We start from the raw sequence: 54,467 nt of genomic DNA, 5'->3' as shown, positions 1-54,467 counted from the left end.
TCGCCGCCCTGGGCTATCCGGTGCTCTTGGGCGCCTTCGCGTTCGAAGCGTTGGTCCGGCCCGTGGCGGCGGCACTGCTGGTGCTCGTGCTCGCCGGGTGGACCGCGGTCGTGAGCTACCGGTACACCCGCAAGGGGTACGAGGAGCGGGCGGTCTACGCCGACCTCGCGGTGACGGCGCTGGCGGTCGCGGTGTCGGCGTGGGCGCTGGCGGTCTCGGACGGGCCGGTGCCGATCTCGTTGGGGCCGTGGCTCGCCGGGGTGGTGCTCGCGTGCGGCGCAGCGTGGGGGCGGCGCAGCGGGGCCGTGGCGGGCGGGGTGATCGCGGTCTTCGGGATGGTGTTCCGGGGCGGGATCGGCGAGAACACGGTGAACGAGGCGGCACTGCTGGTGCTGACGGGCTTCACCATCGGGCACCTGGTGCGGCTCGGGGTGGAGGCCGAGGAGCGGACGCGGCGGGCGACCGAGCGGACCGCGGCCGCGAAGGAGCGGGAGCGGCTGGCGCGGGACATCCACGACTCGGTGCTGCAAGTGCTGGCGCTGGTGCAGCGGCGCGGCAACGAGATCGGGGGCGAGGCGGCCGAGCTGGGGCGGCTCGCGGGGCGGCAGGAGGAGGCGCTGCGGGCGCTGATCTCCTCTGCGGCGTACCAGCATCCGCTCGACGGGCGGCCGGACCTGCGCGAGCTCGTGGGGCGGCACGCGGGCGGGTCGGTGACCGTGGCGGCCCCGGCGACGCCGGTGCGGCTGCCCGCGGCGACCGCGAGGGAGGTCGCGGCGGCCGTGGCGAGCGCGGTCGACAATGTGCGGGAGCACTGCCCGGAGGGGACGCGCGTGTGGCTGCTGGTCGAGGACGACGGCGAGGCGGTCACGGTGAGCGTCCGCGACGACGGCCCCGGGATCGCGCCGGGCCGGCTGGCCGCGGCCGCCGCCGAGGGGCGTCTCGGTGTGGCGCAGTCGATCGAGGGCCGGGTGCGGGAGCTCGGCGGGACCGTGACCGTGGTGTCCGGGCCCGGGTCGGGTACGGAGGTCGAGATGCGGGTGCCGCGTCCGCGAACGGAAGGGGACGCCGATGGCGACGCTCATCGTGGTCGATGACCACCCGATCTGGCGGGAGGCGATCGCCCGCGACCTGACGGCGGCCGGGCACCGCGTGCTCGCCGTGTGCGGTGAGGGCCGGGCGGCGCTGACTGCGATCCGGGAGCTGCGGCCGGACGTGGCGATCCTGGACCTGCAGCTGCCGGACCTCACGGGAGTGGGTGTGCTGCAAGGCCTCGGGGAGGACTGCCCGACGGCGGTGCTGATCCTCTCGGCGAGCGGCGAGTCCTCCGACGTGCTCGAGGCGATGAAGGCCGGGGCGCGCGGCTACCTCGTCAAGTCGGCGTCTGCGGCCGAGCTCGCGGACGCGGTCGAGCGGGTCGCGGCCGGGGATGCGGTGTTCACGCCGGGCCTGGCGGGCCTCGTGCTCGGCGAGTACCGGCGCCTGGCGAACGCGAACGAGGAGGAGCGGCCGAAGCTCTCCGAGCGCGAGACCGAGGTGCTGCGGCTCGTCGCGAAGGGCCTGAACTACCGCGAGATCGCCGAGCGGCTGGTGCTCTCGCAGCGCACGGTCCAGAACCACGTGCAGCACATCCTCACCAAGCTCCAACTGCACAACCGGTCCCAGCTCGTGCGGTACGCGATCGAGCAGGGCATCGACGGCGACTGAGTACTTTCGTCACCGAAATTTGAGTAGAAGGGCCGATGCGCGCAGGGCCTCCGGCGCTGTCCAATGGAGGGATGAACGCCTACATCACCGCCGCCGGCGCCTACCTCCCCGGTCCCCCGGTCGGCAATGACGAGATCGCGGCGCGCCTCGGCGGGGTCGACGAGCGCGGCGACCGCCTGCGCCGCCGCATCCTGGCGGCCAACGGGATCGCCAAGCGCCACTACGCGCTCGACGCGCAGGGCCGCACGACCGAGCTGAACGAGCAGCTCGCCGTGAACGCGCTCCACGCCGCTCTGGACGAGCGCGGACTGGGCGCGGCTGACCTCGACATGCTCGCCACCGCGACCACCCAGGGCGACCTGCTGGTGCCCGGGTTCGCGTCGATGGTGCACGGCCGCTTGGGAGGCGGGCCGATGCAGGTGCTCTCCGCCTCCGGCGTGTGCGCCTCCAGCCTCGCCGCGCTCGACGCGGCCGTGGCGAAGGTGCGGCTGGGCGACCGGCGGCGCGCGGCCGTGGTGGGCAGCGAGCTGTCGAGCCGGTGGCTGCGGGCCTCCAGGTTCAACGGGGGCGGTGACGCCGACGCGCACTTCCTGCGGTGGATGCTCTCGGACGGCGCCGGCGCGGTCCTGGTGGAGGCGCAGCCGCGCCCCGACCGGCCTTCGCTGCGCGTCGACTGGGTCCGCACGGTCTCGCTCGCGCACGCCAACCAGGTGTGCATGCGGGCCGGGATGGGCGAGGGCCCCTCCCCCACCGCGGGCCGCACCTGGCAGGACATGGGCAGCGCCGCCGCGGCCGAGCAGGCCGGGATGATGCTGCTGCGACAGGACACGAGCGCCCTCGGCGCCCTCGCGGAGGCCGGACTGCGCGAGTTCCAGGCCCTGGCCCGCGACGGTCTCATCGACCTCGGCAAACTCGACCACGTGCTGTGCCACTACTCGACGAACGCGTTCCGCGACATCGTCTTCGACCAGCTCGCCTCCGCGGGCGCGGAGATCGACACGGACCGGTGGTTCTCCAACCTCGAGACCCGCGGGAACACCGGAGCGGCCTCGATCTTCATCGCGTTGGAGGAGTGCTGGCGGACCGGGCGGTTCGAACCCGGCCAGACCGTGCTGCTCGCCGTGCCCGAATCGGGCCGGTTCACGTTCGGGTTCGCCCATCTGACCTGTGTGGACGCCAGCACTGAGGCGCCTGCGGCCGTTGCGGTCTCGCGGCCCGCCGTGCACGCGGCCCCGCCCGCGGTGCAGCGCGTCGCGCCGGAGTCCGGGAGCGTCCAGGACCGGCTGGCCGCCGTCTGGCAGGAGTTCGAGCAGCGGCTCGACCAGGTGCCGGTCATGCACCGCCTCGCGGAGGGCACCGCCACCATCGAGGACTACCGGCGGCTCCTGTTCAACCTGCGCCAGCAGGTCGCCGACGGCGCCCGCTGGATCTCCCGCGCCGCCTCCAACTTCTCCGTCGATTGCTTCGACCTCCGCAGCGCCGCCATCGGGCACGCCGCCGAGGAGCACCGCGACTTCATGATGATCGAACGCGACTACGCCGCCTGCGGCGGGTCCATCGAGGACATCCGCGCCGGCGAGAAGAACATCGGCTCCGAAGCCCTGTCCGCGTATATGTTCCACACCGCCAGCCAACCCGACCCGATCGGCCTCCTCGGCGCCATGTTCATCATCGAGGGCCTCGGCACCGGCAAGGCCTCCGCCTGGGCCGCCCGCTTCAAGGAGACCCTGGGCCTGCGCGACGACCAGGTCAGCTTCCTCGCCTACCACGGCGAAGCCGACGACGACCACTTCGCGAAGCTCCAGGCCATCCTCGCCTCGCCGCGCATCGACGCCGCGGCCGCCGACGCCGTCGTCAAGACCGCCAGGATCGTCGCCCGCCTCTACGCCCTCCAACTGGAAGAGCTCGACAATGTCTGAAGCGGCGCCGTCTGCAGGTGCGCGGCCTGAAGGTGCGTGGTCCGAAGATGCACGGCCTGAAGAGGCACGGTCTGAAGAGGCGCCGCCCGGCGGGCCGCTCAGTGACCCTCCACTGTGGGACGCCATGGTCGCGGACCCCGCGATGCCCCTCGAACCCGGCGTCGCCCGAATGGTCACCGACGACCAGCAGCAGTGGACCCGCACCTGGATCTACCCTGTGCTGCGGCCGGTCTCGCGGGTACTGGCTCTCGTCATCGTCGCCCTCAAGCGCCTCACGCCGGTGCGCTGGACCGCGCACCGGCTCATGGACCGGCTCTGCCTGTGGTTCCTGCGCCGCTTCGTCTCCCCGCTCGCGGTCGAACTCCTCATCCGCCACTTCGTGATCGAGACGAACCTCCTCAACTTCATCGTCCGCAACACCGACACCGGGATCGAGCCGGTGTCGCTCCGGCCGGTGAACCTCGCCGGACTCGGCGACCGCGCCGTCATCGAGCACGACATCAACGTCTACGAAGTGCTCATCGCCCTCGACGGCAACCGGATCGGGCGCCCGCAGACGATCGACTTCAGCGGCCTCGACATGCCCGAGCTCGACCCCGAGCCGTACCGGTTCCGCCTCATGCGCCTGGACATCCAGACCGCCCTGTGCCTCATGAACCTGCCGTTCGCCGCCTGCCTCACCCCCGACGAGTACCGCCGGGCCGTGCACTCCATGCGGTTCGACGACTCGATCCTCGCCATCCTGAGCGAGATCACCGGCGACCCGACGTTCCTGCGCTGGTGCAGCGGCGACCTCGCCATCCGCGCCGACTCCAACACCGACGTCCCGCACGCCGTATACCGCCACGCCGTGGTCTGCGAGTACGCCCACGCCCAGTTGGTGCGGATCGCCGCACGGGGCGGACCGCTGACGGTCTGTCCGGTTCCCGACATTGACGTCCCTTTCATGTCAAGAACCCGTCAAGAACGTTGACGATGCCGCCCGGCGGTGGTGCGCTTGAGTCATCAGCGGTTCTCTACCGGAGGTGGAAGATGGAGCGCACTCCCTCGACCCCGTTCTCCCGCATCGGCGGCCTGGCGGCCCTCGGCGGCTCGGTGCTCATGGTCGGCTCGATGTTCATGCCCTGGGTCGACACCGCCGGAGGCGGCTCGCTCGACTACTGGCACCTCTCCGGCGTCGAAGGCGTGCAGCCCGACACCCGGACCTACGTCATGTCCCTCGGGCTCATGCTGCTCCTCGTCGTGTGGTGCGCCCTGTACTTCACGCTGCACACCCACGAGACCCGCACCGTCTGGGCCTTCGGCGGCCTCGCGGGCGCCATGATCCTGTACGGCAGCGACCTGCGCATCAGCGAGGACCTCCCGGCCGGCTCGCTCGCCGCGGGCGAGGCCGCGGCCGCGCTCGGGCTGCTCCTGCTCCTGGCCGGATCCGTGATGGCGCTGGCCGCGAACATCCCCGAGCCCGCGCCGGTCCGGCAGCGGGCGGGGAAGGCGTCGCTCTGAACGCAAGCGCGGTAAATACATCACACGCCACATGTCACGCATTGCAAAGGCGGGGCTCCCGGACCACCGGGCGCCCCGCCTTTATCGCTGCGGCCGATCACACGCCTGTCCGTCGCGGGCGGCGGCGGCCACGCGCACGTTCGCGCGGGCGGCCATGTTCATGCCGGCTCGCCCGATGAACGAGCTGAATAGCGCACCGACGATGAAGAAGAACACGCTCCGTCCGACGCGGACGTCCGTGCCTCGGTTCAAGCACTGTCGGAGGAAGCGCTGTCGGATCAGGCGCTGTCGCGGATGATGAGCTTCGTCGGCAGGATGACCGGCTCGACTTCCTCGTCTTCGAGCAGGGCGAGGAGCAGCCGGACGGTCTCCTCGGCGACCTTCGCCAGCGGCTGGCGGACCGTGGTGAGGGCCGGGCGGGTCGCCGAGGCGATCGCCGAGTCGTCGAAGCCGCCGACGGCCACGTCTTCGGGGACCCGGCGGCCGGCCGCGTGCAGCGCCTGCAGCGCACCGGCGGCCATGAGGTCGGAGGCGACGAACACCGCGTCGAGGTCAGGCACGTTCTCCAGCAGCCGGTGCATCGCGGCCTCGCCGCCGGCCTGCGTGTAGTCGCTGTGCACGACCATCTGCTTCCCGGCCTTGCGGCCGAGCACGCTCGTGAACCCCTCCAGGCGGAGCGAGCCGCCCGGTGTGTCGAGCGGGCCGGTGATCATCCCGATCTTCCGGCGGCCCTGCTCGACCAGGTACTCGGCCATGGCGCGCGCGCCGCCGCGCTCGTCGGCGGCGGCGTACGGGATCACCGACTCGCGCCCGAGCACCGCGCCGAGGGCGACCGCGGGCACGCCCGCGCGCTCGATCTCGTCGAGCAGCGGGTCGCCCGCGTGGGTCGAGATGAGCAGCGCGCCGTCGGCGTGGCCGCCGCGCAGGTACCGCGCCACCCGGTCGCGGCCGCCGTCGTCGCCCGCGATCATGAGCACCAGCGACATGTCCCGGTCGGCGAGCTGGTTCGTGGCCACGCGCATGAGCACTGAGAAGTTCGGGTCCTCGAACAGCCGCTCCTGGGGCTCCGAGAGCACCATGACGATCGAACCCGTCCGGCTCGTCTTCAGGCTCCGGGCGGCCCGGTTCACGACGTACCCGGTCTCGGCGACCGCGCGGCGCACCGCCGCCTCGGCCGACAGCGAGACGTTCGCCTTGCCGTTGAGGACGCGGGAGACCGTGCCGCGCGAGACGCCCGAGGCCTCGGCCACGTCGTGGATCGTCGGTCGTTTCCGTGTCAAGATGCTCAGCTCTCCCCTGTGTCTCACTCGATTATCACTCGCCCTGGAGCAGCGGTCCGGACCGAGGCCCGCTCCGAAGCTCCGGTCGAGCGGTGCGCGGGGAGGCCGCCCAAGGGGACGGCGGCCTCTCCGCCGATGCCGGACGAAGCGTCCGAACGGCTGCGCCGCAACGGCTTCACCCGCCGCCGAGCGCCCGCAGCGACGCCAGCGCGTTGCCGTCGAAGTCGAACAGCGCTTGGTTGGCCCACGAGCTGCCGGTCTCGTCGACCACGTCGTCGCCGTATTCCATACCGGCCCGCGAGGCCCAGGTGGTGCCGTCGACCGGGAGCCACGCGGGCTCCCAGTAGACGATGCCGAGGCCGCGCCCGCCGGGCACGGCATCCACAGTGGCGTAGAGATCGCGCAGGAACGCGGTCTGCCCCTCGGGCGAGGCCGGGTAGCCGCCGGCCTCGGCGAGTTCGGGCTTGAACACCTGGTGGTGCCCGGCCGGGGACTCACCGGTCCAGGCGTACGCGGTCTCGACGACCACGAGGTCCTTGCCGTAGCGGCCGGCGAGGTCGTTCAGGTTGGCGCCCAGGTCCTGCAGGGTCCCGTGCCAGTACGGGTAGTAGGACAGGCCGATGACGTCGAAGTCGAGGCCGCGTGCGGTGGCCTGGTCGAACCAGCCGCGGTAGAGCTCGTTCGCGCCGCCGAAGTCGAGGTGGATCATCACCTGCGCGCCGGCGCCGTTCGCAAGACCCGCCTCGCGGACGGCGGCGGTCCCGGCGGCGAGGAGTCCGGTGAGCCGGTCGAACGCGGCCGGGTCCTCTCCGTCGAAGCGGCGTTCGGCGTCGATGAACCGGGGGGTCCGGCCTTCGGGCCAGAGCATCCCGTTGGTGATCTCGTTGCCGACCTGGACCATGTCGGGCGGGGCCCCGGCCGCTTCCAGTGCGGCGAGGACGTCCGAGGTCCAGTCGTGCACACGCGCTTCGAGTGCGGCCCCTTGGAGGTCGCGCCAGGCCTTCGGCGTGGACTGCTTCTTCGGGTCGGTCCAGAAGTCCGAGTAGTGCAGGTCGAGCAGGACCGCGTGGCCCGCCGCCTTGGCGCGGCGGGCCAGCGCGACCGTCGTCGCGAGGTCGTTCGTGCCGCCCAGGTACGGGGCGCCGGTCTCGTCGCGCGGGTCCACCCACAGGCGCAGGCGGATCCAGTTGACGCCTTGGGCCGCGAGGAGCTCGAAGAGGTCGTGCGGTGTGCCGTCGGCGCGGAAGACCGCGCCGAGCTGCTCGATCTCGGCGGTCATCGAGACGTCGGCGCCCCTGATGGGAGTCGGCATGGGACCTAGCCCTTCTCGGCGCCGGCGCTCGCGCCGGTCACCAGGTAGCGCTGGAGGACGATGTAGAGGATCGTGATCGGCAGGGCGAGTACGACGGCGCCGGCGGCGAACGTGGTGTACGAGTTGGCGTACTCGGAGCTGATCATGTTGAACAGGCCGAGGGCGACGGTCTGCTTGTCCGCGCTCTGCAGCACGAGCCGGGGCAGGATGAAGTCCATCCACGGCAGCGTGAACTGCGTGATCGCCACGAAGGTGAGCATCGGGCGCATGAGCGGCAGGATGATCTTCACGAAGATCGTGAGCCGCCCGGCCCCGTCGATCGCGGCGGCCTCGTCGAGGCTCGCGGGCAGGTTGTCCGTGTAGCCCTTCATGAGCCAGATGTTGTACGGCAGAGCGCCGGCGATGCTCACGAGTGCGAGGCCGGTGAGCGAGTCGAGCAGGCCGAAGTTCAGGAAGAGCATGTACACGGCGATGGCGGCCAGGAAGGCCGGGAACATCTGCAGGATGAGGATGCTCAGGAGCCCCGCTTTGCGGCCCTTGAACTTGACGCGCGAGAACACGAATCCGCAGACGGCCGCGAGCACGACGGAGCCGGCCATGTTGAGGACGGCGACGTAGAGCGAGTTGAGGTACCAGCGGCCGTACGCGGTCTCGGTGAAGAGGTTCACGTAGTGGTCGACGGTCGCCTCGGACGGGAACGGCGAGACCTCGCCGAGGCCGTCGCCGGGGCTGAGGGAGGCGCCGACGACCCACAGGAGCGGGAAGATCACGACGGCGGCGACGAGGACGAGCTCGAGGTGGATGAGGACTGTGGAGAGGCCTTCGCCGCGGGGGCGCCTGCGGCGGCGCGGGGGTGTGGCGGTCCCGCTCGGGGCGGGGCGCTCGATGGTCTTGGCGGTCATGGTCAGAGCTCCCGAATCGCCTTGGAGCGGTTGAGGTTCCACACGGAGATCGTGCCGACGATGAGGAAGATGAAGAGGCTCATCACGGCGCCGATGTTGTAGAGCTGGGTCTCGAAGGTGAGCTTGAACAGCCAGGTGACGAGCAGGTCGGTGCTGCCCGCGAACCGGTAGTCGGCGTTGTCGGGGCCGCCTTCGGTGAGGAAGTAGACCACGCCGAAGTTGTTGAAGCTGGACACGAACGAGAGGATGAGCAGCGGCGCGACGGTCTTGTGGACCACCGGCAGGGTGATGTGGCGCAGCTGCTGGAGGGCGCTGGCGCCGTCCATGCGGGCGGCCTCGTAGTAGCTGGCGTCGATGTTGGTGAGCACGCCGCCGACGAGGGCCATGAAGAACGGGAAGGTGAGCCACAGGTTGATGAGGAGCACCACGGCGCGGGCGAGGTTGGGGTTCGAGGCGTCGGTGAACCAGTAGATGCGGTCGTCGGTGAGGCCGACGTCGACGAGCCACTGGCTGACGGGTCCGAACTGGCCGTTGAACATGGAGCGGAAGACCAGGGCGGAGACGATCGCGGGGACCGCCCAGGGCAGCAGGAAGATCGAGCGCCACACGCGCGGGGCCTTGACCTTCTTGTTGGCCAGGAGCACGGCTTGGAAGAAGCCGAGCGCGTAGGAGGCGACGGTGGTGACGAGCGCGAACACGAAGGTCCAGGCGAGGACGCCGAGGAACGTGTCGGTCCAGGCCGAGCCGGAGAGGATCGCGCCGAAGTTGTCGAAGCCGACCCATTCGACGAGGTTCTTGGGGGGCAGGTGGTCGCGGTTGTAGTTGGTGAAGGCGACGAGGATGACGAACAGGACCGGCAGGACGGACATGAACACGACGAGCACGAGGCCCGGCGAGAGCATGATGTACGCGAACGCGCTGTCCCACAGGCGCCGGTAGTAGGCCGCGGAGGACTCGCGGGGGCCGCCGGTGTTGAGGGTGGCGCGGTAGGCGGCGGCGTCGCGGACGCCCCAGATCCAGATGACGGCCAGGAGGGCGAGGACGAGCAGCGCGATGAGGCCGCTGGCCAGGAGGGTGATGGAGTTGTCGCCTTCGGAGAGCCCGGTGAGGGTCATCTGCCGGGACTGGGTGCCGAGGGTGAACAGGCCCCACAGGCCCTTGACGAAGAACCCGCCGTTGCCGCGCGCGGTGAAGTCCATTCCGGCGTAGTAGTTGCCGGAGGCGATCTCCCAGCCGACCAGGCCTGCGAAGAACGCGAAGTAGAAGGCGGCCTTGCCCGCCTGGCGGTTGAGGAGCTGGCCGGCCCCCCACACCAGCGCCGAGGCGAGGCCTGGCACCAGTGCGGGGAGCCTGCTGCTTGGAGCGTTGCTCATCGGTTGCGTTGCCCTACAGTCCGTGCAGCTCGTTGTAGGTGTCGACGGCCTTGGTCTGGGCGTCGGCGGCGGAGCTCAGGGAGTCCCAGACGTCGACGGCGAGGGTGTTGCCGACCTCCCAGAAGTACTCGGGGACCTGCGGGATGAGGTCGGCCTGGGCGGACTGCTCGACGATGCCGGCGACGTGCGGGTCGTCGGCGAGGCCTTCGATGCCCGCGAGGAGGTCGGCGTTGAGGGCCGGGATCTGGCCCGTGGCGGCGTAGAGGGCGGCGGCGCCGGCGTCGGAGGCCAGGAACGCGGCGAAGACGCGGGCGGCGGCGGGGTACTTGGTGTAGCCGGAGACGACGGCGGTGTGCATGCCGGCGAAGGAGCTGGCGGGTTCGCCGCCGGCGACGCTCGGGAGCACGGTGACGCCGTACTCGAAGCCGTTGGCCTCGGCGCCGGCGTCGGAGTCGGCGAAGGCCCAGGGGCCGTTGATCGCGTAAGGGGTGTTGCCGGCGGCGAACTCCTGGCGGATGTTCTCCTCGGTGGCGTCGGCGGCGGGGACGTCGAAGACCTCGCGCAGGCCCGCGTAGTAGTCGAGGGCCGCGATGAGCTTCGGGTCGTCGAAGTTCGGCTTGGCCGGGTCGAGGTCGGGGTAGAGCTGCCAGCCGACCGCGGAGAGGATCGAGTAGGCGTGGTAGACCTCGCCGGGGGTGAACTGGACGGTCCACTGGTTCTTGGAGGGGTCGTTGTACTCGGCGGCGAGGGCCTTGATGTCCTCCCAGGTGGCGGCCGGGGCGTCGGAGCCGGTGAGCTCCTTGAGGAGGGTCTTGTTGTAGAACAGCGCGATCGACTCGGTGGTGACCGGGACGGCGTGCATGGTGCCGTCGTCGCCGCCGGAGACGACGCCGGTGAAGGTCTCGCTCATGCGGCCCTTGAGCACGGTCTCGTACTCGCCGAGGGGGGCGGCCACGCCCTGGTCGATGGCGCGGGAGAGCTGGTCGTAGAAGGACATGTAGACGTCGGCGCCCTGCCCGGCCTCGCCGGCGGTGGTCATCTTCTCGACGGCGTCGTTCTGGGGCACGAGCTCGTACTCGACCTTCACGCCCTTGAACTGCTCGGTGAAGGCGGCGATGATCGCCTCGGCCACGTAGTCCTGCTCGAACCAGACCTTGAGGGCGGCCTTGCCGGAGGCGACGTCCTCCTCCATCACGTACTGCAGGGCGTCGGCGTCCCACTCGAGGCCGCCGCTCTGGGCGTTCTCGTCTTCCTCGGGCCCGCCGCAGGCGGCGAGGGTCCCGGCCGCGGCGACGCCGCCGCCGAGTGCGAGGAGGTTGCGGCGGTTGAGGGAGGGTCCCGCGTGAGCACCTTTGCTGCGCATGTCAAGTCCTTGTCTCGGTGAGTGGTGGCCTGGTCGGCGCTGGGCGTATGAATCGCGCCACCGGGCTGTGAACGTTTACACGAATCTAGCGACTCGCATCGCAGTTAGCAACCAAGTTTTGCGCCTAATGTCCGCTTTTAGAACAAAGATTCTTCATGAAACGATCACAATTTTGAAACGACGCTCGACAGAACCTCAGGTTGCGCGATCTCTGGGCGTCGAGTACTGTGCACGTTCACAGGCATTGATGCAAGGAACCTCACAGGAGACACGCGGTGCAGACCATTCGCTACGGAGGCGACTACAACCCCGAACAGTGGCCCGAGGAGGTCTGGCACGAGGACGTCCGCCTCATGCGCGAGGCGGGGGTGAACCTCGTCAGCCTCGGGATCTTCAACTGGGGGATCATCGAGCCCGCCCCGGGCGAGTACGACTGGACCGGCCTCGACAAGGTCATCGGCCTCCTGCACGACGGCGGCATCGGCGTCGACCTGGGCACCCCCACGTCCGCCCCGCCCTCGTGGCTGCGCCGCGCGCACCCCGAGATCCGCCTCGTCGACTCCGAGGGCCGCGCCATGGCCTCCGGCTCCCGCCACGGCGTGTGCCCCTCGCACCCGGTCTACACCGACGCGTGCGAGTCCATCGTGGAGCAGCTCGCGGCCCGCTACGGCGAGCACCCCGCCGTCCAGATGTGGCACCTGCACAACGAGTACGGCTGGGCCAACGTCCAGTGCTACTGCGACGAGTCCGCCGCGCACTTCCGCCGCTGGCTCGCCGCCAAGTACGGCGACGTGGACACCCTCAACGAGGCCTGGGGCACCGCCTTCTGGGGCCTCACGTACCGGGAGTTCGACCAGGTCGAGGCCCCCGCGATCGCCCCGCCCGGCGTCAACCCCGCCCTGCAGCTCGACTGGATGCGCTTCTCCAACGACGCGCACCTCGCCAACTACCGGCTCCAGCGCCACGTCATCGCCCGCCACTCCCCGGCCCCCGCGACCACGAACTTCATGGTGCCCAACTGCAAGGACATGGACTACTTCCGCTGGGCCGAGCACGTGGACGTCGTCTCCAACAACCACTACCTCATCGCCGAGCGCGAGGAGCACGAGATCGAGCTCGCCATGAGCGCCGACCTCACCCGCGCCGTCGCCGGCGGGCCGTGGATGGTCATGGAGCACTCCACCTCCGCCGTGAACTGGCAGCCGCGCAACATCGCCAAGACCCCCGGCGAGATGCGCCGCAACTCCCTCGCCCACGTCGCCCGCGGCGCCGACGGCCTCATGTTCTTCCAGTGGCGGGCCTCCCGCGCCGGCTCCGAGAAGTTCCACTCCGCGATGCTCCCCCACGGCGGCACCGACACCCAGGTGTGGCGCGACGTCGTGCAGCTGGGCAACGACCTCGAGAAGCTCTCCACTGTGGTCGGATCCGAGGTGCACGCCGAGGTCGCGGTCCTGTGGGACTGGGAGTCCTGGTGGGCCCTCGAACTCGAATGGCGCCCTTCGGTGGAGCTCGAGTACCGCGAGCGCGTCGAGGCGTACTACGGGTCGCTGTGGAAGCAGCACGTCACCGTCGACTTCGCCCACCCCGAGTCCGACCTCGGCCGCTACAAGGCCGTCATCGCGCCGTCCTCCTACCTGCTCACCGCCTCCGCCGCCAAGAACCTCCGCGGGTACGTCGAGGACGGCGGCCACCTGCTCGTCTCCTACTTCTCCGGGGTCGTCGACGAGCACGACACCGTGCACCCCGGCGCGCACGCCTCAGTGCTGCGGGAGACGCTCGGCCTGTGGGTCGAGGAGTACCACCCCCTGCACGAGGGCGCCCGGCTCGCCCTCACCTCGGGCGCGAGCGGGCGCATCTGGTCCGAGCACGTGCGCCTCGACGGCGCCGAGGCCGTGGCGGCGTTCGGGGAAGGCCCCGACGCGGGCCGCCCCGCCGTGACGCGGCACCGCGTCGGCTCCGGCACCGCCTGGTACGCGGCGACCGCGCTCGACGACGCCACCGGCCTGCGCGAGCTCCTCGCCCAAGTGCTCGACGGCGCGGGCGTCCAACGGCCGCAAGGCCTTCCCGACGGGCTCGAAGCGGTCCGCCGCGGCCCCCTCAGTTTCCTGATCAACCACACCGGTCAGGACCAGCACGTCCCGGACCTCCGGGGCACCGACGCCCTCACCGGCGCCGACTACGCAGACGGCGTCCCGGTTCCCGCCGGAGCGGTCGTCGTCCTCGCGCACGCGGGGAGCTGAACCCTCCGCGGCTCCGGCCGCACCACCTCTTAAGGCTCTACCTCTTAAGGCTCTACCTCTGAAGGAAGTGCTCGCAATGAAGCGAAGGACCGCACTCACCACCGCGGCCGCGGCACTCGCCGCGCCCGCCCTGGCGCTCGGCACCGCCGAGTCCGCAGGCGCCCAGACCGCGTTCGCGCGCGGCGCCGACATCTCCAGCCTCGCCAAGTCCGAAGCCAAGGACGGCGTGTACATGTGGGCCGACGGCTGGAAGGAGGACGCGATCTGGATCCTCCAGAAGAGCGGCGTCAACTGGATCCGCCTGAAGGTCTGGGTCAACCCCGCCGACGGCTACAACAACAAGACCCACGTCGTCAACGTCGCCAAGCGCGCCCGCGCGGCCGGCATGAACGTCCTCGTCGACTTCCACTACTCGGACACCTGGGCCGACCCGGGCGCGCAGACCAAGCCCGCGGCCTGGGCGAACTACAGTGTCGCGCAGCTGAAGACCGCGATCTACAACCACACCGCCGACGTCCTCGGCGCGATGGTGTCCGCCGGTGCGGCCCCGCAGATGGTGCAGGTCGGCAACGAGCTCAACGGCGGGATGCTGTGGCCCACCGGCCGCTACGACCAGCTCGACAACCTCGCGCAGTTCCTCATCTCGGGCGTGAACGCCGTGCGCGCCACGGTCCCGGCCGCGAAGGTCATGCTGCACCTCGCCGAGGGCGGCAACAACTCGCTGTTCCGCTGGTTCTTCGACGCCATGAAGGCCCGCGGCGTCACCTGGGACACCATCGGCGCCTCCTACTACCCGTACTGGCACGGCTCGCTCTCGGGCCTCCAGTCGAACCTCAACGACATGGCCTCGCGCTACGGCAAGCCCGTGTACGTGGTCGAGACCGCGTACCCGTTCAACCCCGGCGACCGCGACGGCTTCGGCAACATCATCAGCGCCGCGACCCCCGTCTCCGGCTACCCGGCCAGCTACACGGGCCAGTCCAACATGCTGACCGCGATCGCCAACGTCGTGAAGGCCGTGCCGAACGGCCGCGGCGCGGGCGTGTTCTGGTGGGAGGCCACCTGGACCGCCGTCGCCGGCAACGGCTGGGACCCGTACGACCCGAACAGCAAGAACGGCTGGGAGAACCAGGCCCTGTTCGACTTCGCGTGGAAGGCGACCCCGGCGCTCAAGACGCTCGGCACCCTCTAGACCCCCTCCTGGCGGGCCGGTCCCCGCACTCGGGGCCCGCCCGCCTCCCCCGACTCCTCGATAGGAAAGCCATGAAACGCAGAACCGCGCTCACCGCCGCCGGTGCGGCCGCCGTCGGCGCCGCCGCCGCCACGGCGACCACCGCCTCGGCCGCTCCGACCGAGTGCCCCGGCAGGTCCCGCTTCGTGCGCGGCGCCGACATCTCGGGACTGATCAAGAACGAGGACTACGGCGCGGTCTACCGCCGGGCCGACGGCCGCCGCGGCGACGCCGTCACGATCCTCGCCGAGAACGGCGTCAACTGCATCCGCGCCAAGGTGTGGGTCGACCCCGCCGACGGCTACAACACCAAGACCCAGGTCGTCGAACTCGGCAAGCGCGCCAAGCGCGCCGGCATGGACCTCCTCGTCGACTTCCACTACTCGGACACATGGGCCGACCCGGGCAAGCAGTACAAGCCCGCGGCCTGGGCCGGTCTCGGCTTCGCCGAGCTGAAGACCGCGGTGTACGAGCACACCGCCGACGTGCTCGGCGCGCTCAAGCGGGCCGGCGTCAAGCCGGGGCTCGTGCAGATCGGCAACGAGACCAACGGCGGACTCATCTGGCCGGACGGGCGCTGGGACCAGCTCGAGCAGATGGCAGGGCTCCTGACGGCCGGCTGCGACGCGGTGGCCGACGTCCTCCCCAAGGCGCAGACGATCCTGCACCTCGCCGAAGGCGGCAACAGCGGCGCGTTCCAGTGGTTCTTCGACAACGCGGTCGCGAACGGCGTGCCGTTCCACGCGATCGGCGCGTCGTTCTACCCGTACTGGCACGGCGAGCTCTCCGGCCTGGCCGCGAACCTGAACGACCTGGCCGTCCGGTACGGCAAGCCGCTGTACCTGGTCGAGACGGCATACCCGTTCACCACCGGCGACTCGGACGGGTTCGCGAACATCATGACCGACCCCGAGCCGGTGCCGGGCTTCCCGTCGAGCCCGGAGAACCAGTCGTACTGGATCGAGGCGATCGCCGACGTGGTCAAGGCCGTGCCGGACGGGCTCGGCAAGGGCCTGTTCTGGTGGGAGGCCACCTGGACCGGCGTCGCCGGCGCCGGCTGGGACCCGGCCGACCCGACCAGCGGCAACGGCTGGGAGAACCAGGCCCTGTTCGACTTCGACGGCAGGGCGCTGCCGGGGTTGCGGACGCTGGGCACGCTGTAAGGACCCCCCCGAAGCCGCCGTGCCGTCTGAACCTCCGCAGCCCGACCGGGTCAAGACCGGGTCGCGGAGGTCGGGCGGCACGGCCATACCTCCTGCGAAAGCTGACCGGATCGGTCCGCAGCGGGACGCGATCGTGCCTGGCCGCAAGGCCTCCGGGGAACGACGATTGACCGCATGAGAACCGCACTCTTCGTCATCGACGTCCAGGAATCCTTCCGCCGGCGACCCATCTGGGCCGCGATCTCGAACCCCGACATCGTCGACAAGATCAATCCGCTCGTCGAGACCGCCCGCGACAAGGGCGACCTGGTGGTGTGGATCCGTCATGTCGAACCGGACACCGGCAACGTGTTCGACCCCGCGAGGGGCTTCGTCGAATACCTGCCCGGGCTCAAACCCCTTGCGGGCGAACCGGAACTGTTCAAGACCTCGCACAACGCCTTCACCACCACGAACGCGCAGCAGATCCTCACCCAGCACGGCGTCGGCGAGGTCGTGGTGACCGGCATCCGCACCGAGCAGTGCTGCGAGACGAACGCGCGGGTCGCCTCCGACCTCGGCTACCGGACCGTGTTCGTCACCGACGCGACCGCGACCAACCCGATCCCGCACCGGGACGCCCCGCAGGACCGGAGCCTGGAGGAGCTCCTCGCGGACCCGCGCACGCTGGGGACGGACGCGATCATCGAGCGGACCGAGTACGCGCTGGCGGGGCGGTTCGCGACAGTGACGGGAGTGGACGCGCTGGTGCGCGAGTGGCAGGATCGTCCTTCCGACTGAATGCTGAGGGGGCGCGGTGTCCGAGGTGGTCTTCCTGCTGGTGCCCAAGCTGCACCTGCTCGATCTGGCGGGCGCGGCGCAGGTCTTCTCGACCGCCGCAGACGTGCTCTCCGACTCCGGCGCCTCGCCCGACTACCGGCTCCGGTATGTCGCGGACGAGCCCGAAGTGGCCACGGCCCAAGGGCTTTCGGTGAACGCCGAGACCATGTGGCCGCAGCTCGGCACCGACGACCTGGTCATGGTGCCGGGCTGGCGGTCCCCCGGGACCGCGGGCGGCCCGCGGCTCTCGGCGTCCCAGGCGCGGAACCTGTTCGAGCATCATCGGCGCGGAGGCACGGTCGCGAGCGTCTGCTCGGGCGCGTTCGCGCTCGGGCAGGCGGGCCTGCTCGACGGGCGGCGGTGCACGACGCACCACGACCTGCAGGAGGAGCTGGCGCGCCGCTTCCCTGACGCCGCAGTGATACGTGACGTCCTATATACCGAGGACGACCGCGTGATCACCTCGGCGGGGATCGCGAGCGGCATCGACCTGGCGCTGCATCTCGTCGCGGTGCGGCACGGACCGGCGCTGGCGGCGAAGGTGGCGCGGGAGATGGTGGTCTACGCGCGCCGCAACGGGGACGATCCGCAGGCGAGCGCGATGCTGCGGCACCGCTCGCACTTGTCGGACACGGTGCACCGGGTGCAGGACCGGATCGACGCCCAATTCACGAAGGCGCTGCCGCTGCCCGAGCTGGCGGCCGCATCCGGCGTCTCGCAGCGGACGCTCACTCGGCGGTTCGCGGAGGCCACGGGCTTGACGCCGCTGCGGTACCAGTCGCTGCTGCGTCTCGAGCGGGCGGAGCACCTGATCGGTCAGGGGGCCACGGTCGAATCGGCGGCGCGGGCGGTCGGCTTCGCGGACGCGAGGATGCTGCGGCGCCTGCGGGCGGGCGCCGCAGCGTGAACGCGGTTCGGGCCGGCTAGAAGGCGTACGGGCCGAACCGGCCCCAGGCGACGATCCCGGCGAGGACGAGGATCACGACGTTGACGGGGATGCTGGAGTACTCGCCCTTGCGCACGTGGTAGACCGCGGCGAGGAGCATGATCAGGCCCAGGCCGACCGCGGCGAGCGGCGTGAGGACCCCCGCGATGCCGGTGAGGGCGGGCAGGACGAGGCCGAGCGCGGCGGCGAGCTGGGCGATGCCGACGAGCTTGACCGTTCCGGTGGAGAAGTCGTTCACCCAGCCCATCTTCGGGGCGAGTTTCTCCTTGGGCTGGGTCGCCTTCATGGTGCCGGCGACGAGGAAGGCGGCTGCGAGCAGGCCTTGGAGGATCCAGAGGAACACGTTCATGGGGGCGGTATCTCCCTGCGAGACGGGTGGTTCGGGGGCCGTTCAGTAAGTGGAGCGGTCTTTCCGTTATTCGCTGCCGAGTGTAGCAGCATAAGCGGATAGGTCACTCCACTTGGTTAGGATGTGGTCATGGAACCGAGCTCTGAGAGCGGCATGTGCAAGCGTGCCCGGCGGCTGCGCAGCGACGCCGAGCAGAACCGCGACCGGATCGTCGAGGCGGCTCGGAAGGTCTACCGGCGCGAAGGGCTCAGTGCGTCCATGGCGGGCATCGCCCGGGCGGCCGGCGTGGGCATCGCGACGCTCTTCCGCCGGTTCCCCACTCGCATGGACCTCATCACGGCGGTCTTCGAGGACGCCATGCAGCGCAACCGGGACGCCGCGGTGGCCGCGCGGGATGCGGAGAGCGCCTGGGAGGGGTTCCGGGGTTATGTCGAGACCGTCTGCGCGCTGCAGGCCGCCAACCGCGGGTTCGCGGAGGTCCTCACCATGAACTACGGCACGGCGAAGGTGCTCGAACGCCAGCGCCAGGAGGCGTTCGAGGCGTTCACGGAGCTGATCGGCCGGGCGAAGCGGGAGGGGCGCCTGCGGGAGGACTTCTCCCCCGAGGACCTGCCGATCCTGTTGATGGCCAATGCGGGGGTGCTGGGGGCGGTCGGTGACGCGGGTGCGGCGGCGTCGAAGCGGCTGGTGGGCCAGATGCTGCGGGCGTTCTCGGAGAGCGGCTCAGAGCCACTGCCTCCGGCGCCGAGCCCGAAGGAGCTGTTTCGAGGCATGGTGCGCCAGCGCCGAAGCGGCGGCAGCTGAGCCCGACCAGGGTCGCGCGGCCATTGATATGTCACCTACCGCAGGAGGATCAGCGACACCGGAGTCCGCGCCGGTGCCATGTGACCGGTGATATGCCACATGCCATACCAAGGCACCTCGACGTCCATGCCGGGCGGCCGCGACGCCCAGGGCGACTCCGCCCAGACCCACGGCGCCTCTCCATCGAACCCGGCCGCAGCCTCATCGACCCTACGATGGTCACGCTCTATCAGGTCGGCACCGTCAAGGCCGTTGCCTTTGCCGGGTCCGTCGCCCGCTGCTACGTCTCCGTCGTCGGCGGCAACGAGATCACGGTTGCCGCCGAGCTCACGGCGGCCTTAGACTGGCCAGGTTTCGCAGGACGCGCTGCGTCCGCCCGCCCCTCCCGCTCGACTGCTCGGCCCCTGAGAGGAACCGCCCGTGTTCGGCACCGTCGATCTGTGGACTTATGTCGTCGCCACCGTGCTCATCATCCTGCTGCCGGGCCCGAACTCCCTCTATGTCCTGTCGGTGGCGTCGAGGAAGGGGCGTCGGGCCGGGTTCCAGGCCGCGGCGGGGGTGTTCCTCGGCGATTCGGTGCTGATGGTGGCCTCGGCTGCGGGTCTCGCTTCGATGTTCGCGGCTTCGCCGGTGCTGTACAACCTGGTGCGGTGGGCGGGCGTCGCATATCTGGCGTTCCTGGCGTTCGGGCTGCTTCGAGGCGGCTGGAAGACCTGGCGCGCGGTGCGGCGGGGCGATCCGCTGGAGGCGAAGACCTTGGACGCGGGCGCGGCGAACGAGCGGCCGTTCGTGCGGGCGCTCATCGCGAGCCTCTTGAACCCGAAGGCGATCCTGTTCTTCGTCGCGTTCTTCGTGCAGTTCGTCGACCCGGCCTACGCGTACCCGGTGCTCAGCTACGGCGTGCTCTTCGTGATCCTGCAGATCTGCTCGATGGTCTACCTGTCGACGCTCATCGTCGCCGGCAACGGCCTCGCCCAGACCTTCCGCCGCCGCAGGCGCCTCGCCGCCGCCGGCAACGGCCTCGTCGGCGCAGTCATGATCGCCTTCGCGGCCAAGCTCGCCACGGGCTGACCGCAGCAATATTGCACTGACCTGTACGAACACCCGAATGTCGGACCCATGTGGGAGTGTGGTCCTTTTCGGTTGGTCGGAGGCGGATGCGGGTGGGAAGGGGCATGCCCTACGCGCGGCACCGCGCGCCGGCCCGCGCCGCAGGGAGTCGGGCTGAACACGGCGGGCCGGCTCCAGTGCGGCAGCGCCCCGTGGCCTGGCGCACCCGTTACGGCCAGTGCGGCACTTCCTGGCACGGGTGCAGGTCGTCATCACCCTTTGCGTGGGAGTTCACTTGCGCCACTTCGGTGCCGAAGACGATGTATTCGTGGAGCGAGGCGCGGAGCTCGTCGTCGGCGGGGCCGTGCTCGGTGACCGCGCGGTCGAAGAGTTCGATGAAGCGGGCGCGCTGCTCGTCGGTGATGGCGAGTCCGCGGTGGGCGGTGAGGAGCGTGTCGAAGCCGCCGAGTTCGTCCGTGTACCGGGCCGGGCCGCCGAAGACTTCCGCGAGGAATGCGGTGAGGTGGTCGACGTGGTGAGCAGCGCCGGCGCCGAACAGCGGCTGCAGGACCGGGTCGTGGAGCACTGAGCCGTAGAACGCGTCGACGGTCCCGCGCAGGGTGCCGTCGCCGCCGATCCGCTCGTAGATCGTGGTGTCGCCGTCGCCCATCGGGGTGTCCTTCCATCGGGGTGGAGTCCTTGTCCCCCAAGGTCTCTCGCGTCGACTCTAAACCCGTCCCGCCTCAAGCCCCAAGCGGAAGCGCCCTGCTCTTGCAGGCTGAGTCCCGGCTCCCGCAGGCCGCGGTCTCGCCCGCGGCGTGGCCTCGATGGCCGATGCCGAACGTTCGGGGAGGTCAGAGCGGGCGGGCTTGCACGGGCGGCCTATCCTGGATGCGAAGACGAGGCCGGTGGCGCGTGCGGGTATGCGCCTCCGGCCTCGTCGCGTTCGGGTCCGGTCAGGACTTGTCGAGGCGCGGGAGCACGAGCTCCTTGCCGATCAGGCGGATCGCCGCGTAGATCGGGACCGAGAGGACGATGCCGACGACGCCGAAGAGGGTGCCGCCGACGAGCACGGCGACGATCGCCGCGAGGTTCGATACCTTCACCGCGCTGCGCATGACCGTCGGGTAGATGACCCAGTTCTCCAACTGCTGGTAGGCGACGAAGAAGATCGCCGAGGCCACGGCCGTCATGGGCGAGACGGCGAGGGCGACGAGAGTGACGACGACGGCGCCGATGGTCGCGCCGATCTGCGGGATGAGGTCGAGCAGTGCGACCAGGAGCGCGAGCAGCGCGCCGTAGGGGATGTCCACGATGGCCATGAAGATCCAGGACGAGATGCCGGCGAGCGCCCCGATCGCGAGGGCGCCGATGAGGTAGGCGCCGATCTGGCGGAGGATGCCTTCGAGGATCCGCTCGGTCTGCTCGCGCTGGGAGGCGGCGACGAGACGGATCACGCCTTTGCGCAGCTGGACGTAGGCGGCGAGGATGAAGATGGTCAGCAGGATCGTGGTGATCGTCCACACCAGACCGCCGAAGAAGGACGCGACGCCGCCCGCGACGCCGCCGAGCGCCTTGGTCATGTTCCCTGCGGTGAGTGCGCCTTCGGCGCGCTGGAGCAGGCCGTCCTTGCCGCCGAAGCTGTCGACGAGCCGGCTGTTGATGAAGGTCTCGTAGTAGCCGGGGGCATTCTCGACGAACTCGGCGGATTCGCGGACGATCGCGGGGATGATCGCGGCGATGCCGCCGCAGAGGACGATGGCGACGCCGAGGAACAGGATGGTCATCGCGAGCCAGCGGGGCATGCCGCGCTTGGTCATTCCGCTGATGATGCGTTCGAGGCCGACCGCGAGGAACGCGGCGACGATGAGGGCGGTGATGACGGTGCCGAGTTCCTGGACGGCCCACACGGCGGCGGTGGCGATCGCCAGACCGATGCCGAAGAGTATGCCGGCGGCGAGCGGCGGGGTGTTCGCGAGACTTCTGCGCAGGGGCAATCCGGTTTTCTCAGCCATGTGAGGTTTCTAGCAGACACCGCATCGGGCCGGGGTCCGGCACACACCCAGTGCCCGCTTGGCCTCACTTGCGACCGCTTCGCGATCGGCTCGGCGCGCCCCTTCGGCGTCGCCCGCGAATCCTGGGGTCGACTTCAGGTGACTTAAGGCCGGCTTCAGGTTCGGGCGGTGCTCATGGCCGGCGGCATCGCCGTCACCGTGCTCGCCCGCCGCCGCGCCGCGCACGCCGACGCCTGGCAACGACCGCACTCCAGCGAGGGGCCGCCCAGCCTGCAAACTGGGCGGCCCCTCTTTTTCGTTGCGGCCCTTCAGTGCAGCGCCCGGCCCCAGGCGCGGTCGCCCATGAGCGCCAGTGCCGCCGGGAGCAGGACGCCGCGCACGACCGTCGCGTCGAGGAGGATCGCCAGCGCCATGCCGAGGCCGAGCATCTTGTACTCGATGGCGGAGAGGGTCACGAACACGGAGAAGACACCGGTCATGATGAGCGCCGCGCTGGAGACGACGCCGGCGCTGGCGGCGATGCCGCCGACGATGGCGTCCCGTCCGGCGGCTCCGGCCCGGCGGCGTTCGGCGACGCGGGAGAGCACGAAGATGTGGTAGTCCATGCTCAGTCCGAACAGGATGATGAACATGAAGATCGGGATCCAGCTGACGACGCCGCCGTAGGAGGTGAAGCCGAGGAGGTCCTCGAAGTGGCCGCCTTGGAAGACCCAGGTGAGGGCGCCGCAGGCGGCGCCGATCGACAGGAGGTTCAGGGCGATGGAGGCGAGCGGGAGGGCCCAGGAGCGGAAGGTGACCGCGAGGAGGGCGAAGGCGAGCAGGAGGATGAACGCGATCACCCAGGGGGTGCGGGTGGTGAGCTGTTGGGTGAAGTCGTGCGGGAGTGCGGTCTTGCCGGTGACGGCGGTCTGCGTGTCGGTGTGGCCGAGGGCGGCGGGGAGGGCGTGGTCGCGGAGGTGGGCGAGGGCGGCGTCGGCTTCGGGGCCGGTGGTGTCGCCGGCGAGGGGGACGCGGATGACGAGGGCGTCGCCGAGGCTGGTGGTGGTGATGGGTTCGAGGAGGCGGCCGTCGCTGGCGGCGGCCGCGGCGTGGAGTCGTTCGACGGCGGTTTCCAGGGCGGCGGTGTCGAGAGGGTGACCGTCGTCGGGGGTGATGACGACGCGGGCGCTGGTGGCGGATCCGGGGAAGTGCTCCTGCATGGTGACGGCGTTGTCGGCGGCGGTGGAGGTGCCGGGCGGGAGGCTGGCGGTGACGGCGGCGTCTTGGAGGCGGAGGCCGAGGACGGGTGTGGCGGCGATGAGGAGGAGGACGGCGGCGAGGCCGCCGGTGAGGACGGGCCTCCGGACGACGTGGGCGGCGATGCGTTCCCAGAGGCGGGAGGGTTCGGCTTTGATGCGGCGCTTGCCGATCCAGGGGAGGCGGGCGGCGTCGACGCGGTGCCTGAGGGTGGCGATGAGGGCGGGGAGGACGGTGATGGAGCCGAGGACGGCGAGGGCGACGACGAGGACGGTGCCGAGCGCGAGTCCTTTGAGGACGTCGATGCCGGTGATGAGGAGTCCGGCCATGCAGACGATGACGGTGAGGCCGGAGGCGGCGACGACGTGCCCGGAGGTGCGGGCGGTGGTGCGCAGCGCCGTGTCGGGGTCGTGGCCGGCGGCGCGTTCTTCTCTGAAGCGGCGCAGGTAGAACAGGGAGTAGTCGATGCCGACGGCCATGCCGATGAGGAGCACGATCGCGGAGCCGGCGCCGTTGAAGGGGAGCCAGTGGCCGAGGAGCGCGAGGAGGCCGAAGGCGCCGGCGACGCTGGTGGCGGCGAGGAGCAGCGGGAGTCCGGCGGCCACGATCGAGCCGAAGACGGCGAGGAGGACGAGGACGGTGAGCGGCAGCGAGGTGGTCTCGGCGCGGTGCATGTCGTCTTTGATGCCGGCGTCGACGGCGCCGGAGAGGGTGGCGTCGCCCGCTTGCAGGAGTTCGGTGTCGGGGTGGTCGGCTTGGACGGCGGCGACGGCGTCGAGGACGGCCCGGTAGTTGGCGTCGTATTCGGCGTCGGGGCCGAGGATGGCGAAGGTGACGAGGGCGGCGCCGTCGTCGGCGAGCCAGCGCTCGCCGTGCTCGCTGAGCGGGGAGCCGATGTCGGCCACCGCTTCGGGGGCGGCGCCGGAGGCGGCACTGGAAATGGATTCGAGCGCGGTCACGAGGTCGGTGACGGCGGCGTCGGTGCCGGGGCCGGTGATGAGGACGTTCTCGCGGACGGCGTAGCCGCCTGCGGCGTCGATGCGCTGCTCGGCGACGCCCGCTTCGCCGGGGTCGGTCGCGCGGGCCTGCTCCCCCAGTGGGATCGCGCCGGAGAGGACGGCGAGGGCGACGAGTGCGAGCCAGCCGCCGATGGCGAGGGCCCGGTGCCGGGCGGACCAGTCGGCGACGGCCGCGACGATGCCGCGGCGGGTGTGCGGCGGGGTCGGGGCGTGGGGGTCTGCGGTCGTGTGGTGCAGCACGGTCTGCTTTCCTGTTCTGGGGGCGCTCCTGCGGAACTCGCCGCGGCTTTGCGTGCGGCGAGGTGGTGCGTTCCCTCGGGTGGAAGTCGCCGGGTTGCCGCCCGGCGGTGGAGGCCCGGGTCCGGGCCGTCGAGTTGCCGCTCGACGGCCCGGACCGCTCACGGCCCGGTTCGACGTCGGTGTGCCGACGCCAGTGCGCTTCTGGACGAGCGCTATTCGACGACTTTGAGGGTCTCCTCGATCGAGGCGTTGCCGGCCTCGATGCGGGCAAGGCGCTCGTTGACGACCGCGAGCTGCTCGGCGATCTTCACCTGGCCCTCCTGGGCTTTCGCGGCGAGCTCCTTGTACTGGTCGTCGTGCCGGTACTGCAGTTTGACGCGTTTGATGAACGCACTGCGCCAGATCAGCGAGAGCACTACGCCGATGAGGAGTGCGAACATGCCGATCGCGCCGATGACCTCCGGCCATTCGTGCTCGTTCATTGCTGCGTCCCTTCTAGGTGGTGAGGCTCGTCGAGGCCCGCTCGACGGTTTCGGGGGTGAGGTGCACCGCGAACGGCACGACCTCGTAGTAGTGCATGGCCTTGCCGTCCTCCGACACTTCGAGCGCGGAGGTGACCAGGCCGGATGCTTCGAGTTTCTTCAAGTGGACCTGGAGCAGCGCCCGGCTGATGCCGAGGTCGCGCGCCAGCTGGCTCACGTAGTTGCGCCCGCCCGCGAGGGCGGCCACGACGCGCAGCCGGTGCGGACTGGCGAGTGCCGCCAGGAGCGCGACCAGGTCGTCCCCGGTCGGGATGCCTTCGTCCATGCGGCCTCCAATACCTGCAAACATATGTTAGCAGGTGCCTTGAGTGTCTTGCATGCGATGCGGAGCGGGCACGCGAAAGGGCCGGTGGCGGTGCCACCGGCCCTCGTTGCGCGGGGTCATTGCACGGACTTGAAGCCGTGCTCGAAGAACCGCTGCGTCTGGTATCGCCGGACCCACGCGATCCCCGCGAACAGGACCAGCAGGATCAGCGGGGTGATGACGGGGTAGTCGAGGAGCGCGACGTTGAAGATCGCGGCGCCGATCATGAGCAGGCCCAGGCCGATCGCGGCCAGCCCGGCGACGCGCGGGATGAGCAGGCCGATGCCGCCCGCGATCTCCAGGGCGCCGATCAGGTACATGAACCAGTCGCCCCAGCCGATGAGGTCGAAGCCCTCGGCGGCGGACTCGACGGCGAACAGCTTCGGTGCGCCTGAGGCGGCGATCATGAAGACGCCCAGGAGGATCTGGAACACCCAGGTGGTGACGTCGAGGCCCTTGCCGGGGCCTTCGGCGGCGGTGGTGGCGAGAACGGTGTCGTCGGCGGTGCGGTCGTAGGTCGGCATGACGGGCCTCTTTCAGGAGGGGTGGCGGGCTCTTGCACATGTAGACGATCCGGGCCGCGCGGATTCATCGCGGCATCCGAAGCGTTTCGGCGGCCCGATGGAACCCCGTGTGTCGGTCCCCGGAGATAGCGTGGGGGCATGATCGAACGCCAGCAGGTGCAGCGCTACCGCGTCCAGGCACAGCAGCTCGACCGCGAGAGCGGGACGATCGCCGACACGGCCGCCCTCGACCTCGGTGTGCAGGACACCGGCCCCGACGGGGCGCTCTGGGGCCTCGAGGTGCGCGGCGTCGACACCGCCGGACTCGGCGCCGCCGCCGAGCACCACGACGACCTCGTGTGGTTCTGGACCCTGCGCGGCGCACCGCACTGCTACCGGCGCGCCGACGCCCCGCAGGTCGCCGCCGCCGTCGCCCCCTGGTCCGAGGCCGATGCCGCCAAGCGGATCTTCGACGCCTCCAAGCCCCTCAAGGACGCCGGCATCCCCGTCCTCGACGCCCTCGACGCCGTCGCCGGCCAGATGCGCACGATCGTCAAGGAGCCCATGGTCAAAGGCGAGATGTCCACCCGCCTGCACGAGGCCATGCCCGAGCCGTACCAGCGGTACTGCCGCTCCTGCGACGCCGTGCACCTCTACGAGATGCCCTTCCGGCTCTCCGCGGTCCGCGCGGGGCTCGAACTCCTGCCCGACACCTCCCCGCCCGTCCTGCAGCCCATGCCCGGCTTCACCGTGGCCGACGCCTACGCGGACCGCCTCGACCCCGTCCGCGCCTACCTGCACCTGCTCGGCCCGGCCACCCACAAGCAGGTCGCCGAGTACGTCGACGCCCCCGTCCGCGAGGTCAAGGCCCACTGGCCCGCCGACGCCGTCGAGGTCACGGTCGACGACGGCGCCGAGGGCGAGACCCGGTGGATGCTCGAAGCCGACCTCCCAGCGCTCCAAGCGGCCGAGGCCTCCGGAACCCGGCTGCTCGGCCCCTACGACCTCTACCTCCAGGCCCGCGACCGCGCCACGCTCGTCACCGACCCCGCCAAGGTCAAAGCCCTCTGGCCCGTCCTCGGCAGGCCCGGCGCCGTCCTCGTCGACGGCGGCATCGCCGGAGTCTGGCGCCCCCGCAAATCCGGCAAGAAGTTCACCGTCACCGTCGAACCCTGGCGTGATCTCGAAGCGCCCGAATGCAAGGCGATCGAAGCCGAGGCCGAGAAGCTCGCCGCGTTCCGCGGCGTCGCCCTCACCAGTCTCGACTACACCGCATGACCGGTCAGCGCGCGCTCGCCGTCAGGTTGTCCACGAACAGCCCGTAGTCCCCGAACGCGTCGTCGACCATCGCCGGGTCGAGCCCGTAGTGCACCATCGAGTACTCGTGGCCGCGCTGGTCCCGCGGGCGGTTCAGCGCCTCCTCCAGGTTGTCCTCGTCAGCGCCCGTCCACTTCAGGTCGAGCTTGTCGAACAGCTCCGGCACGTACCTGAACGGGTCCGCCATCATCGCGTGGTACGCCACATCCACTGTGGACTCGCGCGGCATCTGGATCCGCTCGCGCCGCGCCCGCTCCACCATCTCCGGGAGGATCTGGAGCCACACCTCGCCGATCTTCTTCGGGTCCACCGCCTTCGGGTGGTTGTGCAGGTACCCCAGGGACTCCGCCATCGAGCACATCGACCCCATCACCGTGTGCGGGTCCCGGTGCGTCCACACGAACTTCGCGTCCGGGAACACGTGGTGGATCGCCGCCGTCTCCCCCAGGCAGTCCGGGTGCTTCAGCATCCACCGCGGCGCCGGGCGCCGGAACTGCAGGATCTGCAGCACGTCCCGCACGAACCGGTAGTCCGGCCGCGCGTCGTACGAGCGCAGGAACTCCACGTACTCCGGCATCGGCGCCATCGTGTTGTGCAGGCGGCTCTGGTTGAGCAGGAAGTAGATCTCCTCCACCCAGTCCGCGCGCACCGGGTGGATCCGCGACCACGACGGGCTCAGCATGAGGATCTGGTCGAGCCGCCGCTGCGTCTGCCGGCGCAGCCGCGCCACCTCCTCCTCCGGGCGCGGCAGCCCGATGTTGTCCATCTCCCACATGTACGGCCCGCGCCCGCCCGGCGCGTTCGCCAGGATCTTGTGCGTCAGCGTCGTCGCGGTGCGGGGCAGCCCGATCACGAACACCGGCGCCTCGATCCGCTCCTCGCGCACCTCCGGGTGCTCCGCCTGCAGCCGCCGTACCAGGAAGCGGTTGCGGATGCGGGTCTTCACCATGTCCTGCACCGAGAGCCAGCCGACGCCGCTCAAGGACGGGACGTCGGCGATGAACCCGAGGAAGCGGCGCAGCAGCTGCAGCTCCGCCTCGTCCTCGGCCGTCAGGCCCACGCCCGCGTTCGCCGAGCGCTCGGAGTCGAGGAGGCGGTCGAAGAACCGGTAGGGGTCGTGCCGCGCCCGCGCGGCGGGAGCGGTCAGGACGTTGACAAGGCGCAATCGTGCGGTGGTCCGGCGCATGGAAGGTCCTCTCTGCGTTGGCAATTCACGCCACAGAGCCGCCCGGCCGGGTGACGCACACGCAGCGTAGCGCAACCGAGTCGCCGTTTGAAGGCCTGCGGGACAAGCATTCAGCGCGCACCCGCGGCCGGGGCTCCCACCTCCATTGCAGACTGTTCCAGTGGGATTCGCTATTCGCCGGTCTCGCCGTCCAGTGCTTCGCGGATGAGGTCCGCGTGGCCGTTGTGGCGCGCGTACTCCTCGATCATGTGGCACAGGATCCACCGCAGCGACGGACGCCGCCCGTCCGGCCAGGCCCGGTGCGCGAGCCGTCCCAGACCGCCGTCCCCCAGTGCCTCCTCGGTGAGGACGCGCGCGCCCTCGACGCTGCGCCGCCAGACGGCGTGCAGCTCCTCGGGGGTGTCGGCGGTGGCGGAGTGCCATTCCCAGTCGCGGTCGGCGTCCCAGTCCACGGCGTCCCAGGGTTCGCCCATCGGGCGCCCGAAGAGGGAGCGGGAGAACCAGCTGGTCTCGACGTAGGCCATGTGCTTGAGGAGGCCGCCGAGGGTCATGGTGGAGGCGGCGACGGTGGTGTCGAGTGCGGCGGCGTCGAGGCCGGCGGTCTTCCAGGCGAGCGTGGCGCGCTGGAATTCGAGGAAGCCGATGAGGGTGGCCGCCTCGTCGCCGTCGGCGGGCGGTTCGGGTCGGCCTTGGGGGTCGATGACGGTCATGGCTGGACTGTACCCGGGGGTGCGGCGCTCCGGAAGTTCCGGAATGACGCGGGAGAGCCGAAGGCATTTACAGGCGTCGATGTTTATCGGTAACCTGTTCATGCGGTCACGATATTTCCGGAACCTCCCGAAAGTTTCGGTTCTGGACGTGGACGCCTTACATCCCAAGGAGAACGACATGAGCATCTCTGTCCGAACGCGGTTGCGGGCGGTGCGCTTCGCGCTGCTCGCCGCCGCACTGGCCGCCACCATGGGCGCCGGGCTCACCGCCCACGCCCAGAACGCGGAGGAGGACGCGGCCGCCCCGGTGCAGGCCGAGGCCCTGCCCGCCAGCTTCACCTGGAGCTCCAGCGGGGCCCTCGCCGGCCCCAAGCCCGACTCGGCCCACCCGAACATCGCCGGGCTGAAGGACCCCTCGGTAGTCTTCCACAACGGCAAGTGGCACGTGTTCGCGTCCATCGCGAACTCGGCCGGGTACAACATGGTGTACTTCAGCTTCACCGACTGGAACCAGGCCGCCAACGCGACCCACTACTACCTGGACCGGTCCGGGATCGGCACCGGCTACCGGGCCGCGCCCGAGGTGTTCTACTACGAGCCGCAGGGCCTGTGGTACCTCGTCTACCAGGACGGCAACGCCGCCTACTCCACCAACGCGGACATCGCGAACCCGAGCGGGTGGACCGCGCCGAAGCACTTCTACTCCGGCATGCCGCAGATCATCAAGGACAACATCGGCTCGGGCTACTGGGTCGACATGTGGGTCACCTGCGACGACGTCAACTGCCACCTGTTCTCCTCCGACGACAACGGGCACCTCTACCGGTCCCAGACCTCGGTCGCGAACTTCCCGAACGGCATGAGCCAGCCGGTGATCGCCATGCAGGACAGCAACAAGTACGCGCTGTGGGAGGCCAGCAACATCTACAAGGTGCAGGGCACGAACCAGTACCTGCTGATCGTGGAGGCCATCGGGTCGGGCCGGTACTTCCGGTCGTGGACCTCGACGAGCATCGCCGGGCCGTGGACGCCGCTGGCGGACACCGTCGCGAACCCGTTCGCGGCCGCGTCCAATGTGACGTTCCCGGGCGGGGTGTGGACGAAGGACATCAGCCACGGCGAGATGATCCGGGCCGGGGTGAACCAGAAGATGGAGATCAACCCCTGCAACATGCGGTACCTGTACCAGGGCATGGATCCGAACGCCTCAGGCGACTACAACAGCCTGCCGTGGCGGCTCGGGCTGCTCACGCAGACCAACACGAGCCCCGGCTGCGGGACCGGCGAGACCACACCGCCCCCGACGACCCCGCCGCCGACCACGCCGCCGCCTTCGAGCGGCTGCACCGCGGTGATCACGGTGGTGGGCGACTGGGGTTCGGGCTGGCAGGGCCGGGTCGACGTGACCGCCGGGAATGCGGCGCTGAGCGGCTGGAGCCTCAAGTGGACCTGGCCGGGCTCGCAGCAGATCAGCTCGTCGTGGAATGTGGACCGGTCCCAGGCGGGGGCGGTGGTGACCGCCGATGACGTGGGCTGGAACGGGTCCGTCGCGGCGGGCCAGTCGCGGGAGGCCTTCGGGTTCACCGCCTCCGGACCGAGCGCGGCGCCGAAGGTGACCTGCACCCCGGCCTAGGGCCGGTCCCAGCCGGAAACGAGGCCGGCGCCCGCTCCCCCGGATCTGGGGAGCGGGCACCGGAGTGCACGGGGGACGGGGGGTCCGATCGCGTTCGCCGCGATGCTTTCAAGCTATGGCCCACCAGGGCCGGGCGGCAAGGCATGGCCGGCAACGGTTTGGTAAATCAGCTGTTCAGTCGATGCGGCGTGGCCCCATCGGCGGGCCTGAGCGCCGGGCCCTGACCGCGACAATCGCGATCCGGGAACCGAACCAGACGACCGCGGCCGCGCCGAGGACCATCGCGGTCCGGTCGCCGGCGTCCAGCAGCAGGAGGGCGGCGGCGATGACCGCGAACGTCGTGGCCGCGACGGCGGCCTCGACCGCCCAGTGCGTAGGGAGCTTCGCGTAGAGCAGGGAGTTCTTGAACTCTTCGAGGAACACGGGTGGCCTTTCGTTGCGGCGGTTCAGGACCGGGGCTGCCAGCGGAAGAGCCTGGCGGCGACGAGCGCGGCGGCGACGGCCACCGCCGTGGAGAGCAGGAGCGGCTGCGCGATCGCGGCCAGGTACCCGTCCGGGGTGCCGTCCCAGGCCACGGTGGTCAGCTCGGTGAGGGCCGCGCCCGGGATGGCCGAGCGGAGCACCCCGCCGGGGCCGTCCATGGGGACGAGGGTCCAGAACGCGCCGATCATGAACACCGCCGCGCCCGGGATCACCGTGATCTGCGCGGCCTCCGGCGACCTGGTGAACGACGCGGTGAGGAAACCGAAGGCCGCCATGGTGACCGCGCCGTTCGCGAACGCGAGGACCAGCAGCTCGGGGTGGGCCGGGGCGGACCCGGACTCCCAGGCGGTCACCGCGAGCACGATCGCGGTCTGCACCAGGGTGATGAGCGCCAGCGGGCTCGCCAGTCCGGCCACGATGGACGCCGTCGAGGCCGGGGAGGTCCGCAGGCGCTTGAGGTACAGCTGCTGGCGGCGGGCCGCGAGCGTCATCGTGATCGTCATGAACAGGCCGAACATGAGCAGCATCGCGAGCTGCGTGGCCGCGAGCGCGCCGGCCGTCCCGGCCCCGGCGGTGACCGGCGAGTTCGCGAGCGAGATGCCGAGGAGGAGCGGGAGGATCGCGGCGGTGACGAGGACGGTGCGGTTGCGCAGGATCAGCCGGGTCTCGGCGGCGGCGAGCGTGAGTGCGGTCATCGGAGGGCTCCGGTTCGGTCGGCGGGTTCGGTCTCGAGTTCGGCGAAGATCTCGTCCAATGTGGCGGGTTCGGCCTTGAGGTCGGCGAGGGCCACGCCGTCGCGGGCCGCCCAGTCGAGGAGGCGGTGGAGGTCGCGCTGGAGTTCGGTGGTGCGCACGGTCAGGCGGCCGTCCGCGATCGCGGTGCGCCCGGCCAGCGCGGGCAGGGCGATCGGGTCGAACGGCTCCGGGCGGGCGGTGATCCGGGCCTCGTAGGAGGCGGTGATCTCGGCGACCGTGCCGAAGCGGACGATGCGGCCGCGGTCCATGATGGCCACGTGGTCGGCGAGTTCGGCCGCCTCGTCGAGGTAATGGGTGGTGAGGACGACCGCGGTGCCCTGCTCGGTGAGCTCGCGCAGGAGGCCCCAGGTGCGGCGCCGGGAGGCGGGGTCGAGGCCGGTGGTCGGCTCGTCGGCGAACAGCACCTCGGGGTCGGTGGCGGCGGCCAGCGCGAGGTCGAGGCGGCGCCGCTCGCCGCCGGAGAGGGCGCCGACGCGGACCTGCGCCCGGTGGGCGAGGTCGACGCGTTCGAGCAGTTCGGCCCGGGGCGCGAGGCGGTGCAGGTCGGTCCAGAGTTTCAAGGTCTCGGCGACCGTCAGGTCGTCGGCGAAGCCGGTCTCCTGGCCGATGACGGCGACGGCGCCGGCGAGTTCGCGGCGGTGCCGGCCGGGGTCGCGGCCAAGGACGCGGGCGGTGCCGGAGGCGGGGCGGCGCAGGCCGATCGCGGTCTCGAGGGTGGTGGTCTTCCCCGCGCCGTTGGTGCCCAAGAGCGCGAAGAGCTCGCCGTGGCCGACGGTGAAGGACACGCGGTCGACGGCGGTGAAGGCGCCGTACCGGCAGGTGAGGTCGCGGACCTCGACCGGCGGGGCCGGCTGGTGGGTGATGGCGTTCATGGGTGCAATCCTGCGGGTTCGCAAGGGCCGCAGGTAGTGCCGTAACCGCATCGGTCCAGGTGACGGACGTGTGCGGCCGGTCTGACAAATGTCATTCGGGGCCGGGGTGGTTGAATCTCGGGGTGCCCCCTGAACCTGAGCCGTCCGCGCGGAATCTGCGCCGACTGCGCACGTACACCTTCGCCACCGTGATCGGCTCCGGCCCCTTGGCGCTGTTGATGTCCGCGTCGTTCCTCGCGAACTCGCCGCTGGCGTACGGCGGGCTGCCGGTCGCGGCCGGGGCGGCGACCGCGTCGGTCGTGCTGTGCACGGCGGCGCTGGCGCTGCACTGGCACGGGCGGGACCTGTGGCGCCGTCGCGTGCTGTGGGCGCTGGCGTCGGTGCTGCTGCTGGTGGGCGCGGCTTGGGAGCTGCGGTCGGGGCAGATCAGTCCGGCTTGGGCGGCCCCCGCCGGTCTGCTCCTGACGGAGGCGAGCCTGTGGGCGCGCCCCGGGAGGCGGGCCCGGGTGATCGGGTTCGGGTCGGTCGGTGCGGCGGCGGTCGTGGGACTGCTGGCGCGGTTCGGCCTGGTCGCCCCCGAGATGGTGGTGATGACGATCGTGCTGGTGCCGACGATCGCGACCGGGGTCGTGTGCCAGGTGTGGCACTACCAGGTGGCGCAGGAACTTGAGCGGGCCCGTGAGCTGGCCGGGGACCTGGCGGTCGCGGAGGAGCGGCTGCGGTTCGCCGGCGAGCTGCACGACATCCAGGGCGGGAACCTGCAGGCGATCACCTTGAAGGCGCAGGTGGCGCGGCGGCTCGTCACGGTCGATCCGGAGCGGGCAGAGGCCGAGATGCGGGCGGTGGAGGAGCTGGCGCGGGCGGCGCTCAAGGACGCGCGGGAGGTCGTGGGCGGGTACCGGAAGGTCGCGCTGGCCGATGAGATCGATTCGGCCGCAAGGATTCTCGAGTCGGCGGGGGTGCAGGCGACGGTACCGGACGCGCCGCCGTCGCTGGACGAGGACACTGAGAAGCTGCTGGGCCTGCTCGTGCGGGAGGCGACGACGAACCTGATCCGGCACGCCGAGCCGACCGCCGCCGATGTGTCCATCGTGGAGATCGACGCGCAGGTCACCGTGACGGTGACGAACAACGGGGCGCCCTCGCCCACCGGGGGCGGGAACGGCCTGACGATGCTCAAGGACCGGTTCACCGAAGCGGGCGGCACTGTCGAGCACGTCCACGACGGCGACCGGTTCACGCTCAAGGGCACGGTGCCGAAGGCGCCGCAGCAGGCTCCGGTGCCGCCGCAGCGCCGGGCGGCTCGGCCCCGGCGCGCGGTGCCGGTGCGGCGGGTCGTGCCGAAGCGGGCCCGGCGATGATCCGCCTCCTGGTCGCCGACGACGAGACGCTGGTGCGCGAAGCGCTGGCCGTGCTGCTCGGACTCGAAGCCGACATCACCGTGATCGCCCAGGCCGACAACGGGGCCGACGCCGTGACCCTCGCCGCGTCGCGCCTGCCCGACATCGCGGTGCTCGACCTCGAGATGCCGCCGCAGGACGGCCTGTGGGCCGCGATGCGCATCCGTGAGTCGAACCCCGACGTCAAGGTCATGCTCGTGACCCGGCACGCGCGCCCCGGCGTGCTGCGCCGCGCCCTGGCCGCCGGCATCTCCGGGTTCGTCCCCAAGACCACCCCGGCCGAGCGGCTCGCGCAGATCATCCGCGACATCAGCCAGGGCCGCCGCTACATCGACCCGGAGATCGCCGCGACGGCCCTCACCGAGGACCGCTCGCCCCTGACCGAACGGGAGCTCGACCTGCTCCGCGCGGCCAGGGGCGGCGGCACGATCGAGGAGATCGCCGCCCAGCTGCACCTCGCCCCCGGCACCGTGCGGAACTACCTGTCGACCGCGATGCGCAAGCTGGACAAGAAGACCCGCCACGCCGCGGCCCAGCACGCCTGGGAGCAGGGCTGGATCTAGCCCTCGATCGTGAACGACTCGAGGTGGTCCAGCAGCACGAACTGCGAGTCCGGGCTGTGCAGGGCCACCTGCTCCCCCAGGGCCGCGCCGCCGAAGAGGTCCACGGCCGGTTCGTTCAAGGGCTCCTCGTAGTCGTCCCAGTGGGTCGGGATCACGTACGGCGGGCTGCCGACCGCCGCGAACAGCCGCTCCTCGTAGTCCGGGTAGTTCCGGTTGGCGCCCTGCATGAACAGCACCGTGGGCCGGATGCCCGCGACCTCCTGCTCGTGGAACGAGGGCACCGCGTTGAAGTACAGCGAGACGCCGCCGAAGTCCACCAGGTAGGCGAGGCTGCCGCCCTCCACGAGGTCCTTGATCTTCTCGGGCTTGCGCGGGGCCTCGCCCGGGCGGGTGCCCGGGAACAGCAGGCTCTTGTGCTTGCCGGTGACGCCGTGCGAGGAGCGGAAGACCTCGACGGCGTACCCCTCGAACTGATACAGCTCGCCGCCGGCCACGAGCGACAGCTGCTCGGCCGGGGCGCCCATGGCGCGCAGCAGGTTCAGGTGCGTCTCGGTGCCGAGCACCGTCGCCCCGGTCCGCTCGGCGACGTACGGGACGTCGGCGATGTGGTCGAAGTGGGCGTGCGTGATGAGGATCGAGTCGGCGGCGCCGATGTGCTCGTCGATCGCGGCCTCGTCGATCGCGATCGGCGTCTCCGGGTCGAACTGCCCCGGTTTCGTCGCGCCCGTGTAGGTGCGCGAGACGTACGGGTCGACGAGGACCGTGGCGCCGTTGCCCGTGACCTCCCACGCGTTGGTGCCCAGCCAGCGGACGGTGACCTCAGAAGTCATGGCTCTCCAGGTGGTCGATGACCAGGAACTCGGAGTCGGGGCTCGCGGCGGCCACGCGCTCGCGCAGCTTCTCCACATTGGCCGGGTCGCCGCCGGGGACGGCCGGCTCGGTCAGCGGCTTGTCGAAGTCGTCCCAGTGCGTCGCGATCACGTACGGCGGGAAGCCCGTGGCCGCGAGCAGCCGCTCCACGTAGTCCGGCGTGTGCTTGCCGCCGGGCTGCACGAACACCGCGGTGGGCCGCAGGTGCGCGATCTCGTGCTCGTGGAAGCTCGCCGAGCCCGCGTTGAAGAACGAGACGCCGCCGAAGTCGACCAGGTAGGTGAGGCTGCCGCCCTCGATGAGGTCCTTGATCTTCTTGGGGCGCTTCGGAACCGCGCCGGGGCGGGTGCCGCCGAACTGGATCTGCTTGTGCTCCCCGGCGGCCGAGTGCGAGGACCGGAACACCTCCACGGTGTAGCCGTCGCCCGTGCCTGCTCCAAACTGGTAGAGCTCGCCGCCGAGGACCTGCGAGAGCTGGGCCTCGGGGGCCTCCATCGCGCGCAGGAGGTTGAGGTGCGTCTCGTTGCCGAGCACCGTCGCACCGGTGCGCGAGGCCAGGTACGGGACGTCGGCGATGTGGTCCCAGTGCCCGTGCGTGACGAGGATGGTGTCCGCTTTCGGCAGGTGCTCGTCGATGACGTCCTCGTGGACCTCGATCTTCGTCTCCGGGTCGGCCCCCTCGGGCGTGTACGCGCCGGTCGGGAAGCGGCTCACCCACGGGTCGATGAGCACCGTCGCCGCCCCGGCCGTGAACTCCCAGGCGTTCGTGCCGAGCCAGCGCAGCCGCACCGCCGGAGCGGCGTCGTCGGACTGCGCGTTTCCTTCTTGTGCGGCGGCGATGCCGCCCGCGGTCGCGGTGGCCGCCAGCGCGGCGGCGCCGGTGCCCATGAGCAGGCCGCGGCGGCGGATCGGCGGTGTGTGGTCCTTGGGTGTGGTCATGGGTGGTATTCAAGCCGCCGCGTCCCGTTCCGTCCAATATCAACGCGCCTATCGGCCGATACGCGCGTTGATATCGTTGCCGCGTGGACATCATGCGGCACTTGGAGTGTTTCCTGGCGGTAGGTGAAGAACGTCACTTCGGGCGGGCCGCCGAGCGCCTGGGTATGGAGCAGCCGCCGCTGAGCCAGCGCATCCGGCGCCTGGAGAAGGAGCTGGGCGCGGAGCTGTTCGACCGCGGCGGCGGGCAGGTCCAGCTGACGCCTGCGGGGCATGTGCTCATGCGGGAGGCGCCGGAGCTGCTGCGGGCGCATCAGCGGATGCGGACGCTGGTGCGGCGAGCGGCCGAGACCGACCCGGCGAACCCGCCGCGGCCGTGGTCGTCGATCTACTGACCCGCGTCGAGTTCTTCGGTCAGGGCCAGGGCGGCGCGGCTCATGGCGAGCTCGACTTCGCGGAAGTTGCCGCGGGTGACCTGCGCGAAGACGGCGATGGCGTGGCGGCGGCCGTCGGGCCACTCCCAGACCGCGACCTCGTTGAGCCGGCCCGGGAGCGAACCGGAGCGGCCGAAGGGCTTCACTTCACTGGGGGCGAGGCGGGAGAGTCGGCCGCCGGTGAGCTGGCGGCCCATCCAGCGGCGCACGTCGGCGGCCACGGGTGCCGGGCCGTTCCAGACGTGGCGCAGGAACGCGGTCATGTCGGCGGCGGTGGAGGCGTTGGTGCGCATCGGGTCCCAGGCGCTGGTGGCGCGCAGTTCGGCGGTGGTGACCGAGCCGGCCTCCAGGACGTGGGCGAGGGCTTCGAGGTCGGCGATGTCGAGGTCGCGGGCGACCGCTTCGAGGATGGTGCGGGGCGCGCCGAGCAGGCGCGTGTCCTTGAGGCCGAGCCGGGCGGGCAGGCTGCGGAGGGCGCCCGCGCCCATGTGCTTGACGACGAGGTCCGCGGCGGAGTTGTCGGAGACCTCCATCATGAGCGAGGCGAGGTCCCACACCGAGATCTGGGAGTCGTAGCGGAACCCGGCGACGCCGGTGCCGCCGAGCCGGTCGGCGGCGGTGACGCGGACCGGGGCGGCCGGGTCGATGCGGCCCGCCTCGACCTGGCTGCGGAACTCCCAGGCTATGAAGAGCTTCACGACGGACACGAGGATCACCGGTTCGGTCTCGCCGAACCCGGTCCCGCGCCCGTCCGCGATGTCGCGGATGTGGGCGGTGGCCTTGGCGCCCAGAGGCGCGAAGAAGCGGTCGAGGTCCATGGGGTCTCCTGGTCGGGCGGCCGCAGGCCGCTGGTGGGGAGGTCGACGATACCGAGTGCGGGGGCGCCGGTCGCCGGCCGGGAGCGCGGCGGTGCCCCGGGTGGCCGAGGTCGACGGTCGACTGGGACCCGCCCGCGCTGGTGCGCCGGGACGGCCGGTCGGCGCGGTCGGCGTGCATGAAGCCGCCGAGCGCCCGCAGGTAGCCCCGGAAGCGGCGACAGGGCGGCGGTCTCGACCGCCGGTACCCGCCCGGTCCGGTGAAGCGGACTCGCTTCGGGCCGGCCGTCACTATGCTTGGCGTTCATGGAGCCGCATCCGCTGGTTCGGGAGGTGTACCCCGAGCTCGTCGCCGAGGTCGCCCGCCTGCTCGAGGTCGAGGGCGAGCGGCACTTGGCGATCGCCGTGCACGACCTCCGCCTGATCGCCGAGTGCGGTTGCAAGGAGGACTTCTGCCAGAGCTTCCGCACCGCCGAGCATCCGCCCGGGACGCCGTACGGGCCGGGGCACCGCAACGTCGTCCTCGCTCCCGAGACCGGGGACCTCGTGCTCGACGTCGTGCACGAGCGGATCGTGTACGTCGAAGTCCTCGATCGGCCGAGCATGACCCGCCGGGACGCCTAGCGGTCGCATCGCTGTGAGGGCGACGGGCTCCCTTTCGGGAGCCCGTCGCCTTTCTTCACCGGGAGGCGGGCATCGGGGCGAGCGCGGCGTCGCCGTCGTCTTCGGCGACCGCGTTCGAGGCGGCGAGCGCGAAGTCCTGGCGGAGGCCGTCGGAAGGGGCCGCGCCCGGGGCGTGCCGGGTGACGGAGACACCGCGGACGCGGACCGTGTAGACGCCGTCCTCGGGCGCGGTGACGGTGATCTGCTGGACGTTGTTCGTGACGCGCGTGGCCGGGCCCGCGTCCCAGTTCAGGACCTCGCCCGATGGGGTCTCGAGCTGGAGGTACAACTCGTTCACGAGGCCGCCCAGGCCTTCGAGGGACGGCGCGTCGGTCCACACCAGTGTCACCTGCAGCGGGAGGTCGGGGTCGGCGGTCTCGATCCGGTAGCGGCGGATCTCGCCCGTCGCGACCGCATCCGCCGGCGCGTCCGCGAAGCGGCTGAGGTGCGCGGACCCGACCGCGCGGGCCACGTCGATGCGGCCGAAGCCGCTCACCGGGTTCGGTCCCGCGGGGACCTCGCCGGGGTACTGGCCCGGCATCGCGACCGCGCCGTTCACCAAGAGCGCCTTCAGGAGCGCCGCCGACGGGCGGCGCCCGTCCTCGAGGTGGCCCTGCGCAGCGAGGTGCTGGCGCACGATCGCCGCCGCGCCCGCGACCAGCGGCGTGGCCATGCTCGTGCCGCCGCTCCAGCAGTAGCGGTCGCGCAGCGGGTGGCCTTCGGGCAGGCGGCCCCACAGCGGCTCGTCGTCACCTGAGTACACCGAGGTGAGCATGGACAGCACGTTCGTGCCGGGCGCGACGACGTCGGGCTTGATCCGCAGGTCGTCGGTGGGGCCGCGCGAGGAGAACGCGGCCATGCCCCCGGCGTCGTCCGAGACGTGCCCGGCCGCGCCGAGCTTCGGGTAGCGGCCCAGCTGGCTCCAGTTGCGGTCGATGCCCGGCGGCGGCTCGGAGCCGCTCGGCCGCTGGTTCTCGCTGGCGCCCACCGTGAGACAGTTCTTGGCGGTGCCGGGCGAGCCCATCGAGTCGGGGTCGATGAGGCCGTCGTTGTCCGCGTCCGAGCCGTCGTTCCCGGCCGCGAAGAGCACCAGCATGTCCGGGTGGGTCCACATGAACTCGTCGACCGCCCGCGCGTTCTGCCCGTACTCCCCCGCCAGCGGCGCGCCCCACGAGTTGGTGTGCACGCGCGCGCCCGCCTCGTAGGCCTCGCCGAACAGCGCGCCGAGGTCGCCGGGGATCCCGTACAGCCCCGATGCGGGCGGCGGCCAGGGAGTCGTGAACGGCTGGAGACCGGCGGCGGCGAGCTCGGCGCGAGATTTCCACCGAATTTTTTGATTGATCGCTTGAAAGAAGAGCGTCGCCTCGGGTGCGATCCCGGCCGGGACCGGTCCGGCCTCGGCTTGGCGGGCGGCCTCGCCGTTGCCGAGGACCGAGCCGGCGACGTGCGTGCCGTGCCCGGAGTCGGTGTCGGCCGGGCCGTCGTCGTGGCCGGGCGGGTCGTTCGTGAAGGGCGCCAGCACTGTTCGCGTCGGCCACGAGGTGATCGCCTTGATCCGGCCCCGCACGTCCGGGTGGATTGTCTCGGGGTCGCCGTTGTCGAGCCCGGAGTCGGCGACGGCCACGATCTGGCCGGTGCCCGCGAGCGCGAGGGCGCCGAAGCGGTGGTCCGGCGGGACGCCCATGATCGCGGCGGCCTTGTCGTTGCTGGTCTGCGAGAACGCGTACGGCATGATCGCCTGCACGCCTTCGAGGTCGGCGAGCTCGGCGATCACCGAGCGCGGGACGCTCGCCACGAGGGACTTCGGAAGGGCCGTGAAGACCGAGCCGCCCGCGTCGCGGATGCGGCGGGCCAGCGGGGCGGTGTCCTCGCCGGGGAAGACGGCGACCTCGATCATCTGCGGGCCGTCGTCGGCGAAGTCGTCGGGATCGACGGCCGCGAGGTAGGCGGCGTCGAGGTGGCGGCGCGGCGAGGGGTGGAGCTTCGGGGAGACCTTCATGGCCGGGCGGTACGGGGTGACCTCCTCGACGAAGTCGAGGCCCCGGACCGCTTCGGCGCGTTCGGGAAGGAACCCGGCGAGCAGCGTGAAGCCGGAGAGGCTGCCGTGGAGGTCGGCGCCGGCCTCGGTGAGCGCGTCGAGCCAGGCGCTGATCGGCGGGCCGACGAGTTTCACGAGGTAGTACGCGGTGCGGCCGGGTTCGGGGGCGATGGCGACGGCGGTCTGGGCGTCGAGCGCGGCGGCGAACTGGAAGCTGGCGCCGGCGGTCTGGACGGGCTGCTCGGGCAGCGGGGTGGTCTCGAGGCCCTGCGCCGCGAGGTCGCGGGCCTGGCGGGGCGTGCCGTGGACGAGGAGCTGGTCGGGGTATTCGGCGAGGACGCGGGCGCCGGTGTCGCGGACACTGCCGAGGACGGTGTCGCGGTCGTCGGTGCGCCGCAGGGTCACGAGGAGTCTGGACATGGCGGCCTTCTTCGGAGGGGAGGATCGGCCGTCCTGTCAGGGCAGTGGCGTTCGGAAACGGGCGGCCATCATCCAGGCTACGCCTCGATCACGGTGGGTAGGGTCCCCCAGTTCAGGCGGTCGCGGGCACCGGTGCCGTCAGCGGTCGCGGTGCGGCGGGGCTCCGGTCGGTGCCCAGGAGGATGAGGCCTCCAGTGAGGACGGCGGCGGCGAGCGCGACCCACAGCTGCCAGGTCCCGGCGTCGAGGAGGAAGCCCAGGAGCATGGGGGCGAGGGTGCGGCACAGCGACCAGGACAGCTGGTAGACCGAGAGGTACCGGCCGCGGAGGTGGTCAGGGGCGGCGTGCACGGCGAGGCTTTCGGCGGGCGCGGAGTGGATGAGCTCCCCCGCCGTGTAGACGACGGCGACGGCCAGGACCGCGATGATCGCCGCGGTGCCGTCGAGCGTGGGCAGGAACGCGAAGGCCCCGAAGGAGAGTGCGAACACCGCGGTGCCGAGCGCGGCGCCGCGGCCGCGGCGGGTGCGGGCCATCAGGCGGGCGACCGGGACGCCGAGTCCGGCGACGAGCGCGGTGTTGACGGCGAAGACGACGCCCGCCGTGGCGTCGGGGAGGCCGGCGTCGCGGGTGAGGAACACCGGCATCGCGATGGCCTGGGCGGTGTAACCGAAGCCGATCAGGAAGTTCGCGGTGGCCAGTCGCCGGTAGCGACGGTCGGCGAGGACGATGCGGTAGCCGCCGCGGGGACGCGCGATGGGCCGCGGGGTGCGGTTGGGCTGCACGGGGATGCGGGCGACGATCATGGCGGCCGCGGCGAACGATCCGGCGAGGGCCAGCGCGGCCGCGAGGTAGCCGCCGTCGCCGAGGGCGAGCATCGCGGCGGCGGCGAGGGCCCCGAATCCCATGCCGCCGTTGCGCAGGCTCCGGTTCCAGGCGAGGAGGCGGTCGCGTTCGGCGCCTTCGGCCATGTCGCCGATGAGGGACTGCTGGCTCGGCGCGGAGGCCCACATGGCGACCGCGACGGCGAAGGCGACGGCGAGGAAGGCCGGGTAGGCGGTGGCGAGCGGGTAGAGCGCGAAGCTCGCGGCGCGGAGGGCGAGCGCGGCGGTGTAGACGTGCTTGCCGCCGTGTCGGTCGATGAGGACGCCGGCGAGGGGCATGGCGGCGAGGGCGCCGAGTCCGGCGAGGGTGAGGCCGGTGCCGATCGCGGTGAGGGACTGGCCGGTGAGGTCGTGGACGAAGAGCATGGTGAGGGGCACGTAGACGCCGTTGCCGACGGCGTCGACGAGGCTGGCGGCGATGAATCTGCGGCGCGCGGCGGGGTCAGGCGAGGTCGAGCGCATTGCGGGTCCGTTTGAGTTCGGCGAAGGCGTCGAGGCGGGCGAAGGTGCGGACGGCGTCGAAGAGCGCGGTGGCGTCGTCGCCTTCGGGGGCGGAGGAGAGGACGGGTCCGAAGTGGCCGGTGCCGTCGATGACGGTGAGGGGTGTGCCGGACTCCTCGCCCACGGCGTCCTGCCCGGTCTGGTGGCTGCGGCGCAGGTCCGCGTCGAACGCGTCGGTGCGGGCCGCGTCCGCGAGGTCGGCGGGGAGTCCGGTCTCGGCGAGGGCGGCGGCGGTGACGCGGTCGTAGTCCTTGTCGCGGCCGAGGTGGATGCGGGTGCCGAGGGCGGTGTAGAGGTCGCGGAGGACGTCGCCGCCGTGGCGCCGCTCGGCGGCGGCGCAGACGCGGGCGGGACCCCAGGCGCGGTCGTTGAACTCGCGGTACCAGGGTTCGATGTCGCGGTGCTCGTTGAGGATCGAGAGGCTCATGATCCGGAAGCGGAGCCTGATGGGGCGCCGCCGCTCGACTTCGAGGAGCCAGCGCGAGGTGATCCAAGCGTAGGGGCAGGCGGGGTCGAAGTAGCAGTCGACGACCGGCACTATTTCATCTTCCATGGAAGACATCTTATCTTCCTTGGAAGGTATAGTGCAAGGCATGGAGAGCGATGCCGTGGCGCACATGATCGACCAGTGGAAACGCGAGCGTCCGGACCTGGACGCCTCGCCGATGCTCGTGGTGGGCCGGATGTTCCGGCTCGTCGGCCAGTGGGACCGGCGGCTGCGCGGACCGTTCGCGGACGCGGGGCTCGGCAACGGCGACTTCGACGTCCTCGCGGCCCTGCGCCGGGCCGGGGCGCCCTATGCGCTCTCGGCCGGCGAGCTGAGCAGGGAAGTCCTCGTCACGACCGGGGCGATCACCAAGCGGGTCGACCGGCTCGAAGCGTCCGGACTCGTCACGCGGTCGGTCGCCGAGGAGGACTCGCGCGGGCGCACGATCGCCCTCACCAAAGCGGGCGTGCGGCTCACGGACGCCTTGATGGAGGCGCACCTCGCGAACCAGCGCGAGCTCCTCGCGGGATTGAGCAGTGCGCAGCGGGCCGCGCTGGCGGGCCTGCTGGCGAAACTGGCGGAGGACTGAAAGGCCGGGCCCGACTGGGCCCGGCCTGAAGGCGGTACGGCTGTTCGGATCCGGGCCCGAATGGGCCCGGCGGCTACTTCGTCCAGGCGCCTTCCGCGGCGGCGCGCTTCGCCCAGTCGGCGAACGCGGTCGGCTTGCGGCCGAGGACCTGCTCCACACCGTCGGCGACATCGCCGATCCTGCCCTCGCGCATGACCCGGTACATCACGTCGAGGAAGAACACGAGGTCCTCGGGGAGGTTCTCGGCGCGCAGCGCGGCGGCGTAGTCCTCGGGACTCACGGCCTGGAACGCGATGGGCCGGCCGGCGGCCTGCGCGATCGCGTCGACCGCCGCGGGGAAGGCCAGCGACTCGGGGCCGCTCAGCTCGTAGGTCCTGCCGTGGTGGCCGTCCTCGGTGAGGACGGTCGCAGCGACCTCGGCGATGTCGTCCACGTCGATGAACGGCTCCACAGTGTCCTCGACCGGGAGGAACAGCTCGCCCTCGAGGATCGCGCCGAGCATGTCGCCTTCGCTGAAGTTCTGGTTGAAGTTGTTGGCCTGCAGGACGGTCCATTCGATGCCGGAGGCCTTGACCGCTTCCTGGGAGGCGTACATGCCGACCGCTTCGGGCCCGACGCCGGCCGCTTCGGCGACCACGTGGATGCGCCGGCCCGACTGGGAGACGAGGCGGCGCACGCCGGCCCGCTCGGCGGCGGCGACGACCGCCGCGGCCGGGAACGGCTCGTCCGGCGGGATCAGGTAGGCGGCGCTGACGCCTTCGAGGGCCGCGGCCCAGGTCGAGTCGTCGTGCCAGTCGAAGCGGATCTCGGTGCTGCGCGAGACCGCGCGGACGGTGTGCCCGGCCTCGCGGAGGCGGGCGGTGAGGCGGCGGCCGACTTTGCCCGTGGCGCCGGTGACCAGGATGATGTTCTCGTTGCTCATGTCCCCCAGTCAAGTCGATCGGGGGCGCTGCGCCCATCGCTGAGACGCCACGATGCATGCGCGTTCGTCTACGACCTCGCGATGCGACAAACGGGCGGCGGACCGGAGTGGTCCGCCGCCCGCGATCGCTCAGTCTCAGGCGGTCCACTCCGGGTCGCGGCCGAGGTAGCGCAGGAGGGCCGCGACCGCGTCGTCGCCGTCCTGCGGCTCGAGCGCGGGGGCGTAAGCGCCCCAGGCGCGCAGCGGTTCGACGATCTGCTTGGCGGCGATGAGGATCGCGGTCGCGGCCTCCTCGCTGAGCGGCTGGTCCTGGCCGGTCGCCTTCGCGATGTCCCAGGCGTGGACGGCCGCGTCGAGGGCGCAGGCGCCCACGCCGGTGACCGCGTCGAGCGAGTTCGGCGGCACCGGGACCGGTACCGCTTCGGCGTCCGCCGCGACGCCCGCCCAGGCCTCCGCGGCGGCACCGGTGGCGGCCGCGGTGTAGGAGATCGGGTCGGCGATTGCGGTTCCCGAAGGGGCGAACGGGTTCTCGTCCGGGCCGTCGCCGCCGGTGAGCGCGGCGGCGAAGCCGATCTGGTCCCCTGCGGCGTGCTGGAGCACCTGGGTGACCGTCCACTGGTCGCAGGGCGTGGGCAGCTGCCACTGGTCGTCGCCGACGCCCTTGACGGCGTTGAGGAGTGCGTCGTGGGCTTCGGCGAGGAGGGGCCAGGCGGTCGTGGTCATGTCGTGCTCCTTGAGGTGTGTGCGGTCGCTGTCGCTTCCAATGATCCAAGCATAGCGGAACGGAATGCTTTATTCCATTACTTCCGGAGGTTTTCCTGAAACGGTCGCCGCCGTATAGCGGGCGGCGAGCGCGTCGAGATGGTCGCGCAGCGACTGCGGGGCCTCGACTATAAACGGGAGGTTCAAGGCGGTGACGTAGTTCGTGAGGTCCCGCAGGGAGTCGCTGCCCGTCCGCCACAGGCACTCGGCGTCGCCCGCGGGCTCGAGGAGGCCGCTGCCCGGCGGGAGCATCCCCGCGACCCGTTCCACCGGCGCCTGCACCCGGATCACCGCCTGGTGGCGCCACGCCGAGTGCCCCAGGCCGCGCAGGACGTGGGCGACCGCCTCCTCCGGGGGCTCCTTCGGCGTGAACCCGGGGCCGTTCGGGGTCCGCAGCCCGATCCGGTCGGCGCGGTACGTGCGCCAGTCCTCGCGGTCGACGTCCCACGCCAGGAGGTACCAGCGCCGCTCGGTGTAGACGAGCCGGTGCGGCTCGGTCCGGCGGCGCGAGGCCGCACCCGCCCGGTCGCGGTAGTCGAAGCGCAGCTGCTCGCGCCGGTACACGGCCTCGGCGATCCCCGTCAGGACCCCGGCGTCGACCGTGGGGCCGGCGCCGGCGGCCGAAACGGTGGCGGCCCTGAGCATGTCGATGCGGTGGCGCAGCCGCGACGGCATCGTCTGCTCCAGCTTCGCCAGCGCCCGCAGCGAGGTCTCCTCGATCCCGGCCACCGAGCCCGAGGCCGCCGCGCGCAGGCCGACCGCGACCGCCACGGCCTCCTCGTCGTCGAGCAGGAGCGGCGGCATGGCGTTGCCGGCCTCCAGTCGGTAGCCGCCGGCGCTGCCGGTCGTGGAGTGGACGCGGTAGCCGAGCTGGCGGAGCCGGTCGATGTCGCTGCGCACGGTCCGGGTCGTCACGTCGAGGCGCTCGGCGAGGGCCGCGCCCGTCCAGTCGCGCTGGGCCTGCAGGAGCGCGAGGACGCGGAGCAGGCGCGCGGAGGTCTCCAACATTTTTCGATTCTCGCACGCATTGCGGAAGCGAATCTTCCGCAATGGGCCATAGCTTGGTCCTTAACAACGACAAGGGAGCAAGCACATGCTGCGAGGATTCAGCACCATCAGCTTTTTCGCCGACGACTTCGAGGCCGCGAAGGCCTGGTACACCGAGCTGCTCGGCGCCGGACCGTACTTCGAGGTGCCCGGCTACATGGAGTTCCGGGTGGGCGAATACCAGCACGAGATCGGGATCGCGCAGGGCGAGTGGGCGCCGCACGACATGAGCGCCGCGCCCGGCGGCGCCATCGCGTACTGGCAGGTCGACGACCTCGACGCGGCGATCGCGCGGCTGACGGCCCTGGGCGCCAAGGAGTACGAGCCGAAGATCGTGCGCGGTGAAGGGTTCGAGACGGCCTCGTTCGTCGACCCGTTCGGGAACCTGCTCGCCGTCATGTACAACCAGCACTACCTCGACATCCTCGCCTCGTTCGGCAAGGGGGCCTAGCGGTGGAACCGCTCGATCTCGTCGACCGCGCCGAGTGGGAGGCCTGGCTGGAGGCCCACCAGGGCGAGCGCGAAGTGTGGCTGCGCATCGGCAAGGAGCGCTCGCCCGAAGGGCGGCTCCGGATCGGCCCGGCCCTCGAAGCGGCACTGTGCTTCGGGTGGATCGACGGCCACCGCAAGCGCCTCGACGAGGACTCGTTCCTGCAGCGCTACTCGCCGCGCACCAAGCGCAGCCCGTGGTCGAAGCGGAACCGGGGCATCGCCGAAAGGCTCATCGCGGAAGGCCGCATGCGCCCGGCGGGGCTCGCCGAGATCGAGCGGGCGAAGGCCGAGGGGCGCTGGCCCGCCGACGATTGAGGTCGCGGGCTGGGATGATGGCCGGGTTCGAACAGCGCCTGTGCAACACCAGTAGGAGGCACCATGAGCGGACCCGGCCGGCGGCCCCAGACCACGATCTTCACCACCATGTCGGCGCTCGCGCTGCGCCACGGCGCGGTGAACCTCGGCCAGGGCTTCCCTGACGAGTCCGGGCCCGCATATGTCATCGAAGCCGCCGCGGCCGCCATGCGCGACGGGCACAACCAGTATCCGCCGGTCGCCGGCATTCCTGAACTGCGCCAGGCGATCGCGGCGCACCAGCGGCACTGGTACGGACTCGCGCCGGACCCGGACGAGGGCGTCACGGTCACCGCCGGGGCCACCGAGGCGCTCACCGCGGCGATCCTCGCCTTCGTCGGCCCCGGCGACGAGGTGATCGCGCTCGAACCGAGCTACGACTCCTACAAGGCCGCCGTCGCCATGGCGGGCGGGACGCTGGTGCCGGTGCGGCTCGAGGCCCCTGCGGGCGGCGCGGGGCACTGGCGGCTCGACAAGGACCGGCTCGCCGCCGCCGTCACCGAGCGCACCAAGGTGCTGCTGGTCAACTCGCCGCACAACCCCACGGGCACCGTGCTGGACCGCGGCGAGCTGGCCGCGATCGCGGCCGTCGCCATTGCACATGACCTCATCGCCGTCACCGACGAGGTGTACGAGCACCTGGTCTTCGACGGCCGCGAGCACGTGCCGCTCGCGACCCTCCCGGGCATGTGGGACCGCACGGTCACCGTCGGGTCGGCCGGGAAGACGTTCTCGGTCACCGGCTGGAAGATCGGCTGGGCGACCGGCCCCGCCGAGCTGGTCGCCCGGGTCAAGGACGTCAAGCAGTGGCTGTCGTTCGCGTCCGGGACCCCGTTCCAGTACGGCATCGCGGCCGCGCTCGCCTCCGGCGACGGGTTCTACCGGGACTACGCGGCGGGCTACCAGGAGCGGCGCGACCTCATGGTGGCCGGGCTCAAGGGCATCGGGTTCGACGTGCACGAACCGGAGGGCACCTACTTCGTGACCGCGAGCGCCGCCCCCTTCGGGTACGCGGACGGCCTGGCGTTCTGCCTGGAACTGCCCGAGCGGTGCGGGGTCGTCGCCATCCCGAATCAGGTGTTCTACCTCGACCAGGCGCCGCGCCCGGAGGTGCGGTTCGCGTTCTGCAAGCGCCTCGACGTCATCGAGGAGGGCCTCCGGCGGCTGGGCGCGGGCCTGGCCTAGGGCCTGTCCTGTGAATCAGGGAGCGGCGGTATCCGAGTCCATTCGTTCGCTCGCAGTGCCAATTGACGGCTCGCAAGCTTCGCCGAGACCGCGGAGGGGCCTTTGCATACCGGTGTTGTATGCGAAGGCCCCGACAACGCAGCGAGCGGGCGAATGGGCCGGATAACGACCGGTCTGATTCACAGGACAGGCCCTAAACGGTAAGGTGGCCTCGTGCCACTAGGTTTCCTCCCCCCGCCCGCCGCCTGAGGCGGGCACCTGATCAATTGCCGCGCAAGGAGTTCTGAGCCAAGCGCGAATCCGGCATGCCCGCAGACGAGCCCGTATCCGCTCGCTCCCTGCTGGAGAACGCATGTCAACGACCCTCGCCACCGCACGCCCTGCCGAAGCCGCCAGGCGCGGCCTCGGCTACCTCACCGTCACCGGCCTCGCCTGGGGCACCACTGGCGCCGCCGCCGAACTCGTCTACCGCGCAAGCGATCTCGGCCCCGCGGCCGTCTCGTTCTGGCGCCACCTCGGCGGCCTCGTCCTGCTCCTCGCCTTCACCGCGCTGCGCCCCAAGCGGATCCGCGTCGAACCGGCCGCACCGCTGCGGCGCCGCCTGCCGCTCCTGGCCGGCGTCGGGACCGGCATGGCGGTCTTCCAGACCGCCTACTTCGCCGCCGTGGACGCCACCGGCGTCGCCGCGGCCACCCTGCTCACCCTCGGCACCGGGCCGGTCCTGACCGCATTCGGCAGCCGCCTGCTCCTCGGTGAGCGCCTCGGCCGCGGCGGCGCGCTCGCCGTCGCCGGAGCGGTCACCGGGCTCGGCGTCCTCGTCCTGGGCAACGGCGCCGAGGTCGTCGACCCGGGAGGCGTCGCCCTCGCGCTGCTCTCGGCCGCCGGATACGCGGCCGTGACGCTGCTGGGCCGCGCCACCGGCCGCCGCAGCGACGGCGAGGACCCGTTCACGCTCACCATGTGGTCCTTCGGCATCGGCGCGGCGCTCCTGCTCGTCCCCGCCTGGTTCGAGGGCCTCGCGCCCGCGACCGGCGACCCGGTGCGGGCGTTCGCGATCGTCGGGTACCTCGCGGCGTTCACCACCGCGCTGGCCTACCCGCTGTACTTCGCGGGCGCGGCCCGGGTCAGGGCCACGACGGCCTCGGTGATGATGCTCATCGAGCCGGTCACGGCGGCGTTCCTGGCCGTCGCGGTGCTCCGCGAACCGCTCACCGCGGCTACGACGGCGGGTGCGGTGGTCCTGCTGGGCTCGATCACGGCGCTGGCCTTGGCCGAATCCCGGCGCTGACGGGTCGAGAACGCGGACGAGGGCCGGTCGAAACGACCGACCCTCGTTGCAGTGCAAGGGATCAGGTGGCCTGGAGGTAGCCCGTCTCCAGCATGATGACGACGGCGACGCCGAGGATGCAGCGGTACCAGACGAAGATGAAGACGCTGTGCTTGGCGACCCACTTGAGCATCCAGTGCACGGCCGCCAGGCCCACGAAGAACGCGATGATCGTCGCCACGAGCATCTGCGCGCCGCTCGGCACCGAGCCCTCCGTGGCCGGGTCGAACACGTCGCCGAGGCTGAGAATGCCCGCGCCGAACACCGCCGGGATCGCCAGCAGGAACGAGTACCGCGCGGCCACCGTCCGGTCCAGGCCGATGAACAGGCCCGCCGTGATCGTGCCGCCCGAGCGCGAGACGCCGGGGATGAGCGCGCCCGCCTGCGCGAAGCCCAGGATGAGGCCGTCCCGCATCCGGAAGTCGCTCCACGTGCGGGTCTTCTTGCCCACCAGCTCGGCGAGGGCCAGCAGCAGGCCGAAGAAGATGAGGCTGAAGGCGACGAGCCAGAGGTTGCGGGCGCCGTCGCGGATCGCGTCCTTGAAGATGAGTCCGAAGAACACGATCGGGAGGGTGCCGATGATCACGTACCAGCCGAGCCGGTAGTCGGTCTCGCCCCGCTGCTCCTTGTCCCACAGGCCCTTCCACCAGGCCACGAGGATGCGGACGATGTCCTTCCAGAAGTAGAGGAGGACCGCCGTCTCGGTGCCGAGCTGGGTCACTGCGGTGAACGACGCGCCCGCGTCCTCCTCGAAGAACAGCGCCGAGGTGAGGCGCAGGTGCGCGGAGGAGGAGATCGGCAGCATCTCGGTCAGGCCCTGAACGACCCCGAGCACGATGGCCTCGAACCAGGTCATGTCGACCACGGGGAGGCCTCCTTCCGGGCACGGGTCCTGCAGGGGGAAGTGTGCATTGGCGCTTCTTTCGTCGCATCGACAGTCGTCGCGCACGTGTTCGGTGGCGCCGCCATGCGGCTCCCGGCGCGACGGGGACATCTTGCCAGACTCGGTCCTGTGATCGGTCGGCACACGCATGAGGGAGTGAGACGCGCCGGGGCCCGCGCCCTAAGAGGACGCGGGCCCGAAGGACCGGTCGGATCAGCGGAGTTCCTGCGGGCATCGCAGCCCGTTCTCGGGGACGTCGAGGTCCACGAGGTAGGCCGTCACCGGATCGTCGATGCACGTGTGGCCCAAGGCGTACGCGGTGTGGCCGCTGCCCTCGTAGGTGAGCAGCACCCCGCTGTCGAGCTCCTTCGCGACCGACTCGGCCCACGCGTACGGCGTGGCCGGGTCGCCGGTGTTGCCGATGAGCACGACGTCCGGTGCGCCCTTGCCGTTCACGGACTCCGGTCCCGGGTCGCTCGCGGACCAGCTGGCGCACGGCAGGTAGCTCCAGGCGATCCCGGCGCCGAACAGCGCGGAGTTGTCGTAGGCGTCCTCGGCGGCGTTCTGGTACGAGTTGAAACCGGTCGGGTTCTGCCGGTCGACGCATTGCACGCCGTAGAAGTTCGCGTCCGTGTCGCGGCGCGGCAGCGGCAGCGGCGGGAGCCGCCGCGGCAGGAACCGGGAGGCCCCTTCGGCGCCCGCGAGGTCCTCGAGCTGCTGCGCGAGTTCGCCGATGGCGCCCGCGTCCACCGCAGCGAGGAGCTTCTCGAGCCTCGGCCACTTCGCCTCGCTGTAAAGGCTTTCGGCGATCATGTTGAGCATCTCCCCCACCGTGAGCCGCCCGCCGGCCGCCTCCTGGGCGTCGGTGAGCATCGCCACGAGTGCCGCGTCGGCCGTGTCGGCGCTGGTGAACGGGCAGCCGTCCACGGTGAGGCAGTACGCGATGAAGTCGTCCCAGGCGGTCTCGAACCCGGTGGCCTGGCCTTCGGCGAGGTCGAGCACGGACCCCGACGTGCGCATGACGCCGTCGAGCACCATCGCGCGGACCTTGTCCGGGTAGAGGTAGAGGTACATCTGCCCGATGTAAGTGCCGTACGAGTAGCCGAGGAACGTCAGCTCGTCGTCGCCGAGGGCGCTGCGCATGACCTCCATGTCGCGCGCGACGTTCTCGGTGCCCATGTTGGCGAGGAAGTTCGCCTTGACCTGCTCGGTGCAGCCCGCCGTGAACGTCTCCGAACCGCTGTCGAGCGCGGTCGCCTCGGCGTCCGTGATCGAGTCGGGCTCGTCCGTGTCGACCTCGGCGAGGGCCGCGCTGAACGGGCCGCTGTTGCCGCACGTGAGGTTCTCGCTCGCACCGACGCCGCGGGGGTCGAAGCCGACGACGTCGAACGCGGCGGTCACTTCGGCTGGCAGGAACGGCGACATCGCGAGCTCGATGCCGGAGCCGCCCGGCCCGCCAGGATTGACGAGCAGCGAGCCGGTGCGGTCGCCGGTCGCGGGGTGGCGGACCATCGCGATCGCGACCTGGTCGCCGCCGGTGTCCTCGTAGTCGACCGGCACCGTGATCGCACCGCATTCGAGCGCTTCGGCCCAGGCGGTCCCCTCGGCGTTCAGCTCCGCGTCGCCGTACATGGCCGCGAGGTCGCACGGTCCCCAGTCGACCTTCTCGACCTCCTCTTGGACGGTGGTCACCCCGCTGCGGGCCTTCGCCGAGCCGTTGCCGTCGTAGTCCTCGCCGCAGGACGCCAGCGCCGCCGCCGCGAGGACGGCGACGGCGGCGGTGAGCGTGGCCGTTCGCTTCATGCCGACTCCTTGTGCGCGTGCGGCCGTGCCGCGTCGTCCCGTGGGGTGATGCACGCACTCTAAGACCGTGGCGTCCGGTTCGGCATGGATTCGGGTGATTGCCGCCTTTCGGGTCAGCCCTTCAGAGCGCCGCTGAGGCTGGCGCCGTTGAGGAAGAGCCGCTGGAAGACCAGGAACAGGCCGATCGGGATGAGCGAGGAGATGGCCAGGGCCGCGAGGAACACGTCGAGCTCGACGAACTGCTGCAGGACCGGCAGGCGCACCGACAGCGGCTGGAGCGCCGGGTCGGGCAGCACCAGCATGGGCCAGAGGAAGTCCTTCCAGGAGGCGATGACGGCGAAGACCGAGACCACGCCGATGATCGGGCGGGACATGGGCAGCACGATCGACCAGAACACGCGGTACGGGCCGGCGCCGTCCACGCGGGCCGCCTCGAAGAGCTCCCGGGGCAGGTTCGCGAAGAACCGCTGCATGAGCAGCACGTTGAAGGCGCTCGCCCCGGCGGGGAGCCAGACCGCCCAGAACGTGTTGAGCATCGAGGTGCCGACGAGCGGCGGGTCGAGGACCGTGAGGTAGAGCGGGACGAGGAGCACCACACTGGGCACGAACAGGGTGGCGAGCACCGCGCCGGAGACGTATCTGCCGATGCGCGGGCGCAGGACCGCGAGCGCGTAGCCGCCGGTGGCGGCGACGACGAGCTGCACGGCCCAGGATCCGGCGGCGAGGGCGACGGTGTTGAGGAAGTACTTGTCGATCTCGACGCGGGTCCAGGCCTCGGCGAGGTTGGCGAAGTCGAAGCCGTTGGGCCAGAACGCCATCGGCGTGCGGAGCGTGTCCTGGGTGGGGGTGACGGCGGCTTTGAGGAGCCACAGCATGGGGCCGAGCCCGGCGATGGCGACGCCCGCGAGGAGGACGCCGTGGGCCAGGCGCGCGGTCCATTTGACGCTGGGGCGCTTCCAGTCGGTGGGTGCGATGAGGCCGCGGTCGGCGCTGGCTTTCATGAGCCGCTCCAGGATCGGGTGAGGCGGAAGTACAGCATGGAGAAGGCCGTCAGGACGAGGGCGAGGAGGAGGCTGAGGGCCGCCGCCGCGCCGTAGTCGCCGCCGAGGGAGTTCGTGAACGCGTACCGGTAGATGAGGAGCAGCAGGGTGAGGGTGCGGTTCGCGGGCCCGCCGTCGGTGAACAGGAACGGTTCGAGGAACACCTGCGCGGTGCCGATGATCTGCAGGATGAAGGTGATGAGGAGGATGCCGCGCAGCTGCGGGAGGGTGATGTGCCAGAGCTTGTGCCACACGCCCGCGCCGTCGATCTCGGCGGCCTCGTAGAGGCTGGGGTCGACGCCGGTGAGGGCGGCGAGGTAGATGATGATCGTGCCGCCCGCGCCGGCCCAGGTCGCCTCGAGCACGAGGGCGGGCATCACGACGTCGGCGTCCTGGAGCCAGGCGACGGGGCCGATGCCGGCCCAGCCGAGGACGGTGTTGAAGACGCCCTCCTCCCCCGCGTCGTAGAAGATCTTCCAGAGCAGGACGGCGACGACGGGCGGGACGACCACGGGCAGGTAGGCGAGGGCGCTGAACAGGCCGCGCATGCGGCGGACCTCGCTCATGAGGATCGCGGCGACGAGCGGGATCGGGTACCCGAAGAGGAGCGCGAGGACAGCGAAGTAGCCGGTGTTCTGGACGGCGGTCCACAGCTGCGGGTCGGCGAAGACCTGCTGGAAGTTCGCGAACCCGACCCAGACGGGGTCGGCGACGAGGTTGGTGCGCTGGAAGCTCATCACGACCGCGCGGCCGATGGGGAGCCAGGAGAACACGCCGAAGACGATGAGCATCGGCGCGAGGAACACGAGTGCCGGGCGCCCGCCGGGGGCCCGGCCCCCGCGCCGGCGGGTGCGGGGGGGGGGGGGGGGGGGCGCCCCGCCCCGCACGCCGGTGACACCGGCGGGGCGGGTGTCGGTCGAGGTCATGTGGTTCGTTTCCTATGCGGCCGCGTCGATCGCGGCCTGGGCGTCGGTCTGGGCCTGGGCGAGCAGGGCGTCGATGTCGGCGCCCTCCTCGGTCAGGATCGTCTGCACGACGGTGTCGAGCACGGCGTAGACCTCCTGGGTGGCGTGCACGGGCTCGGTGAGCAGGGGCTGGTCGAACACCTGACTGGTGTAGGGCGCCATCTGGTCGACCGGGACGTTCACGAACTCCGCGATCCAGGACTGCTGCTCGTCGTAGGTGGCCTTGTCGAAGACGGGGAGCTCGGGGGCGCCGACGGGCTGGTCGGTCTCGGCCTTCACTTCGGCGTCGGCGACCGCGGCGGCCTGGTCGGTGAGCTT

54 protein-coding genes and 2 pseudogenes (2 of these 56 only partly in view) are annotated in these 54,467 nt (G+C 71.2%); 24 read left to right on the top strand and 32 right to left on the bottom strand.

Annotated features, from left to right (window positions below; genetic code table 11):
- From macS to O2L52_RS03165, 5 genes are all read left to right on the top strand, one after another.
- Window positions 1–1,094: the 3' portion of a MacS family sensor histidine kinase gene (gene macS / locus O2L52_RS03185; RefSeq protein WP_270113862.1), read on the top strand. It extends 46 nt beyond the left edge of the window; only the last 1,094 of its 1,140 coding nucleotides appear in the window; its start codon lies off the left edge, out of view; its stop codon occupies window positions 1,092–1,094.
- Window positions 1,069–1,704: a response regulator gene (locus tag O2L52_RS03180; protein ID WP_270113861.1), complete on the top strand. Its 636-nt coding sequence runs from the start codon at window positions 1,069–1,071 to the stop codon at window positions 1,702–1,704. The genes macS and O2L52_RS03180 overlap by 26 nt, the downstream gene beginning before the upstream one ends.
- Before the next feature lie 71 nt (window positions 1,705–1,775).
- Window positions 1,776–3,623, top strand: coding sequence for a 3-oxoacyl-[acyl-carrier-protein] synthase III C-terminal domain-containing protein (locus O2L52_RS03175; RefSeq protein WP_270113860.1), 1,848 nt, complete (start codon window positions 1,776–1,778; stop codon window positions 3,621–3,623).
- Window positions 3,624–3,735: 112 nt separating this feature from the next.
- Window positions 3,736–4,596 carry a DUF6999 family protein gene (locus O2L52_RS03170; RefSeq protein ID WP_373897064.1) on the top strand — a complete coding sequence of 287 codons (861 nt, stop codon included), beginning with the start codon at window positions 3,736–3,738 and terminating at the stop codon, window positions 4,594–4,596.
- A 59-nt stretch (window positions 4,597–4,655) separates the two neighbouring features.
- Window positions 4,656–5,126 (top strand): hypothetical protein, encoded by a 471-nt coding sequence (locus O2L52_RS03165; protein WP_270113858.1) that lies wholly within the window; start codon window positions 4,656–4,658, stop codon window positions 5,124–5,126.
- 111 nt (window positions 5,127–5,237) lie between these two features.
- Here O2L52_RS03165 and O2L52_RS03160 read toward each other — a convergent pair.
- From O2L52_RS03160 to O2L52_RS03135, 6 genes and pseudogenes are all read right to left on the bottom strand, one after another.
- Window positions 5,238–5,366: pseudogene (locus O2L52_RS03160) on the bottom strand (sodium/proton-translocating pyrophosphatase); the annotation flags it as partial.
- A 38-nt stretch (window positions 5,367–5,404) separates the two neighbouring features.
- Entirely contained in the window at window positions 5,405–6,406 is a 1,002-nt protein-coding gene (locus O2L52_RS03155; protein ID WP_270113856.1) for a LacI family DNA-binding transcriptional regulator, read from the bottom strand.
- Between the two features lie 175 nt (window positions 6,407–6,581).
- Window positions 6,582–7,718: a glycoside hydrolase family 53 protein gene (locus O2L52_RS03150; protein ID WP_270113855.1), complete on the bottom strand. Its 1,137-nt coding sequence runs from the start codon at window positions 7,716–7,718 to the stop codon at window positions 6,582–6,584.
- 5 nt (window positions 7,719–7,723) lie between these two features.
- Entirely contained in the window at window positions 7,724–8,620 is an 897-nt protein-coding gene (locus O2L52_RS03145) for a sugar ABC transporter permease (protein ID WP_270113854.1), read from the bottom strand.
- Window positions 8,621–8,622: 2 nt separating this feature from the next.
- A complete protein-coding gene (locus O2L52_RS03140) occupies window positions 8,623–9,993 on the bottom strand; it encodes a carbohydrate ABC transporter permease (RefSeq protein ID WP_270113853.1) in 1,371 nt (456 codons plus the stop codon).
- A gap of 13 nt (window positions 9,994–10,006) precedes the next feature.
- Window positions 10,007–11,356 carry an extracellular solute-binding protein gene (locus tag O2L52_RS03135; protein ID WP_270113852.1) on the bottom strand — a complete coding sequence of 450 codons (1,350 nt, stop codon included), beginning with the start codon at window positions 11,354–11,356 and terminating at the stop codon, window positions 10,007–10,009.
- Window positions 11,357–11,631: 275 nt separating this feature from the next.
- Here O2L52_RS03135 and O2L52_RS03130 point away from each other — a divergent pair, with 275 nt between their 5' ends.
- The 5 genes from O2L52_RS03130 (at window position 11,632) to O2L52_RS03110 (ending at window position 17,716) form a co-directional block, all read left to right on the top strand.
- Window positions 11,632–13,596 carry a beta-galactosidase gene (locus tag O2L52_RS03130; protein WP_270113851.1) on the top strand — a complete coding sequence of 655 codons (1,965 nt, stop codon included), beginning with the start codon at window positions 11,632–11,634 and terminating at the stop codon, window positions 13,594–13,596.
- 76 nt (window positions 13,597–13,672) lie between these two features.
- A complete protein-coding gene (locus tag O2L52_RS03125) occupies window positions 13,673–14,788 on the top strand; it encodes a glycoside hydrolase family 53 protein (protein ID WP_270113850.1) in 1,116 nt (371 codons plus the stop codon).
- 71 nt (window positions 14,789–14,859) lie between these two features.
- Entirely contained in the window at window positions 14,860–15,990 is a 1,131-nt protein-coding gene (locus tag O2L52_RS03120; RefSeq protein ID WP_270113849.1) for a glycoside hydrolase family 53 protein, read from the top strand.
- A gap of 174 nt (window positions 15,991–16,164) precedes the next feature.
- Entirely contained in the window at window positions 16,165–16,770 is a 606-nt protein-coding gene (locus O2L52_RS03115; protein ID WP_270113848.1) for a cysteine hydrolase family protein, read from the top strand.
- Between the two features lie 16 nt (window positions 16,771–16,786).
- Entirely contained in the window at window positions 16,787–17,716 is a 930-nt protein-coding gene (locus tag O2L52_RS03110) for a GlxA family transcriptional regulator (protein WP_270113847.1), read from the top strand.
- Between the two features lie 16 nt (window positions 17,717–17,732).
- On the opposite strand, the gene O2L52_RS03105 is transcribed toward O2L52_RS03110, so the two are convergent.
- On the bottom strand, window positions 17,733–18,104 hold the full coding sequence (locus O2L52_RS03105) for a DoxX family protein (protein ID WP_270113845.1): 372 nt from the start codon (window positions 18,102–18,104) through the stop codon (window positions 17,733–17,735).
- Window positions 18,105–18,233: 129 nt separating this feature from the next.
- On the opposite strand from O2L52_RS03105, the gene O2L52_RS03100 reads away from it, so the two are divergent.
- Window positions 18,234–18,908 (top strand): TetR/AcrR family transcriptional regulator, encoded by a 675-nt coding sequence (locus O2L52_RS03100; protein WP_270113844.1) that lies wholly within the window; start codon window positions 18,234–18,236, stop codon window positions 18,906–18,908.
- Between the two features lie 420 nt (window positions 18,909–19,328).
- A complete protein-coding gene (leuE, locus tag O2L52_RS03095; RefSeq protein ID WP_270113843.1) occupies window positions 19,329–19,979 on the top strand; it encodes a leucine efflux protein LeuE in 651 nt (216 codons plus the stop codon).
- A gap of 208 nt (window positions 19,980–20,187) precedes the next feature.
- On the opposite strand, the gene O2L52_RS03090 is transcribed toward leuE, so the two are convergent.
- From O2L52_RS03090 to O2L52_RS03065, 6 genes are all read right to left on the bottom strand, one after another.
- Entirely contained in the window at window positions 20,188–20,628 is a 441-nt protein-coding gene (locus O2L52_RS03090; protein WP_270113841.1) for a group II truncated hemoglobin, read from the bottom strand.
- 286 nt (window positions 20,629–20,914) lie between these two features.
- A complete protein-coding gene (locus O2L52_RS03085) occupies window positions 20,915–21,973 on the bottom strand; it encodes an AI-2E family transporter (protein WP_270113840.1) in 1,059 nt (352 codons plus the stop codon).
- 308 nt (window positions 21,974–22,281) lie between these two features.
- A complete protein-coding gene (locus O2L52_RS03080; protein WP_270113839.1) occupies window positions 22,282–24,468 on the bottom strand; it encodes an MMPL family transporter in 2,187 nt (728 codons plus the stop codon).
- Window positions 24,469–24,680: 212 nt separating this feature from the next.
- Window positions 24,681–24,950: a hypothetical protein gene (locus O2L52_RS03075; protein ID WP_270113838.1), complete on the bottom strand. Its 270-nt coding sequence runs from the start codon at window positions 24,948–24,950 to the stop codon at window positions 24,681–24,683.
- A gap of 13 nt (window positions 24,951–24,963) precedes the next feature.
- Window positions 24,964–25,275, bottom strand: a complete 312-nt coding sequence (locus O2L52_RS03070) for an ArsR/SmtB family transcription factor (protein ID WP_270113837.1) — start codon at window positions 25,273–25,275, stop codon at window positions 24,964–24,966.
- Window positions 25,276–25,391: 116 nt separating this feature from the next.
- A complete protein-coding gene (locus O2L52_RS03065; protein WP_270113836.1) occupies window positions 25,392–25,838 on the bottom strand; it encodes a DoxX family protein in 447 nt (148 codons plus the stop codon).
- 138 nt (window positions 25,839–25,976) lie between these two features.
- Here O2L52_RS03065 and O2L52_RS03060 point away from each other — a divergent pair, with 138 nt between their 5' ends.
- Window positions 25,977–27,095 (top strand): DNA glycosylase AlkZ-like family protein, encoded by a 1,119-nt coding sequence (locus tag O2L52_RS03060; RefSeq protein WP_270113835.1) that lies wholly within the window; start codon window positions 25,977–25,979, stop codon window positions 27,093–27,095.
- Between the two features lie 4 nt (window positions 27,096–27,099).
- Here O2L52_RS03060 and O2L52_RS03055 read toward each other — a convergent pair whose 3' ends face one another.
- Window positions 27,100–28,320, bottom strand: coding sequence for a sulfotransferase family protein (locus O2L52_RS03055; RefSeq protein WP_270113833.1), 1,221 nt, complete (start codon window positions 28,318–28,320; stop codon window positions 27,100–27,102).
- Between the two features lie 170 nt (window positions 28,321–28,490).
- Window positions 28,491–29,030: a DinB family protein gene (locus O2L52_RS03050; protein ID WP_270113832.1), complete on the bottom strand. Its 540-nt coding sequence runs from the start codon at window positions 29,028–29,030 to the stop codon at window positions 28,491–28,493.
- A 319-nt stretch (window positions 29,031–29,349) separates the two neighbouring features.
- Between O2L52_RS03050 and O2L52_RS03045 the strand changes: the two are divergent.
- Window positions 29,350–30,297 (top strand): annotated as a pseudogene (locus O2L52_RS03045) (non-reducing end alpha-L-arabinofuranosidase family hydrolase); the annotation flags it as partial.
- Window positions 30,298–30,381: 84 nt separating this feature from the next.
- Window positions 30,382–30,663, top strand: a complete 282-nt coding sequence (locus O2L52_RS25395; RefSeq protein ID WP_344474431.1) for a cellulose binding domain-containing protein — start codon at window positions 30,382–30,384, stop codon at window positions 30,661–30,663.
- 174 nt (window positions 30,664–30,837) lie between these two features.
- Here O2L52_RS25395 and O2L52_RS03040 read toward each other — a convergent pair whose 3' ends face one another.
- From O2L52_RS03040 to O2L52_RS03030, 3 genes are read right to left on the bottom strand one after another with little or no spacing between them, the layout of a single operon-like run.
- Window positions 30,838–31,086: a hypothetical protein gene (locus tag O2L52_RS03040; RefSeq protein ID WP_270113830.1), complete on the bottom strand. Its 249-nt coding sequence runs from the start codon at window positions 31,084–31,086 to the stop codon at window positions 30,838–30,840.
- A gap of 23 nt (window positions 31,087–31,109) precedes the next feature.
- On the bottom strand, window positions 31,110–31,841 hold the full coding sequence (locus O2L52_RS03035) for an ABC transporter permease (protein WP_270113829.1): 732 nt from the start codon (window positions 31,839–31,841) through the stop codon (window positions 31,110–31,112).
- Window positions 31,838–32,773, bottom strand: a complete 936-nt coding sequence (locus O2L52_RS03030; protein WP_270113828.1) for an ABC transporter ATP-binding protein — start codon at window positions 32,771–32,773, stop codon at window positions 31,838–31,840. The genes O2L52_RS03035 and O2L52_RS03030 overlap by 4 nt, the downstream gene beginning before the upstream one ends.
- A gap of 122 nt (window positions 32,774–32,895) precedes the next feature.
- On the opposite strand from O2L52_RS03030, the gene O2L52_RS03025 reads away from it, so the two are divergent.
- A complete protein-coding gene (locus tag O2L52_RS03025; protein ID WP_270113827.1) occupies window positions 32,896–34,134 on the top strand; it encodes a sensor histidine kinase in 1,239 nt (412 codons plus the stop codon).
- The gene (locus O2L52_RS03020; protein WP_270113826.1) at window positions 34,131–34,736 is read left to right on the top strand and encodes a response regulator transcription factor; all 606 of its coding nucleotides are present in this window, start codon (window positions 34,131–34,133) and stop codon (window positions 34,734–34,736) included. The genes O2L52_RS03025 and O2L52_RS03020 overlap by 4 nt, the downstream gene beginning before the upstream one ends.
- Here the strand turns inward: O2L52_RS03020 and O2L52_RS03015 are convergent.
- The gene (locus O2L52_RS03015) at window positions 34,733–35,566 is read right to left on the bottom strand and encodes an MBL fold metallo-hydrolase (protein WP_270113825.1); all 834 of its coding nucleotides are present in this window, start codon (window positions 35,564–35,566) and stop codon (window positions 34,733–34,735) included. The genes O2L52_RS03020 and O2L52_RS03015 overlap by 4 nt on opposite strands.
- Window positions 35,556–36,545 carry an MBL fold metallo-hydrolase gene (locus tag O2L52_RS03010; RefSeq protein ID WP_270113824.1) on the bottom strand — a complete coding sequence of 330 codons (990 nt, stop codon included), beginning with the start codon at window positions 36,543–36,545 and terminating at the stop codon, window positions 35,556–35,558. The genes O2L52_RS03015 and O2L52_RS03010 overlap by 11 nt, the downstream gene beginning before the upstream one ends.
- Before the next feature lie 92 nt (window positions 36,546–36,637).
- Between O2L52_RS03010 and O2L52_RS03005 the strand changes: the two genes are divergently transcribed.
- A complete protein-coding gene (locus tag O2L52_RS03005; RefSeq protein WP_270113876.1) occupies window positions 36,638–36,937 on the top strand; it encodes a LysR family transcriptional regulator in 300 nt (99 codons plus the stop codon).
- Here O2L52_RS03005 and O2L52_RS03000 read toward each other — a convergent pair.
- Window positions 36,931–37,794 carry a serine hydrolase gene (locus O2L52_RS03000; protein ID WP_270113823.1) on the bottom strand — a complete coding sequence of 288 codons (864 nt, stop codon included), beginning with the start codon at window positions 37,792–37,794 and terminating at the stop codon, window positions 36,931–36,933. The genes O2L52_RS03005 and O2L52_RS03000 overlap by 7 nt on opposite strands.
- A 303-nt stretch (window positions 37,795–38,097) precedes the next feature.
- Between O2L52_RS03000 and O2L52_RS02995 the strand changes: the two genes are divergently transcribed.
- Window positions 38,098–38,415 (top strand): hypothetical protein, encoded by a 318-nt coding sequence (locus tag O2L52_RS02995; RefSeq protein ID WP_270113822.1) that lies wholly within the window; start codon window positions 38,098–38,100, stop codon window positions 38,413–38,415.
- Between the two features lie 55 nt (window positions 38,416–38,470).
- On the opposite strand, the gene O2L52_RS02990 is transcribed toward O2L52_RS02995, so the two are convergent.
- The 3 genes from O2L52_RS02990 to O2L52_RS02980 all read right to left on the bottom strand — a co-directional run bounded on the left by O2L52_RS02990 (window position 38,471) and on the right by O2L52_RS02980 (window position 42,846).
- The gene (locus tag O2L52_RS02990; protein WP_270113821.1) at window positions 38,471–40,912 is read right to left on the bottom strand and encodes a S8 family serine peptidase; all 2,442 of its coding nucleotides are present in this window, start codon (window positions 40,910–40,912) and stop codon (window positions 38,471–38,473) included.
- Between the two features lie 112 nt (window positions 40,913–41,024).
- A complete protein-coding gene (locus O2L52_RS02985; protein ID WP_270113819.1) occupies window positions 41,025–42,254 on the bottom strand; it encodes an MFS transporter in 1,230 nt (409 codons plus the stop codon).
- Complete coding sequence (locus O2L52_RS02980) at window positions 42,235–42,846, bottom strand: mycothiol-dependent nitroreductase Rv2466c family protein (RefSeq protein ID WP_270113818.1); 612 nt, start codon at window positions 42,844–42,846, stop codon at window positions 42,235–42,237. The genes O2L52_RS02985 and O2L52_RS02980 overlap by 20 nt, the downstream gene beginning before the upstream one ends.
- 40 nt (window positions 42,847–42,886) lie before the next feature.
- Between O2L52_RS02980 and O2L52_RS02975 the strand changes: the two genes are divergently transcribed.
- Window positions 42,887–43,369 carry a MarR family winged helix-turn-helix transcriptional regulator gene (locus O2L52_RS02975; RefSeq protein ID WP_270113817.1) on the top strand — a complete coding sequence of 161 codons (483 nt, stop codon included), beginning with the start codon at window positions 42,887–42,889 and terminating at the stop codon, window positions 43,367–43,369.
- A 73-nt stretch (window positions 43,370–43,442) separates the two neighbouring features.
- Here the strand turns inward: O2L52_RS02975 and O2L52_RS02970 are convergent, their stop codons facing one another.
- The 3 genes from O2L52_RS02970 to O2L52_RS02960 form a co-directional block, all read right to left on the bottom strand.
- Window positions 43,443–44,291 carry an NmrA family NAD(P)-binding protein gene (locus O2L52_RS02970; protein WP_270113816.1) on the bottom strand — a complete coding sequence of 283 codons (849 nt, stop codon included), beginning with the start codon at window positions 44,289–44,291 and terminating at the stop codon, window positions 43,443–43,445.
- A 135-nt stretch (window positions 44,292–44,426) separates the two neighbouring features.
- Entirely contained in the window at window positions 44,427–45,014 is a 588-nt protein-coding gene (locus O2L52_RS02965) for a TIGR03086 family metal-binding protein (protein WP_270113815.1), read from the bottom strand.
- A gap of 69 nt (window positions 45,015–45,083) precedes the next feature.
- The gene (locus O2L52_RS02960) at window positions 45,084–46,061 is read right to left on the bottom strand and encodes a helix-turn-helix transcriptional regulator (protein WP_270113814.1); all 978 of its coding nucleotides are present in this window, start codon (window positions 46,059–46,061) and stop codon (window positions 45,084–45,086) included.
- A gap of 85 nt (window positions 46,062–46,146) precedes the next feature.
- Here O2L52_RS02960 and O2L52_RS02955 point away from each other — a divergent pair, with 85 nt between their 5' ends.
- From O2L52_RS02955 to O2L52_RS02940, 4 genes are all read left to right on the top strand, one after another.
- Complete coding sequence (locus O2L52_RS02955; protein WP_270113813.1) at window positions 46,147–46,551, top strand: VOC family protein; 405 nt, start codon at window positions 46,147–46,149, stop codon at window positions 46,549–46,551.
- A 2-nt stretch (window positions 46,552–46,553) separates the two neighbouring features.
- Entirely contained in the window at window positions 46,554–46,907 is a 354-nt protein-coding gene (locus O2L52_RS02950) for a YdeI/OmpD-associated family protein (RefSeq protein ID WP_270113812.1), read from the top strand.
- A gap of 63 nt (window positions 46,908–46,970) precedes the next feature.
- Entirely contained in the window at window positions 46,971–48,131 is a 1,161-nt protein-coding gene (locus tag O2L52_RS02945; protein WP_270113811.1) for an aminotransferase class I/II-fold pyridoxal phosphate-dependent enzyme, read from the top strand.
- 352 nt (window positions 48,132–48,483) lie between these two features.
- On the top strand, window positions 48,484–49,419 hold the full coding sequence (locus O2L52_RS02940; protein ID WP_270113810.1) for a DMT family transporter: 936 nt from the start codon (window positions 48,484–48,486) through the stop codon (window positions 49,417–49,419).
- 61 nt (window positions 49,420–49,480) lie between these two features.
- Here the strand turns inward: O2L52_RS02940 and O2L52_RS02935 are convergent, their stop codons facing one another.
- From O2L52_RS02935 to O2L52_RS02915, 5 genes are all read right to left on the bottom strand, one after another.
- Entirely contained in the window at window positions 49,481–50,314 is an 834-nt protein-coding gene (locus tag O2L52_RS02935) for an undecaprenyl-diphosphate phosphatase (protein ID WP_270113875.1), read from the bottom strand.
- Window positions 50,315–50,554: 240 nt separating this feature from the next.
- Window positions 50,555–52,144, bottom strand: a complete 1,590-nt coding sequence (locus O2L52_RS02930) for an alpha/beta hydrolase (RefSeq protein ID WP_270113809.1) — start codon at window positions 52,142–52,144, stop codon at window positions 50,555–50,557.
- A 113-nt stretch (window positions 52,145–52,257) separates the two neighbouring features.
- On the bottom strand, window positions 52,258–53,145 hold the full coding sequence (locus tag O2L52_RS02925; RefSeq protein WP_270113808.1) for a carbohydrate ABC transporter permease: 888 nt from the start codon (window positions 53,143–53,145) through the stop codon (window positions 52,258–52,260).
- Complete coding sequence (locus O2L52_RS02920; protein ID WP_416259857.1) at window positions 53,142–54,110, bottom strand: carbohydrate ABC transporter permease; 969 nt, start codon at window positions 54,108–54,110, stop codon at window positions 53,142–53,144. Before O2L52_RS02920 ends, O2L52_RS02925 begins: the two co-directional genes overlap by 4 nt.
- A gap of 12 nt (window positions 54,111–54,122) precedes the next feature.
- Window positions 54,123–54,467, bottom strand: the end of a protein-coding gene (locus O2L52_RS02915; protein ID WP_270113806.1) for an ABC transporter substrate-binding protein. It continues 1,005 nt past the right edge of the window; 345 of the gene's 1,350 nt are visible here — the last part of the coding sequence; its start codon lies beyond the right edge, outside the window — the gene reads right to left on this strand; its stop codon occupies window positions 54,123–54,125.

Origin of the sequence: Glycomyces algeriensis (assembly GCF_027622855.1) — a bacterium.
Lineage (GTDB): Bacteria > Actinomycetota > Actinomycetes > Mycobacteriales > Micromonosporaceae > Glycomyces > Glycomyces algeriensis.
Note: the sequence above shows the minus strand (reverse complement) of the source record. Positions and strands in the feature narration are given on the sequence as shown.

What these genes read in the sequence shown, in the direction of transcription:
- O2L52_RS03180 (WP_270113861.1), top strand. Translation starts at nt 1,069, where the DNA reads ATGGCGACGCTCATCGTGGTCGATGACCACCCGATCTGGCGGGAGGCG.
- O2L52_RS03175 (WP_270113860.1), top strand. Translation starts at nt 1,776, where the DNA reads ATGAACGCCTACATCACCGCCGCCGGCGCCTACCTCCCCGGTCCCCCG.
- O2L52_RS03165 (WP_270113858.1), top strand. Translation starts at nt 4,656, where the DNA reads ATGGAGCGCACTCCCTCGACCCCGTTCTCCCGCATCGGCGGCCTGGCG.
- O2L52_RS03150 (WP_270113855.1), bottom strand. Translation starts at nt 7,718, where the DNA reads ATGCCGACTCCCATCAGGGGCGCCGACGTCTCGATGACCGCCGAGATC.
- O2L52_RS03145 (WP_270113854.1), bottom strand. Translation starts at nt 8,620, where the DNA reads ATGACCGCCAAGACCATCGAGCGCCCCGCCCCGAGCGGGACCGCCACA.
- O2L52_RS03140 (WP_270113853.1), bottom strand. Translation starts at nt 9,993, where the DNA reads ATGAGCAACGCTCCAAGCAGCAGGCTCCCCGCACTGGTGCCAGGCCTC.
- O2L52_RS03135 (WP_270113852.1), bottom strand. Translation starts at nt 11,356, where the DNA reads ATGCGCAGCAAAGGTGCTCACGCGGGACCCTCCCTCAACCGCCGCAAC.
- O2L52_RS03125 (WP_270113850.1), top strand. Translation starts at nt 13,673, where the DNA reads ATGAAGCGAAGGACCGCACTCACCACCGCGGCCGCGGCACTCGCCGCG.
- O2L52_RS03120 (WP_270113849.1), top strand. Translation starts at nt 14,860, where the DNA reads ATGAAACGCAGAACCGCGCTCACCGCCGCCGGTGCGGCCGCCGTCGGC.
- O2L52_RS03115 (WP_270113848.1), top strand. Translation starts at nt 16,165, where the DNA reads ATGAGAACCGCACTCTTCGTCATCGACGTCCAGGAATCCTTCCGCCGG.
- O2L52_RS03105 (WP_270113845.1), bottom strand. Translation starts at nt 18,104, where the DNA reads ATGAACGTGTTCCTCTGGATCCTCCAAGGCCTGCTCGCAGCCGCCTTC.
- O2L52_RS03100 (WP_270113844.1), top strand. Translation starts at nt 18,234, where the DNA reads ATGGAACCGAGCTCTGAGAGCGGCATGTGCAAGCGTGCCCGGCGGCTG.
- O2L52_RS03090 (WP_270113841.1), bottom strand. Translation starts at nt 20,628, where the DNA reads ATGGGCGACGGCGACACCACGATCTACGAGCGGATCGGCGGCGACGGC.
- O2L52_RS03085 (WP_270113840.1), bottom strand. Translation starts at nt 21,973, where the DNA reads ATGGCTGAGAAAACCGGATTGCCCCTGCGCAGAAGTCTCGCGAACACC.
- O2L52_RS03075 (WP_270113838.1), bottom strand. Translation starts at nt 24,950, where the DNA reads ATGAACGAGCACGAATGGCCGGAGGTCATCGGCGCGATCGGCATGTTC.
- O2L52_RS03070 (WP_270113837.1), bottom strand. Translation starts at nt 25,275, where the DNA reads ATGGACGAAGGCATCCCGACCGGGGACGACCTGGTCGCGCTCCTGGCG.
- O2L52_RS03065 (WP_270113836.1), bottom strand. Translation starts at nt 25,838, where the DNA reads ATGCCGACCTACGACCGCACCGCCGACGACACCGTTCTCGCCACCACC.
- O2L52_RS03060 (WP_270113835.1), top strand. Translation starts at nt 25,977, where the DNA reads ATGATCGAACGCCAGCAGGTGCAGCGCTACCGCGTCCAGGCACAGCAG.
- O2L52_RS03055 (WP_270113833.1), bottom strand. Translation starts at nt 28,320, where the DNA reads ATGCGCCGGACCACCGCACGATTGCGCCTTGTCAACGTCCTGACCGCT.
- O2L52_RS03050 (WP_270113832.1), bottom strand. Translation starts at nt 29,030, where the DNA reads ATGACCGTCATCGACCCCCAAGGCCGACCCGAACCGCCCGCCGACGGC.
- O2L52_RS03035 (WP_270113829.1), bottom strand. Translation starts at nt 31,841, where the DNA reads ATGACCGCACTCACGCTCGCCGCCGCCGAGACCCGGCTGATCCTGCGC.
- O2L52_RS03030 (WP_270113828.1), bottom strand. Translation starts at nt 32,773, where the DNA reads ATGAACGCCATCACCCACCAGCCGGCCCCGCCGGTCGAGGTCCGCGAC.
- O2L52_RS03020 (WP_270113826.1), top strand. Translation starts at nt 34,131, where the DNA reads ATGATCCGCCTCCTGGTCGCCGACGACGAGACGCTGGTGCGCGAAGCG.
- O2L52_RS03015 (WP_270113825.1), bottom strand. Translation starts at nt 35,566, where the DNA reads ATGACTTCTGAGGTCACCGTCCGCTGGCTGGGCACCAACGCGTGGGAG.
- O2L52_RS03010 (WP_270113824.1), bottom strand. Translation starts at nt 36,545, where the DNA reads ATGACCACACCCAAGGACCACACACCGCCGATCCGCCGCCGCGGCCTG.
- O2L52_RS03005 (WP_270113876.1), top strand. Translation starts at nt 36,638, where the DNA reads ATGCGGCACTTGGAGTGTTTCCTGGCGGTAGGTGAAGAACGTCACTTC.
- O2L52_RS03000 (WP_270113823.1), bottom strand. Translation starts at nt 37,794, where the DNA reads ATGGACCTCGACCGCTTCTTCGCGCCTCTGGGCGCCAAGGCCACCGCC.
- O2L52_RS02995 (WP_270113822.1), top strand. Translation starts at nt 38,098, where the DNA reads ATGGAGCCGCATCCGCTGGTTCGGGAGGTGTACCCCGAGCTCGTCGCC.
- O2L52_RS02990 (WP_270113821.1), bottom strand. Translation starts at nt 40,912, where the DNA reads ATGTCCAGACTCCTCGTGACCCTGCGGCGCACCGACGACCGCGACACC.
- O2L52_RS02985 (WP_270113819.1), bottom strand. Translation starts at nt 42,254, where the DNA reads ATGCGCTCGACCTCGCCTGACCCCGCCGCGCGCCGCAGATTCATCGCC.
- O2L52_RS02980 (WP_270113818.1), bottom strand. Translation starts at nt 42,846, where the DNA reads ATGGAAGATGAAATAGTGCCGGTCGTCGACTGCTACTTCGACCCCGCC.
- O2L52_RS02975 (WP_270113817.1), top strand. Translation starts at nt 42,887, where the DNA reads ATGGAGAGCGATGCCGTGGCGCACATGATCGACCAGTGGAAACGCGAG.
- O2L52_RS02970 (WP_270113816.1), bottom strand. Translation starts at nt 44,291, where the DNA reads ATGAGCAACGAGAACATCATCCTGGTCACCGGCGCCACGGGCAAAGTC.
- O2L52_RS02965 (WP_270113815.1), bottom strand. Translation starts at nt 45,014, where the DNA reads ATGACCACGACCGCCTGGCCCCTCCTCGCCGAAGCCCACGACGCACTC.
- O2L52_RS02960 (WP_270113814.1), bottom strand. Translation starts at nt 46,061, where the DNA reads ATGTTGGAGACCTCCGCGCGCCTGCTCCGCGTCCTCGCGCTCCTGCAG.
- O2L52_RS02955 (WP_270113813.1), top strand. Translation starts at nt 46,147, where the DNA reads ATGCTGCGAGGATTCAGCACCATCAGCTTTTTCGCCGACGACTTCGAG.
- O2L52_RS02945 (WP_270113811.1), top strand. Translation starts at nt 46,971, where the DNA reads ATGAGCGGACCCGGCCGGCGGCCCCAGACCACGATCTTCACCACCATG.
- O2L52_RS02940 (WP_270113810.1), top strand. Translation starts at nt 48,484, where the DNA reads ATGTCAACGACCCTCGCCACCGCACGCCCTGCCGAAGCCGCCAGGCGC.
- O2L52_RS02935 (WP_270113875.1), bottom strand. Translation starts at nt 50,314, where the DNA reads ATGACCTGGTTCGAGGCCATCGTGCTCGGGGTCGTTCAGGGCCTGACC.
- O2L52_RS02930 (WP_270113809.1), bottom strand. Translation starts at nt 52,144, where the DNA reads ATGAAGCGAACGGCCACGCTCACCGCCGCCGTCGCCGTCCTCGCGGCG.
- O2L52_RS02925 (WP_270113808.1), bottom strand. Translation starts at nt 53,145, where the DNA reads ATGAAAGCCAGCGCCGACCGCGGCCTCATCGCACCCACCGACTGGAAG.
- O2L52_RS02920 (WP_416259857.1), bottom strand. Translation starts at nt 54,110, where the DNA reads ATGACCTCGACCGACACCCGCCCCGCCGGTGTCACCGGCGTGCGGGGC.